Origin of the sequence: Lonsdalea iberica (assembly GCF_002111585.1) — a bacterium.
Lineage (GTDB): Bacteria > Pseudomonadota > Gammaproteobacteria > Enterobacterales > Enterobacteriaceae > Lonsdalea > Lonsdalea iberica.
Genome location: NZ_LUTP01000011.1, coordinates 57,515 through 107,742 on the forward strand (window position 1 = coordinate 57,515; position 50,228 = coordinate 107,742).

At 54.9% G+C, this 50,228-nt stretch carries 45 protein-coding genes, 1 tRNA gene, 1 other RNA gene, 2 pseudogenes and 1 riboswitch (1 of these 50 cut by a window edge); of the genes and pseudogenes, 20 read left to right on the forward strand and 29 right to left on the reverse strand.

All coding sequences use genetic code 11. From position 1 onward, the window contains the following. Positions 1 to 128, reverse strand: partial view of a PTS mannose transporter subunit IIAB gene (manX, locus tag AU511_RS06210; RefSeq protein ID WP_094109130.1) — the beginning only. 829 nt of this gene lie to the left of the window's left edge; only the first 128 of its 957 coding nucleotides appear in the window; its start codon is at positions 126 to 128; its stop codon lies beyond the left edge, outside the window. A gap of 596 nt (positions 129 to 724) precedes the next feature. Between manX and AU511_RS06215 the strand changes: the two genes are divergently transcribed. Then, positions 725 to 2,284 (forward strand): TerC family protein, encoded by a 1,560-nt coding sequence (locus AU511_RS06215; protein ID WP_094109131.1) that lies wholly within the window; start codon positions 725 to 727, stop codon positions 2,282 to 2,284. A gap of 56 nt (positions 2,285 to 2,340) precedes the next feature. Here the strand turns inward: AU511_RS06215 and AU511_RS06220 are convergent, their stop codons facing one another. The 3 genes from AU511_RS06220 to pabB all read right to left on the reverse strand — a co-directional run bounded on the left by AU511_RS06220 (position 2,341) and on the right by pabB (position 6,029). Further along, positions 2,341 to 3,702, reverse strand: a complete 1,362-nt coding sequence (locus AU511_RS06220) for an L-serine ammonia-lyase (RefSeq protein ID WP_094109132.1) — start codon at positions 3,700 to 3,702, stop codon at positions 2,341 to 2,343. A 321-nt stretch (positions 3,703 to 4,023) separates the two neighbouring features. After that, complete coding sequence (locus AU511_RS06225) at positions 4,024 to 4,638, reverse strand: CoA pyrophosphatase (protein WP_094101455.1); 615 nt, start codon at positions 4,636 to 4,638, stop codon at positions 4,024 to 4,026. A 23-nt stretch (positions 4,639 to 4,661) separates the two neighbouring features. Then, positions 4,662 to 6,029: an aminodeoxychorismate synthase component 1 gene (gene pabB / locus AU511_RS06230; protein ID WP_094109133.1), complete on the reverse strand. Its 1,368-nt coding sequence runs from the start codon at positions 6,027 to 6,029 to the stop codon at positions 4,662 to 4,664. 150 nt (positions 6,030 to 6,179) lie between these two features. Here pabB and AU511_RS06235 point away from each other — a divergent pair, with 150 nt between their 5' ends. After that, on the forward strand, positions 6,180 to 6,377 hold the full coding sequence (locus AU511_RS06235) for a YoaH family protein (RefSeq protein ID WP_094101453.1): 198 nt from the start codon (positions 6,180 to 6,182) through the stop codon (positions 6,375 to 6,377). 173 nt (positions 6,378 to 6,550) lie between these two features. Here AU511_RS06235 and AU511_RS06240 read toward each other — a convergent pair whose 3' ends face one another. Further along, positions 6,551 to 7,537 (reverse strand): hypothetical protein, encoded by a 987-nt coding sequence (locus tag AU511_RS06240; protein WP_094109134.1) that lies wholly within the window; start codon positions 7,535 to 7,537, stop codon positions 6,551 to 6,553. A 274-nt stretch (positions 7,538 to 7,811) separates the two neighbouring features. On the opposite strand from AU511_RS06240, the gene AU511_RS06245 reads away from it, so the two are divergent. From AU511_RS06245 to rnd, 5 genes are all read left to right on the forward strand, one after another. Beyond that, on the forward strand, positions 7,812 to 9,734 hold the full coding sequence (locus tag AU511_RS06245; protein WP_094109135.1) for a DNA repair helicase YoaA: 1,923 nt from the start codon (positions 7,812 to 7,814) through the stop codon (positions 9,732 to 9,734). Positions 9,735 to 9,797: 63 nt separating this feature from the next. Next, positions 9,798 to 10,499, forward strand: a complete 702-nt coding sequence (gene tsaB / locus AU511_RS06250) for a tRNA (adenosine(37)-N6)-threonylcarbamoyltransferase complex dimerization subunit type 1 TsaB (RefSeq protein ID WP_094101450.1) — start codon at positions 9,798 to 9,800, stop codon at positions 10,497 to 10,499. A 66-nt stretch (positions 10,500 to 10,565) separates the two neighbouring features. Then, a complete protein-coding gene (locus AU511_RS06255) occupies positions 10,566 to 11,180 on the forward strand; it encodes a Slp family lipoprotein (protein WP_094109136.1) in 615 nt (204 codons plus the stop codon). A gap of 243 nt (positions 11,181 to 11,423) precedes the next feature. Then, the gene (gene fadD, locus AU511_RS06260; protein ID WP_094109137.1) at positions 11,424 to 13,097 is read left to right on the forward strand and encodes a long-chain-fatty-acid--CoA ligase FadD; all 1,674 of its coding nucleotides are present in this window, start codon (positions 11,424 to 11,426) and stop codon (positions 13,095 to 13,097) included. Between the two features lie 261 nt (positions 13,098 to 13,358). Then, positions 13,359 to 14,480 (forward strand): ribonuclease D, encoded by a 1,122-nt coding sequence (gene rnd / locus AU511_RS06265; protein ID WP_094109159.1) that lies wholly within the window; start codon positions 13,359 to 13,361, stop codon positions 14,478 to 14,480. Between the two features lie 199 nt (positions 14,481 to 14,679). Here rnd and minE read toward each other — a convergent pair whose 3' ends face one another. Genes minE through minC form a run of 3 tightly spaced genes read right to left on the reverse strand, consistent with a single transcriptional unit; the run spans position 14,680 to position 16,470 of the window. Then, on the reverse strand, positions 14,680 to 14,949 hold the full coding sequence (gene minE, locus AU511_RS06270) for a cell division topological specificity factor MinE (RefSeq protein ID WP_026739383.1): 270 nt from the start codon (positions 14,947 to 14,949) through the stop codon (positions 14,680 to 14,682). A 3-nt stretch (positions 14,950 to 14,952) separates the two neighbouring features. After that, positions 14,953 to 15,765 carry a septum site-determining protein MinD gene (minD, locus tag AU511_RS06275; RefSeq protein WP_026739384.1) on the reverse strand — a complete coding sequence of 271 codons (813 nt, stop codon included), beginning with the start codon at positions 15,763 to 15,765 and terminating at the stop codon, positions 14,953 to 14,955. A gap of 21 nt (positions 15,766 to 15,786) precedes the next feature. After that, positions 15,787 to 16,470 carry a septum site-determining protein MinC gene (gene minC / locus AU511_RS06280; RefSeq protein ID WP_094101447.1) on the reverse strand — a complete coding sequence of 228 codons (684 nt, stop codon included), beginning with the start codon at positions 16,468 to 16,470 and terminating at the stop codon, positions 15,787 to 15,789. A 135-nt stretch (positions 16,471 to 16,605) separates the two neighbouring features. Between minC and AU511_RS06285 the strand changes: the two genes are divergently transcribed. The 3 genes from AU511_RS06285 to AU511_RS06295 all read left to right on the forward strand — a co-directional run bounded on the left by AU511_RS06285 (position 16,606) and on the right by AU511_RS06295 (position 18,422). Continuing rightward, positions 16,606 to 16,878 carry a YcgL domain-containing protein gene (locus tag AU511_RS06285; protein ID WP_026739386.1) on the forward strand — a complete coding sequence of 91 codons (273 nt, stop codon included), beginning with the start codon at positions 16,606 to 16,608 and terminating at the stop codon, positions 16,876 to 16,878. A 341-nt stretch (positions 16,879 to 17,219) separates the two neighbouring features. Next, the gene (locus tag AU511_RS06290) at positions 17,220 to 17,876 is read left to right on the forward strand and encodes a fumarylacetoacetate hydrolase family protein (RefSeq protein WP_026739387.1); all 657 of its coding nucleotides are present in this window, start codon (positions 17,220 to 17,222) and stop codon (positions 17,874 to 17,876) included. 99 nt (positions 17,877 to 17,975) lie between these two features. Beyond that, the gene (locus tag AU511_RS06295; RefSeq protein WP_026739388.1) at positions 17,976 to 18,422 is read left to right on the forward strand and encodes a YcgN family cysteine cluster protein; all 447 of its coding nucleotides are present in this window, start codon (positions 17,976 to 17,978) and stop codon (positions 18,420 to 18,422) included. A gap of 324 nt (positions 18,423 to 18,746) precedes the next feature. Here AU511_RS06295 and AU511_RS06300 read toward each other — a convergent pair whose 3' ends face one another. The 4 genes from AU511_RS06300 to dsbB form a co-directional block, all read right to left on the reverse strand. After that, positions 18,747 to 19,310, reverse strand: a complete 564-nt coding sequence (locus tag AU511_RS06300) for a hypothetical protein (RefSeq protein ID WP_094109138.1) — start codon at positions 19,308 to 19,310, stop codon at positions 18,747 to 18,749. A 272-nt stretch (positions 19,311 to 19,582) separates the two neighbouring features. Then, positions 19,583 to 19,837 carry a hypothetical protein gene (locus AU511_RS06305; protein ID WP_094109139.1) on the reverse strand — a complete coding sequence of 85 codons (255 nt, stop codon included), beginning with the start codon at positions 19,835 to 19,837 and terminating at the stop codon, positions 19,583 to 19,585. 254 nt (positions 19,838 to 20,091) lie between these two features. Further along, complete coding sequence (locus AU511_RS06310; RefSeq protein WP_094109140.1) at positions 20,092 to 20,547, reverse strand: cupin domain-containing protein; 456 nt, start codon at positions 20,545 to 20,547, stop codon at positions 20,092 to 20,094. A 237-nt stretch (positions 20,548 to 20,784) separates the two neighbouring features. Then, positions 20,785 to 21,315, reverse strand: coding sequence for a disulfide bond formation protein DsbB (dsbB, locus tag AU511_RS06315; RefSeq protein WP_094109160.1), 531 nt, complete (start codon positions 21,313 to 21,315; stop codon positions 20,785 to 20,787). Between the two features lie 637 nt (positions 21,316 to 21,952). Between dsbB and fadR the strand changes: the two genes are divergently transcribed. Next, the gene (gene fadR / locus AU511_RS06320; protein WP_094101443.1) at positions 21,953 to 22,672 is read left to right on the forward strand and encodes a fatty acid metabolism transcriptional regulator FadR; all 720 of its coding nucleotides are present in this window, start codon (positions 21,953 to 21,955) and stop codon (positions 22,670 to 22,672) included. Positions 22,673 to 22,737: 65 nt separating this feature from the next. Here fadR and AU511_RS06325 read toward each other — a convergent pair whose 3' ends face one another. From AU511_RS06325 to AU511_RS06355, 7 genes and pseudogenes are all read right to left on the reverse strand, one after another. After that, entirely contained in the window at positions 22,738 to 24,270 is a 1,533-nt protein-coding gene (locus AU511_RS06325; RefSeq protein ID WP_094109141.1) for a SpoVR family protein, read from the reverse strand. Between the two features lie 315 nt (positions 24,271 to 24,585). Next, positions 24,586 to 26,348, reverse strand: a pseudogene (locus AU511_RS06330) (ABC transporter permease subunit). Further along, positions 26,345 to 27,865: an ABC transporter substrate-binding protein gene (locus AU511_RS06335; protein WP_094101441.1), complete on the reverse strand. Its 1,521-nt coding sequence runs from the start codon at positions 27,863 to 27,865 to the stop codon at positions 26,345 to 26,347. Before AU511_RS06335 ends, AU511_RS06330 begins: the two are co-directional and overlap by 4 nt. A gap of 17 nt (positions 27,866 to 27,882) precedes the next feature. Next, complete coding sequence (locus AU511_RS06340) at positions 27,883 to 28,689, reverse strand: ABC transporter ATP-binding protein (protein ID WP_094109142.1); 807 nt, start codon at positions 28,687 to 28,689, stop codon at positions 27,883 to 27,885. 4 nt (positions 28,690 to 28,693) lie between these two features. After that, positions 28,694 to 29,485, reverse strand: a complete 792-nt coding sequence (locus tag AU511_RS06345; RefSeq protein ID WP_100059648.1) for an ATP-binding cassette domain-containing protein — start codon at positions 29,483 to 29,485, stop codon at positions 28,694 to 28,696. 144 nt (positions 29,486 to 29,629) lie between these two features. After that, positions 29,630 to 30,904 carry a YeaH/YhbH family protein gene (locus AU511_RS06350; RefSeq protein WP_094101439.1) on the reverse strand — a complete coding sequence of 425 codons (1,275 nt, stop codon included), beginning with the start codon at positions 30,902 to 30,904 and terminating at the stop codon, positions 29,630 to 29,632. A gap of 37 nt (positions 30,905 to 30,941) precedes the next feature. Further along, positions 30,942 to 32,876, reverse strand: coding sequence for a PrkA family serine protein kinase (locus AU511_RS06355; protein WP_094109143.1), 1,935 nt, complete (start codon positions 32,874 to 32,876; stop codon positions 30,942 to 30,944). Between the two features lie 447 nt (positions 32,877 to 33,323). Between AU511_RS06355 and AU511_RS06360 the strand changes: the two genes are divergently transcribed. After that, on the forward strand, positions 33,324 to 34,070 hold the full coding sequence (locus tag AU511_RS06360; RefSeq protein WP_094109144.1) for a MipA/OmpV family protein: 747 nt from the start codon (positions 33,324 to 33,326) through the stop codon (positions 34,068 to 34,070). Positions 34,071 to 34,212: 142 nt separating this feature from the next. Here AU511_RS06360 and AU511_RS17865 read toward each other — a convergent pair. Both AU511_RS17865 and gapA read right to left on the reverse strand, forming a co-directional pair. Further along, positions 34,213 to 35,096: pseudogene (locus tag AU511_RS17865) on the reverse strand (D-hexose-6-phosphate mutarotase). A 425-nt stretch (positions 35,097 to 35,521) separates the two neighbouring features. Next, complete coding sequence (gene gapA / locus AU511_RS06370) at positions 35,522 to 36,517, reverse strand: glyceraldehyde-3-phosphate dehydrogenase (protein ID WP_026742436.1); 996 nt, start codon at positions 36,515 to 36,517, stop codon at positions 35,522 to 35,524. A gap of 356 nt (positions 36,518 to 36,873) precedes the next feature. On the opposite strand from gapA, the gene msrB reads away from it, so the two are divergent. Continuing rightward, positions 36,874 to 37,290 (forward strand): peptide-methionine (R)-S-oxide reductase MsrB, encoded by a 417-nt coding sequence (gene msrB / locus AU511_RS06375; RefSeq protein WP_094109145.1) that lies wholly within the window; start codon positions 36,874 to 36,876, stop codon positions 37,288 to 37,290. 142 nt (positions 37,291 to 37,432) lie between these two features. Beyond that, the gene (locus tag AU511_RS06380; RefSeq protein ID WP_094109146.1) at positions 37,433 to 37,714 is read left to right on the forward strand and encodes a YeaC family protein; all 282 of its coding nucleotides are present in this window, start codon (positions 37,433 to 37,435) and stop codon (positions 37,712 to 37,714) included. A gap of 34 nt (positions 37,715 to 37,748) precedes the next feature. Here the strand turns inward: AU511_RS06380 and pncA are convergent, their stop codons facing one another. The 3 genes from pncA to sppA all read right to left on the reverse strand — a co-directional run bounded on the left by pncA (position 37,749) and on the right by sppA (position 41,372). Continuing rightward, positions 37,749 to 38,399, reverse strand: coding sequence for a bifunctional nicotinamidase/pyrazinamidase (pncA, locus tag AU511_RS06385; RefSeq protein ID WP_094109147.1), 651 nt, complete (start codon positions 38,397 to 38,399; stop codon positions 37,749 to 37,751). 14 nt (positions 38,400 to 38,413) lie between these two features. Continuing rightward, positions 38,414 to 39,430, reverse strand: coding sequence for an asparaginase (gene ansA, locus AU511_RS06390; protein WP_094109148.1), 1,017 nt, complete (start codon positions 39,428 to 39,430; stop codon positions 38,414 to 38,416). A gap of 91 nt (positions 39,431 to 39,521) precedes the next feature. After that, positions 39,522 to 41,372, reverse strand: a complete 1,851-nt coding sequence (sppA, locus tag AU511_RS06395) for a signal peptide peptidase SppA (RefSeq protein ID WP_094109149.1) — start codon at positions 41,370 to 41,372, stop codon at positions 39,522 to 39,524. 184 nt (positions 41,373 to 41,556) lie between these two features. Between sppA and AU511_RS06400 the strand changes: the two genes are divergently transcribed. The 3 genes from AU511_RS06400 to AU511_RS06410 all read left to right on the forward strand — a co-directional run bounded on the left by AU511_RS06400 (position 41,557) and on the right by AU511_RS06410 (position 44,431). Continuing rightward, positions 41,557 to 42,108, forward strand: a complete 552-nt coding sequence (locus tag AU511_RS06400) for an NAD(P)H nitroreductase (protein ID WP_094109150.1) — start codon at positions 41,557 to 41,559, stop codon at positions 42,106 to 42,108. 89 nt (positions 42,109 to 42,197) lie between these two features. Continuing rightward, positions 42,198 to 44,129 (forward strand): DNA topoisomerase III, encoded by a 1,932-nt coding sequence (locus AU511_RS06405; RefSeq protein WP_094109151.1) that lies wholly within the window; start codon positions 42,198 to 42,200, stop codon positions 44,127 to 44,129. Continuing rightward, on the forward strand, positions 44,126 to 44,431 hold the full coding sequence (locus AU511_RS06410) for a DUF1496 domain-containing protein (protein WP_094101430.1): 306 nt from the start codon (positions 44,126 to 44,128) through the stop codon (positions 44,429 to 44,431). The genes AU511_RS06405 and AU511_RS06410 overlap by 4 nt, the downstream gene beginning before the upstream one ends. Before the next feature lie 40 nt (positions 44,432 to 44,471). On the opposite strand, the gene xthA is transcribed toward AU511_RS06410, so the two are convergent. Then, complete coding sequence (gene xthA, locus AU511_RS06415; protein WP_094109152.1) at positions 44,472 to 45,278, reverse strand: exodeoxyribonuclease III; 807 nt, start codon at positions 45,276 to 45,278, stop codon at positions 44,472 to 44,474. Positions 45,279 to 45,510: 232 nt separating this feature from the next. Then, positions 45,511 to 45,606: riboswitch (glycine riboswitch) on the forward strand. 19 nt (positions 45,607 to 45,625) lie between these two features. On the opposite strand from xthA, the gene AU511_RS06420 reads away from it, so the two are divergent. Next, positions 45,626 to 46,246 carry a trimeric intracellular cation channel family protein gene (locus AU511_RS06420; RefSeq protein ID WP_094109153.1) on the forward strand — a complete coding sequence of 207 codons (621 nt, stop codon included), beginning with the start codon at positions 45,626 to 45,628 and terminating at the stop codon, positions 46,244 to 46,246. 108 nt (positions 46,247 to 46,354) lie between these two features. Here the strand turns inward: AU511_RS06420 and AU511_RS06425 are convergent. The 4 genes from AU511_RS06425 to AU511_RS06440 form a co-directional block, all read right to left on the reverse strand. Continuing rightward, a non-coding RNA gene (locus AU511_RS06425) (RtT sRNA) lies at positions 46,355 to 46,479 on the reverse strand. Between the two features lie 46 nt (positions 46,480 to 46,525). Beyond that, positions 46,526 to 46,610, reverse strand: a tRNA-Tyr gene (locus AU511_RS06430). Positions 46,611 to 46,761: 151 nt separating this feature from the next. Beyond that, positions 46,762 to 47,610 carry a formyltetrahydrofolate deformylase gene (gene purU, locus AU511_RS06435; protein ID WP_094109154.1) on the reverse strand — a complete coding sequence of 283 codons (849 nt, stop codon included), beginning with the start codon at positions 47,608 to 47,610 and terminating at the stop codon, positions 46,762 to 46,764. Positions 47,611 to 47,681: 71 nt separating this feature from the next. Continuing rightward, on the reverse strand, positions 47,682 to 48,149 hold the full coding sequence (locus AU511_RS06440) for a YchJ family protein (RefSeq protein ID WP_094102281.1): 468 nt from the start codon (positions 48,147 to 48,149) through the stop codon (positions 47,682 to 47,684). 128 nt (positions 48,150 to 48,277) lie between these two features. On the opposite strand from AU511_RS06440, the gene rssA reads away from it, so the two are divergent. Beyond that, complete coding sequence (gene rssA, locus AU511_RS06445; protein WP_094109155.1) at positions 48,278 to 49,183, forward strand: patatin-like phospholipase RssA; 906 nt, start codon at positions 48,278 to 48,280, stop codon at positions 49,181 to 49,183. Positions 49,184 to 49,261: 78 nt separating this feature from the next. Next, the coding region (gene rssB, locus AU511_RS06450; protein WP_094109156.1) for a two-component system response regulator RssB at positions 49,262 to 50,228 on the forward strand (967 nt) is incomplete at its 3' end.

The window sequence follows — 50,228 nt, forward strand, 5'->3', positions numbered from 1 at the left end:
TCTGCATTTTCGCCGGGAACAAAATCAATCCAGCCGACGTTATCCTGTTTTCCCAGGATCATTTCAGCTGTATTGAGTAAGGGCCCGGCAGTGGCACCGTGAGTGCATAAGATAATCGCGATACTCACTTGCTACCTCCTCGTTTAACACCCTTTATCAGGTGTGCTGTGTTCAGAGAGAACGGGGAGCCGCATCTAAACGAAAGGTTTCCCGTCTTGTTGACATCAGTGTTCAAAATGCATTTTTGAGTCTGCTTCATCAGAGAAGCGAAGCCGGCCTGGCACGAACTGTGAATCGATTCAATCTGTTCAGAAATATCTGACCCAGCCGTGAATTATTTTATGTTGCGAAAAAATAATTAGTGTGACGCTGGTCCCCAATCCTTGGGGGCAAAATGTGATCTGTCATACGAATCCTGAAAAGTGTGCTCTTGTTATCAACATTGACGAAGAAAGTACGTCTATAGAAAAACTTTGTTAAAACCAGAAACAACCTGCTAGAGTTAACTTTCTTGCCATTAAAGAGGAGTTACAGGCGGACGCCTTTCCTATGGACTGTCATCGACGATTCATTTCTATTACACCGGCTGCGGCGGGTGATTGGTACTTCTTAACCGGCCATTCAGGCCCACATCAGCCTCAAGCCGATCGTGCACACATCTCAACCTTATTCAAAAACGCTGTGGCATTCATGTCATTAGTTCGTTCATTTTTCGGAGTCTGACATGGAATTTTTGCTAGATCCTTCAATCTGGGCAGGCTTACTGACGTTGGTGGTACTCGAAATTGTACTGGGCATCGACAATCTGGTGTTTATCGCCATTCTGGCGGACAAACTCCCACCCAAACAGCGTGATAAGGCCCGCGTCATCGGCCTGTCGCTCGCACTGTTGATGCGTCTGGGACTGCTCTCGTTAATTTCCTGGATGGTGACGCTGACGCGTCCGCTGTTTCAGGTCGGTGACTTCAGCTTCGCTGGCCGAGACCTGATTCTGCTCGCCGGAGGGATATTCCTTCTCTTCAAGGCGACCATGGAACTGCATGAGCGGTTGGAAAACCGTCCGCATGATCCCAATGCCACTCGCGAACACGCTAATTTCTGGGCCGTCGTGATTCAGATCGTCATTCTGGATGCAGTTTTCTCTCTGGATGCGGTGATTACCGCCGTTGGGATGGTCAACCACTTGGGGATCATGATGACCGCGGTGGTCATCGCGATGGGCGTGATGCTGCTGGCATCGAAACCGCTGACGCGATTCGTGAACGAACACCCTACGGTGGTGGTACTGTGCCTCAGCTTCCTGCTGATGATCGGGCTAAGCCTGGTTGCAGAAGGATTCGGATTCCATATTCCTAAGGGATACCTCTACGCGGCCATTGGATTCTCCATCGTCATCGAACTGTTCAACCAGATTGCGCGCCATAACTTCGCGAAGCACCAGTCGCATCGGCCCATGCGCGAGCGGACCGCCGAAGCGATTTTGCGCTTGATGGGCGCGCGTGCGAAAAACCGCGAACAGGATGATGAGGAAGCACCTCAACAGCGGATCGAAGAGACGTTTGCCGAGGAAGAACGCTATATGATCAGCGGCGTCTTGACGCTGGCCTCGCGTTCCCTGCGCAGCGTCATGACGCCGCGGACGGAAATTTCCTGGGTGTACAGCGAACGTTCCACGGAGGAGATCCGTATTCAGCTGCTCGATACCCCGCATAGCCTGTTCCCGGTCTGCCGCGGTGAGTTGGATGAGCTGGTAGGGGTCGTGCGCGCCAAAGATCTGCTGGTGGCGCTGGAAGAAGGGCGGGATGTGGAAACTTTTGCCGCTGTGACATCGCCTATCGTGGTGCCGGAAACGTTGGACGTCATCAACCTGCTGCCGGTTCTGCGCCGAGCGAAAGGCAGTCTCGTTATGGTGACCAACGAGTTTGGCGTCGTACAGGGGCTGGTGACGCCGCTGGACGTGCTGGAAGCGATTGCCGGTGAATTCCCCGACGAGGATGAAACGCCGGAGATCGTTGCCGACGCCACTGGCTGGCTAGTGAAAGGCGGGACCGATTTGCACTCGCTACAGCAGGCGTTGGACATGCAGGATCTGGTAGACCCAAAAGAGGATTACACCTCGCTCGCCGGACTGCTGCTGGCTCATAGCAATGAGTTCCCGCATGTGGGAGACGTGCTGGAGTTTAGCCGGCTGAGATTTACCATCATGGCGGCCAGCGAATACCGCATCGAACTGGTGCGTATCGAACGCATTGTCGACCAGCCGGTCCACGACGAAGACGCGTAATTCGTTTTACCCTCGGCTGTGCGCATTCGCGCACAGCCTTCTCCATTCAGCGTCGTTTAATCACACTGTACTTTGATGGCCAACCCGCCGCGCGACGTTTCCCGGTATTTCGCATTCATGTCTTTTCCGGTTTCATACATCGTTTCGATGACTTTATCCAACGACACCCGAGGCTCAGATGTGCGCCGTAAGGCCATACGCGACGCGTTAATCGCCTTGACGGCCGCAATCGCATTACGTTCGATGCAGGGCACCTGCACCTGACCGGCGACGGGATCGCAGGTCAGCCCCAGATTGTGTTCCATCCCAATTTCCGCGGCGACGCAGACCTGTTCGGGGCTGCCGCCGAGCAGTTCGGTCAGACCGGCGGCGGCCATCGAACACGCGACGCCGACCTCGCCCTGACAGCCGACTTCGGCGCCCGAAATGGAGGCGTTCATTTTGTACAAAATACCGATCGCGCCTGTCGTCATGAAATAGGGCAGGAAGACCTGCGGGCCGACGGGTTCGATGAAACGATCGTAGTAGGCCAGCACGGCGGGAACGATACCGCAGGCCCCATTGGTCGGCGCGGTGACAACGCGACCGCCCGCCGCATTTTCTTCATTGACGGCCAGAGCGAACATATTGACCCAGTCGACCACGGTCATCGGATCGCGGGTTAAGGCATCGGACGACATCAGCATGCGTCGTAGTGAGGCGGCACGGCGAGGAACGCGCAACGGCCCAGGCAGTACGCCTTCGGTATTGAGACCGCGGTCGATGCACTGACTCATCGCGCGCCAGACATGCGCAAAATAGTCCTCGATCTCGGCCTGCGGCCGGATGGCCTGCTCATTGCGCAGCATTAATGCGGAGATGGAGAGACCGTGCGTTTTACACAGCGCAAGTAACTGCTGCGCCGAGCGATAAGGATAGGGCACGTCCACGGGGGCTAACACGGGCTGTCCGAAGTGTGCCTCATCGACGATGAAACCGCCGCCGATAGAGTAGTAAGTCTGGCGGTAAATCAGCGCATCGCCGGCGTAGGCGCTCAGCGTCATGCCGTTTTCATGCCGCGGCAGGTTTTCCGAATGGAACGTCAGGCCATCAGTCTGGGAAAACGTCACGTCATGCTGCCCGTTCAGCGGTAAACGCTGATGGAGGGCGACATCCTGAATAAATGTAGGGATAGCATCGATGTCGACGGTGTCCGGCTGATTGCCGGCGAGACCCAAGATGATAGCGATATCCGTATGGTGGCCTTTACCGGTGAGCGCCAGCGAGCCGTACACATCGACTTTCACACTATCGGTATTGGTGAGAAGGCCGACCTGCTCCAATTCATCGACGAACTGTTTACCGGCCTTCATCGGGCCGATGGTATGAGAACTGGAAGGCCCGATACCGATCTTGTACATGTCGAAAACGCTTATCACGCACCACTCCTTTGAACGTCCGTCGAACGCCTTTGTTAGGCGGCTAAATATTGGCGCTATTGTAGTGGGATTACGGTGGGCCAAGGGGGGCTTTTCGCATGAAATAAACTTATTCCACCAGGCTATCAAGACTACAAAAATCTAATGTCGGATAGGGGGCGATAGCCATCGGCACAGCGATTGTTCGAGCTAGCACGTTGAAAATACCGCCATAACGTCAAGTGGAGCATACGGCTCGCCATTGCGCGGGCTGCCGCGCAAGACAGTGCAGGGTGTGTGGGGAGTGGGAGGCCGTGCGAAGTCACGGACGCGTTTGAATAATTAAGAGGCCGAGACCTGCAACGCCAATTGACGAATAATTGTCGCGGTTAGCCCCCAGACCCATTGATGCTGATAGCTGCGAAGATAAACCCGATGCAGACGATTCTCTCGTTCAAAATCTAATGAATGGTAACGGTGCAGGGCAAAGGCTTCTCGCAGCGGCATTTCGAACACTGCGGCCACCTCGGTCGCCTGCGCCCTCAGCGTCAGATCCGGAGGCAACAGGCCGAGGACCGGGGTGACTTGAAAACCGCTGACGCTGTCCTGCGAGGGCAGCGTGCCTAACACTTGCACACAAGAAGAGGGGATCGCCACCTCCTCATACGCTTCTCTTAGCGCGGTGGCGATCAGGGAGCAATCTTCCGGGTCGGCCGCGCCGCCGGGGAAGGCCACCTGACCCGCATGCGTGCGAAGATTCGCGGCGCGTCGGGTCAACAGCAACGTGGGTTCGCGATGGCAAATAATCGGCACCAGCACGGCGGCCTGTCGCTGATAGCGGCTGGCCGGCGTCTTATCCGGCGACTGCAGCTGGAAACGCGTGATGAACTGGGCCAGGTCGAAAGGCGCTAGAGTCTCCGCGTTCGCCGCACGATGTTGTATGGTGAAATGAGTCACGCCAGCGCCTCGTCAAATTGCTATCAAGAGTGAGACACCAGCAACGGCAGAATACGTCCGACCTTATCGAACGTTTCCTGATATTCCGCCTGCTCCTCGCTGTCGGCGACGATGCCGCCGCCGGCCCAGCAGTAGATCGAACCTCGGTCTGTAACGAGCGTACGGATAGTGATATTGGTATCCATGGTGCCGCAGACGCTCAGGTAGCCGATGCTGCCGCAATAGGCGGTCCTGCGTTGCGGCTCCAGCTCTTCGATAATCTCCATCGCCCGGACTTTCGGCGCGCCGGTGATGGAGCCGCCGGGGAAACAGGCGCGTAGCAGATCGGCCGCATGCAATTCAGCGGGCAACCGGGCTTCTATGGTGCTCACCAAATGGTGTACCGCCGGAAACGCTTCAACCACAAACAGCTCCGGTACGCGGACGCTGCCGGGCGAAGCTACGCGACCGATATCGTTGCGCAGCAGGTCGACGATCATCAGGTTCTCCGCTCGGTCTTTGCCCGAGGTGGCCAGACGTTCCGCTTGCCTGACATCATCTGCGGCATCGGCCAGGCGGGGCAGCGTGCCTTTAATCGGGCGAGTCTGAATATGATGGTCGTTCAGCCATAAGAAGCGCTCGGGCGATACGCTGATGACCGTATTATGCGGCAGCCGGATAAAGGCCGAAAAAGGCGCGCGATTGCTGGCGGAAAGACGCAGGAATGCCTGCCATTCACTGCCTTCATAACGGGCTTGAAAGCGTTGGGCCAGATTAACCTGATAGCAGTCGCCCGCGCGCAGATAGTCCTGAACCTGACGAAACTTGGCGCCGTACTCTTCACGAGACATGCTCGCCTGCCAGCCGGAGGTCAACGCAAAGGCGGCAGTGGACCTCGATGCGCACTGCGCTTTAAGCCACGCCAATCGCGGCGCCGGGTCGCCCTGCGTGATTAACGTCAGCCGGCGCTGATGATGGTCGGCAATCAGCGCCCAGTCATACACACCCACGGCCATATCGGGGATATCAATATCCTGCGCTGCCCGCGTCGGCAGGCGTTCCACGCGTCGGCCGAGATCGTAGCCGAACAGCCCTAGCGCGCCGCCCTGAAACGGCAGGTTCGGCGTCGGGGTCGCGGTCAGGTCTAATCGCTCCAACTGCTCTTGCAGCAGTTCGAACGGGTCGGCCGATGAGGGCTGAACGTTGCCGCCTTCGGCTATCTCGGTGATGTCGCCGCGGGTCTGTAATGTCACGCGCGGGTCGGCGACCAGGATATCGAATCGGTTATGCGTATGTTCAGCGGTGCCGGAGTGCAGCAGCATCGCCCAGGGTTGCTCGGAGAGCGGGGCGAATTGGGTCAACAAAGCGTCCGGTTGATAAGGCAGAGCATGGTAGACTAACGACATTGGCATATGGATTTTCGGGCGTTCTCATTCGGGTAGTGACCGGAAGTATACCGGTCGCGTGGGTACGTAGGCATGACAGAATGTAAGCGTACCACACTCGTGAGCCGTGCGACGTCTAGGATGCCGGGATGACCCCGCCAGATTCAGGAGAGAGATATGTTTGCAGGTATTCCGTCGCTTACACATGAACAGCAACAGCAGGCCGTCGAAGAAATTCATCGATTGATTTCGGAAGGGCTCAGCAGCGGCGAAGCTATCGCCCGTGTCGCGGAGGCGCTCCGTCAGGGGCATCAGGGAGAGCGCGTTGTCGCGCGCTTTGAAGATGATGAGGAAGACGAAACGCGGCAGGAATAATCGCTGCGGCTCCTGCCAGCGGAGGCTAATGATTTGCTGCCAGGGGCGAAATGTGTCGTGTGATGCTGGCGGTTTAGCACGTTGGCTCCCCGTCGGCACAATGCGCTGACGAGGAGTGTTCTTCCCGCTTTCCTGTACGGCAATGCTCCCCCTTGTGATGGGGGGGCGGCGCGTCAGGATGTGTATTGCCCTTGAGGGGAGAGCGTACAGCGCTCAATGATATTCGGTCTGATCCCGAGGACGCCTGCGCCACGAAGCCGGTAGGCGCTTCCCTCCGTCATGTTAATCAAGCTAATGACCTTATGCGTTTGGCTCGGTAACCGCTGTGTCAAAATGGATTTCTTCTCGTTGTTTTCATAAAGACAACGAACGTGGTCGTTGATGGCCATAAACGGCGGCGCGTAAGTTAAACGCACGGGGGGATACACAGAAGAATCACCCCGATTCCAGCACATGATCAGCGAGCGATTGCTACAGGTAAAGAAGAAGGCTTCGTAATGGACTTCATCCTCTCCTTTCATGGCACGCCATGACATGTCTTGTACGTGATTTACACTGCCTTCCAGCAGGAGATCGCCGTCTTTTGCCTGACAACGCCACTGCTCATCGCGTTTTTTGACGACGGAATGCGTCGTCTTAGTCGGAGGGGAAGTAAAAAAACGCATGTCCCGGCGCTTCACTCTGGCGAGATATTTCAACGACAGCGTATTTATCGGGTGATAAAAAGCGAACAGGGTGCTCAGGCTGGCGGACGCTCCCAACGCCGCGAATATGCCGACCACCACTGCGATAGTGGCAAGAGCTGGGTAAGTATGAAATAGAATGCAAGACGCGATGGCGGCAAGCAGCGCTATTAATAACGGCACAATACTACGAATCAATAGCGGCCCCGCTTTCTGAGACGCGGTTTCAGGCTCGAGTATCAAACCGTTGTCATCGGCTATCCAGTGTATCCAGTAACTCCCGTCGAAGAGTTGATGGGCGCAGAAATACCAGTTTCCCGTGGTGGATAAGCGTTCGAATTGCTCGGGATGTTGATAGTTTACTTTGTGGGTGTAAAAAACGTTTCCTTGATGAATGACGCGCAGGTAATTGCCGAACCGGTCCCCGTTAGGGGTGAATGACGTACTGGGGATGGTGAAGGTATGAAGCTGGTTCAAAATGAAAATCCTTTATCCATAACAGGTTAGCGTCGCTATTTTATCTCGCGCTTCCCGAGGAGAAAAACTTAACCGCGCGCAATCCTTTTAGTCCTGACCCTTCGGCGCCGCCCGGCGTCAGGCGTATTAGTCGTCCAGCTTATGCTTTTTTGCGCGTCTCCAAAGACGGCTAGCGGGCATATTAAGGTGGAGGCCGGGGGACGAGCTTGGCATAATCCTCCCACTCGCATCGGCTCCGCCGGTGCCGAACTATCCTCCAGCAAAGAGAGAAAGCGTGGCTGCAGCAGCAAACGAGATTGATGATTTTGCCCCTGAGGGCGCATTGGCGCAGGCCATCAAGGGATTCAAACCTCGAGAACCGCAGCGGCAGATGGCGGCCGCCGTCGCCGACGCCATTGCCCGGCAGAAGCCGCTGGTGGTCGAGGCGGGAACCGGAACGGGGAAAACTTACGCTTATTTGGCGCCCGCGCTCCGAGCTAAAAAAAAGGTGATCATCTCCACCGGATCTAAAGCCTTGCAGGACCAGCTCTATAGCCGCGATCTGCCGACCGTGGCACGTGCGCTCAACTATCCCGGTAAACTGGCGTTGCTGAAAGGGCGCTCGAACTATCTATGCATCGAACGGCTGGAACAGCAGTCGATGACGGGGGGCGATCTTTCCCAGGATAACCTGCGAGAGTTGGTCAAGCTGCGTGGCTGGTCCTCGCTGACTGAAGACGGCGATACCAGCGCTTGCCGCGACGTGCCGGAAGACAGTCATATCTGGCCGTTAGTCACCAGCACGAATGACAATTGCCTCGGCAATGACTGCCCGCACTATAAAGCGTGTTTTGTGGTTAAGGCTCGTCGTCGGGCGATGGATGCGGATGTCGTGGTGGTTAACCACCATCTGTATCTGGCGGACCGGGTCGTGAAAGAGAGTGGTTTTGCGGAGCTGATCCCCGACGGCGACGTCGTGATTTTCGATGAAGCCCATCAGATTCCTGATATCGCCAGTCAATATTTCGGGCAGCAGCTGAGCAGCCGACAGCTGTTCGATTTAGCGCGAGATATGATCATCGCCTATCGCACCGAAGTGCGTGACGCGGCGCAATTACAAAAAAGCGCCGATCGGTTGTCGCAAAGCACACAGGATTTTCGCCTGGCACTGGGCGACCCCGGTTATCGCGGCAATCTTCGTGACGTTGTCACGGATGCCGGACTGCAGCGCGCGCTGCTGCTGCTCGATGATGCGTTGGAACTGTGTTACGACGTCGCGAAGCTCTCGCTCGGGCGTTCCGCGCTGCTGGATGCCGCATTCGAGCGCGCCACGATTTACCGTAATCGATTAAAACGACTGCTTGACGTACAACAGCCCGGTTACAGCTACTGGTATGAATGCACCAGTCGTCATTTTGTGCTGGCGTTAACACCGCTGTCGGTGTCCGACCGCTTTCATGAAGTGATGAAAGAGAAGGCCGCAAGCTGGATTTTTACTTCGGCCACATTATCCGTGAACGAAAAGATGGACCATTTCACTGCGCGACTGGGATTGGAAGAGGCGGAAACGTTGCTGTTGCCGAGTCCTTTCGACTATGCCCGCCAGGCGCTGCTGTGCGTCCCGCGTTTTTTGCCGGAAACCGCGCGTCGGGGCAGCGGAAAGCAGCTGGCGCAGATGTTGACGCCGCTGATTCAGGCCAATCAGGGACGCTGTTTCATGCTGTGCACCTCGCATTTGATGATGCGTGAGTTGGCGGCGGAGTTTCGCGCCAGCCTGACGCTGCCTGTGTTACTGCAGGGCGAAACCAGTAAAACCCAATTGCTGTCGCAGTTTCTGGCGGCGGGCAACGCGCTGCTGGTGGCGACCAGCAGTTTCTGGGAGGGCGTGGACGTACGCGGCGATGCGCTCTCCTGCGTCATCATCGATAAACTGCCGTTCACCTCGCCGGACGATCCGTTACTGAAAGCGCGGATGGAGGACTGCCGCCTGCGCGGCGGCGATCCGTTCAATGATGTGCAATTGCCAGATGCGGTCATTACCCTCAAGCAGGGCGTGGGACGGCTGATCCGCGACGTCGACGATCGCGGCGTACTGGTCATCTGCGACAACCGCCTGGTGATGCGACCTTACGGCGAAGTCTTTCTCAATAGTTTGCCGCCTGCGCCGCGCACGCGAAGCCTGCCGGAGGCGGTGGATTTCCTGACGCGCAAAGCGTAGCGGCGTTCCGACTCTGTGCTATCATGCGCGCCGTTATACGTTTATTTCCCGCCTGAGGTTGGCATGTCTACGCGAATTTTAGCGCTTGATACCGCAACGGAAGCCTGTTCCGTTGCCTTGTGGAATGAAGGTGAAGTCCACGCATTATTTGAAGTTTGTCCCCGCGAACATACCCAGCGTATTTTGCCGATGGTTCAGCAGATCCTGAGCGAACAGGGCCTGACGCTGAGCGATATGGATGCCCTGGCGTTCGGCCTTGGTCCCGGCAGCTTTACCGGCGTGCGTATCGGCATCGGCATCGCGCAGGGGCTGGCTCTAGGAGCTGACCTGCCGATGATTGGCGTGTCTACGCTGGCTACGCTGGCGCAAGGCGCCTTCCGACTGACTGGCGCCAATCAGGTACTGACGGCAATAGATGCCCGCATGAGCGAAGTCTACTGGGCGCAATATCGCCGCGATGATCAGGGCATGTGGCGTGGAGAGGATACGGAAGCTGTGCTCGCGCCCACGCAGGTGCAGACGCAGACGGCGGCGCTTAACGGGGAGTGGGCGACGGCTGGCACTGGCTGGCAGACGTACCCCGAATTGACCCGTCCCGCCGATGCGGTGCTGCAAGACAGCCAATATCTGTTGCCGCACGCGGAAGACATGTTGCCGCTGGCCTTACAGCGCTGGCAATCCGGCGCGACATTACGCGTTGAGCAGGCCCAGCCACGCTACCTGCGTAATGAAGTCGCTTGGAAAAAATTGCCGGGCCGCGAATAACCAATAACCGCAACTTATTGCATGAATGATAGTCAAATCATCAGGCTATTAAATAAGGTGCATGCTATGTCAAGTGAACGGCAGTGGTGTCGTCGGGTAAAGCGCGTTGTTTGCAGGTCGGGCCGCTATGGGCTGCTGCTGCTTTCGCTGGGCGCGTTGACCGCGTGCGTCACCGTCCCCGAGTCTTTGCGTGGGACATCGGAAACACCGCAGATGGATTTGGTCCGGGTGATGAGCGCGCCCGCGGTTTACGTAGGTCAGGAGTCGCGCCTGGGCGGACGAGTGGTGGCGGTGAGCAACGAGGCGAATCGCACCCGCCTCGAAATTAGCAGCATGCCGTTGGATGGCGGCGCCCGACCAATTTTAGGGGCGCCGTCGGAAGGTCGTTTCGTGGCTTACGTCAACGGTTTCCTCGAACCAACGGATTTTAACCAGCAACTGGTCACCGTCGTGGGGCCTATCACCGGGTCTGAACAAGGCAAGATAGGCAACTGTCCGTACCACTTTGTCGTGGTGCAGGCCGACCGGTATAAACGCTGGCGTGTCGTGCAGCAACTGGTGCCGTCCGCAGGGATGTACGATCCCTGGTGGGGCCATCGCGGTCGTCCCGGTTGGGGGCCTCGCTGGGGCTGGGACAATGCGGCGGGACCGGCCAGATTGGAAACGGTGGTGACGGAATAGCCGTGCCGCTTACGGTTGTCCTGCCACATGACGACGTAAGGTACGTTTCGCGCATGGTGGCTGACCGGGGGCCGAATTCCGGCGCACTGAATAACTAGGGTGACTGCGGTCGCCTTATTTTTTGTGGATGATGGCATAGGCGGTTGAACGTTTATGGAGGGCGAGAATCTCGCCTTTCAGGGGTAGGGGATGAGATATCTCGCCAGCCCGTAAACCGCCTGAAAAGACCTATGGAGTAAAGTCTTGGAAAAAATTTGGTTAGCGCGCTATCCGACCGATGTTCCCGCAGAGATTGATCCGGATCGCTATTCGTCATTGATGGAACTGTTTGAAAATTCGATGGCGCGAAATGCCGAACGTCCAGCGTTTATCAATATGGGCGAGACGATGACCTTTCGTCAGTTGGAGCAGCGCAGCCGGGCATTTGCCGCCTATTTACAGCACCAGCTCAAATTGAAGAAGGGCGACCGCGTCGCGCTGATGATGCCTAACCTGCTGCAATACCCGATTGCGCTGTTCGGTATCCTCAGAGCCGGTATGGTCGTGGTGAACATCAATCCGCTATACACCCCGCGTGAGCTAGAGCACCAGTTGAACGATAGCGGCGCCAGCGCGATGGTGATTGTGTCCAACTTTGCCCACACGCTGGAAAAAGTAGTCTTCAACACGCCAGTGAAGCATGTGATCCTGACCCGTATGGGGGATCAACTTTCGGCCGCCAAAGGCACGCTGGTCAATTTCGTCGTCAAATACATCAAGCGACTGGTGCCGAAATACCATCTTCCCGACGCCATTTCCTTTCGCAGCGTGCTGCAACAGGGCAAAAAAATGCCCTATGTACGTCCTGAACTGGAACGCGGCGATTTGGCCTTCTTGCAATACACCGGCGGAACCAGCGGCGTGTCCAAAGGCGCCATGCTGACGCATCGCAACCTGCTGGCTAATTTGACTCAAATCCGCGCCGCCTATGGTTCGTTGCTGCACGAAGGCAACGATTTGGTGGTAACGGCATTGCCGCTTTATCACATCTTTGCGCTTCTCGTGAACTGTCTGTTGTTCATCGAAATGGGCGGTCAGAACTTACTCATTACCAACCCGAGAGATATTCCGGGGATGGTCAAAGAGCTGGCCCGTCATCCGTTTACCGTTATCAGCGGCGTCAATACGCTGTTCAATGCACTCTTGAACAACGACGATTTTCATCGGCTGAACTTTTCGACGCTGCATCTTTCCGTCGGCGGCGGCGCATCGGTGCAGCAGGCGGTGGCTGAACGCTGGGAGGCGCTGACCGGCAACCATTTGCTGGAAGGGTACGGACTGACGGAAAGCTCGCCGCTGGTCACCGGTAATCCCTACGATATGCAGCAGTACACCGGCAGCGTCGGGTTACCTATTCCATCGACAGAGGTCCGCATCGTCGATGAAAGGGCGAATGATGTGGCGCTGGGCGAAGCGGGAGAGTTATGGGTCCGTGGGCCTCAGGTTATGAAAGGCTACTGGAACCAGCCAGAAGAAACGGTGGCGGTGCTTAAAGACGGGTGGCTGGCTACAGGTGACATTGTCACGTCGGACGAGCAGGGTTTTTTACGCATCGTCGACCGTAAAAAAGACATGATTCTGGTCTCGGGATTCAACGTTTATCCGAATGAGATTGAAGATGTCATCGTCCGTCATCCTGATGTGGTGGAAGCGGCTGCGGTTGGCGTGCCGAGCGAAATATCGGGCGAAGCCGTGAAGGTGTTTATCGTCCGTCGTCCCGACAGCACGCTGGAAACGGAAGCGCTGATTGCCCATTGCCGTCGCTATCTGACGGGTTATAAGGTGCCTCGCCAGTTCGAATTTCGCGATGAATTGCCGAAATCTAACGTCGGCAAAATCTTACGCCGTGAACTTCGGGATCAAACCAAGCCGTCCTAGGCTATTGTGATATCAGATTGTTTAGGGATCGTTAGCCGGTTATGGTTTACCCCGTCACGTGGGCATTCAGTCGTCCGCCACGGACGCCCCGAATCAACCTAAATAGGGAGACACTGCGCGGCAACCTTGAGTGATTGAGGGGCCGGTGTTTTGTTTTAGTTCTGTTTGCGATTTTGCGCTCTCATGTCAGGCGTATCGGCCTTCCCCGACGCGCCTTTTATCGCCATGACCATTGTTGGACATAACCAAGAGAATGATGTTTTGAATTATCAGTTGATCACTACCGATGCCGGGCTATCACAGGTTTGCGCGCAGGCGCGCGCTACAACGCAGGTGGCGCTGGACACCGAATTTGTCCGGACACGCACTTATTATCCGCAGTTGGGACTGATTCAACTGTATGACGGCGAAACGCTGTCGCTGATCGATCCCCTACCGATCGTGGACTGGACCCCGTTTAAAGCGTTACTCGTCGACGCCAATGTCACTAAATTTCTACATGCGGGGAGTGAAGATCTGGAAGTGTTCCTGAACGCGTTTGGTTGTGTGCCGACGCCGTTTATCGACACGCAAATTCTGGCGGCGTTTCTCGGTAAGCCGCTGTCCTACGGTTTTGCGGCGCTGGTGGCGGATTACCAGCAGGTGACGCTTGATAAAAGCGAATCCCGCACGGACTGGATGGCGCGTCCGTTGAGCCAGAAACAGTGCGACTACGCGGCGGCCGACGTCTTTTACCTGCTGCCGATGGCTAAAACGCTGGTGGAGCAGACAGTGGCAAGCGGTTGGATGGATGCGGCGAAAGATGAGTGCCTGCTGCTGTGTCGCCGACGTCAGGACATTCTGGCGCCGGAACTGGCTTATCGCGAAATAAGCAACGCCTGGCAGTTGCGAGGTCGACAGCTGGCCTGTCTGCAGCGTTTGGCTGCCTGGCGTTTGCGCAAAGCGCGCGAACGCGACAGCGCGGTCAACTTTGTCGTGCGCGAGGAGCACCTGTGGCAGGTGGCTCGTCATCAGCCGACGTCGTTGGGCGAGTTGGATTCGTTGGGGCTGAGCGGGCCGGAAATTCGTTACCACGGCAAAACGTTGCTCGCACTGGTAGCGGAAGCGGCTGAATTGGATGAGACCGACTTCCCGCCGCCGGTAGCAAACCTGCTGGATTACCCCGGTTACAAGGCGGTATTCAAAGAGATTAAGGCGTTGATACAAACGACCAGCGTCAGCAGTGGATTGTCCGCAGAGCTGCTGGCTTCTCGCCGTCAGATCAATCGTCTGCTGAACTGGTACTGGAAACTGTCTATCGGGGGGAATACGCCCGAACTGGTCAGCGGCTGGCGTAATACGCTATTCGGCGATGAGCTTCGGGCTATTTTAAACCGCGATTGAGGCCAGGGACATTGCAGGCGTTGACGTTGATTGGCGTTTGCAATGTCCCGACACCGCAGGAGAGGGCATCGGTCGCTTACTCTGTTTGCAGGCGGCATGACTGAGAATGCGGGGGAACTACGGCGGGAAATGATAATCGCCGCGAACCGGCTCGAATGCGCTTAACACGTATCGGGCTGGCCGCGGCGAGGTGTTACTGTTACTTCGGCGTTTCTTCCGCTTCCGGTAAGGTGACGTTCAGCTCCAGAACGGAAATATCGTCGCCTTTTTGCTCCAGTTGAACGGAGACCATTTGCGGGTCAATCTGCACGTATTTGCAGATCACTTCCAGAATGTCTCGTTTCAACTGTGGCAGATAATGGGGTTCGCTATCCCCACGGCGCCGCTCCGCGACAATAATTTGCAGCCTTTCCTTAGCAATATTGGCTGTCGCTTTTTTGCGGGACAGAAAGAAATCGAGTAAGGCCATGGTTTACCCCCCAAAAAGTCGTTTGAGGAAGCTCTTCTTCTCTTCCTCGATAAAACGGTAAGGGCGTTCTTCACCCAGTAAGCGATCTACTGTGTCGGCATAGGCTTTACCGGCATCGGCCGAATCATCCAGGATTACCGGTTCGCCCTGGTTGGATGCGCGCAATACCGACTGATCTTCGGGAATGACGCCCAGCAGCGGAATTCGCAAAATTTCCAGGACGTCTTCCATGCTCAGCATATCCCCGCGGCTGACGCGGCCCGGATTGTAGCGGGTCAACAACAGATGCTCTTTGATCGGTTCTTCGCCGCGTTCGGCGCGACGTGATTTGGACGACAAAATGCCGAGAATGCGGTCGGAGTCACGTACGGAGGAGACTTCCGGGTTGGTGGTAATCACCGCTTCGTCCGCGAAGTAGAGTGCCATCAGCGCACCGGTTTCGATCCCTGCCGGCGAATCGCAGACCACGAAGTCGAAATTCATTTCATTCAGGCCATCCAGCACTTTTTCGACGCCTTCACGAGTCAGCGCGTCTTTGTCGCGGGTCTGAGAGGCAGGAAGGATGTACAGATTTTCAGTACGCTTATCTTTGATCAGCGCCTGATTCAGCGTCGCATCACCTTGAATGACATTGACGAAATCGTAAACAACGCGGCGCTCGCATCCCATGATCAGGTCAAGGTTGCGCAGGCCAATATCAAAGTCGATGACAACTGTCTTTTTGCCTTTTTGGGCTAAACCGGTAGCAATGGCCGCGCTTGAAGTAGTCTTGCCAACGCCCCCTTTACCCGATGTAACAACGATGATGCGTGCCATAAATGATTCCTTGATAAGGGCTTAGTCTAGAGTTTGTATGTTCAGAACATTGTCCAGCAGGTTGAGATTGACCCGTGCAGCCTGCCCAAAAAAATCTTGCGGTATCTGGTCGCTGAGCCAATATCGGCCCGCGATGGATACCAACTCCGCGGCCAGATGGGTGCAGAAGATCTGACTGTCAACGTCGCCAGAAACGCCTGCCAGGGCTCGGCCCCGCATCGTGCCGTAAATGTGTATATTGCCGTCCGCGATAATTTCGGCACCCGCACTCACGCTGCTGGTAACGATGAGATCGCAGTTACGCGCATAGATCTGTTGCCCGGAACGAACGGGTGCGCTGATCACCTTGGTTTTCACCGGCTCCGGAGGCGGGGCGGCGGGTTCAGTGGCCCGGCGCTCTTTACCTTCGTTCAACAATGGGAGACCCGCGCGGACGATAGCTTCTTTCAGCCGCTCGTCCTTACAGCCACTCACACCGACAACCCGTAGACCAGAAGCGGCAACGGCTTGCTGTAGCGTCACCCAATCGGTGTCGGCGGTCAGTGTTGAGACATTGATGACAACGGGCGCGTTTTTAAGAAACGCGGGAGCCTGTTCGATTTTTTCCTGCAGGGCTTGGTAAATTACCTCGGGTTGAGATTCATGCAAATGAACCACCGATAAGGTAAAGCTGCTGCCTTTTAACTCAATGGGCGATTGTGACATCTATCCTGGCTCAGTTTCGGCATCTTTAAACCCCAGAGTAACATTTAACTATGATATTCCAGAGCGCTATAAGCATGTTATAGTCACCTGTATATACAGGCAATACACGATACCCATTTAATTTAGAGTAAAAATATGTTTTGTGCGATCTATAGAAGTAACAAACGGGATCAGACATATCTCTATGTCGAAAAAAAAGACGATTTTTCGCGCATTCCTGAAACGCTGATGAAAAGTTTCGGTGCGCCGACTTTTGTGATGCTTTTACCGCTGGATGGCCGGAAAAAACTGGCTTCTGCGGATATCGACAAGGTGCGGCAATCGCTTAAAGAACAAGGATTTTATCTTCAGGTGCCTCCGCCGCCGGAAAACCTGCTAAATATACATCATGGGTCGGTTGAAAAATAATAGGGTTATTATTTTCGGACAATGCCTTATCGCTACAAGATATTAATGAGCGCGTAACGAAAAATAGTCAGGTCGCAAATTAATCGACGCGCTAGCTTTTATTCAGACTGCATTTTATTTCCTGATTTTATATACAGTGATTTGCGGGTTTAATTGTTTATCCGTTCTTATTGGGCTTATCCGGGGAACCTTTTTTCCTTAAGGATAAAGACGGAATCCGACGACATTTTCGCTCACGTTTGCGTGCTTATCTTTTTGTCATCAGTATCGGTATGATGAGGAGCCTGGCGCCGTAGGCATGCCGGGGTCAATATCTCAACAGACAGGTCAGGAGATGATGCATGTATCAGCACAGAGACTGGCAGGGGGCGTTACTCGACTTCCCTGCGAATAAAGTAGTGTGTGTCGGCAGCAACTATTCCGAACACGTCCGGGAAATGGGTAGCGCCACTTTTCCAGAGCCGGTGTTGTTTATTAAACCGGAAACGGCGATCTGCGATCTACGTCAGCCTTTGGCGATCCCTGGGGACTTAGGGGCGGTACACCATGAAATCGAACTGGCCGTTCTGATCGGGACACCGCTGAAGCACGCCAACGAAGACCGCGTCGCTCGGGCCATCACTGGGTATGGCGTGGCGCTAGATCTGACGCTGCGTGAGCTACAGGCCTCCTTCAAGAAGGCCGGCCAGCCGTGGGAAAAGGCGAAAGGCTTCGATGGGTCTTGTCCGATATCAGGTTTCATTCCGGTTGCGGAGTTCGGCGACCCGCAGAATACCGATCTGACACTGAGCATCAACGGCGAAGTGCGGCAGCAGGGAAATACGCGCGATATGATAACGCCGATTTTACCGTTGATTGCCTATATGAGCCGCTTCTTCACACTGCGGGCTGGGGATATTATTCTGACCGGGACACCGCAGGGCGTCGGGCCGCTTCAGTCGGGCGATGCGCTGAAAATTACCTTGAACGATAAAGAGCTGGAAACCCGCGTGATTTAATTAACATCAGGCCATCTGCCTGTGCGGCAGGTGGCTTCTTCTTATTACCTCGTTAAATGTGTTAGACGGGTTGTTTCCCGTCACCTTGGATACTATGCAATGAATCAATCACCTTTTTGGCAACACAAAACACTGGCGGAAATGTCTGACGAAGAGTGGGAAGCCCTCTGCGACGGTTGCGGCCGCTGTTGCCTGAATAAGCTTATTGATGCGGATACTGAAGAGCTTTACTTCACCAATGTCGCCTGTAATCAGCTGAACATCAAAAGTTGCCAGTGCCGCAACTACGCCCGTCGGTTCGAATATGAACCGGACTGCATCAAGCTGACCAGGGAAAATTTGTTGTCCTTCGAATGGTTGCCAGAAACCTGTGCTTACCGCCGGATCCATGAAGGCAAAGGTCTCGCGAGCTGGCACCCGCTGATTGCCGGTTCAAAACAGGCGATGCATCAGGAACGTATCTCGGTGCGCAATATCGCCGTCCGTGAGCGTGACGTTGTCGACTGGCAGGACCATATTCTGAACAAACCGGATTGGGCTCGGTAATCCAAGATAACGACGAGGATAGCTGCTGCAAGGGGCATGCATGTGGCAGCTGTGAGGCAATGTCAGCAAGTTGTCGTGCAGGATGTGAAGCTGACCCGCGCTATGACGAATCGGCTGCGTTCCTAAAAGCCACCGTCTTATGAGCGGATACCTCGCCGATGCGTCCAACATTGGAGCGCCCTTAGTTCGGGCACAAGACAAACGTGCAATTATTTGAGCGGGTCATCCAAACTCGCGCAGATGTCCTTCTTGACCAGGCGGGGGACTTATCGCGAAGCGGAGGTTGTAGGTTCGTAGTCGGGCGCATTGACGCCGAGCGGTTGATCAATCTCCCGCGCTGCGCTGGGCGCTTTGACTGATTGATTTCAGCATCCTCACTCTGATCAATCCGCTGACGGGTCTGATAAGGTACCAGTACGGCGCAAATTTTCGCTGTGCGTCTTTATCCAGGCAGAGGATCCGTGTCTCTGTTCTCAACCGAGTCGATCTGTTGCCTAATCGCTCAATGGAAAAGCTTAAGGCGAGTTTGGCTGACGCGGGTTCGCTAAAGGCGAAAAAATCTTCTGCATCAACCAGTGGGGTTTGACCGTAATCCGATCTCCAAAACTTCCCTGCCAATCCAAATACAATATCCCGATCGCTTATCTGTTCCAGCAGCGTGAAGTTTTCCATGTTGAAGGGTTTTCGTGATGCGAAATCCTTGCCCTGTAGCCGGTCTAAAAGTCGTATTGGCAGTTCTCGCAAAGTGATGGCACTCCGGAATAAATAATCGTTATCGGGTCGGTAATCAAGCACGGCCGCCATCACCTGTTCAGGTGTTGAAGCGACATTCAATGCGTGTTTTTCGCTGAAATGATAGGTAGGCAAATACTGTTCAATTAAGTCCATGTTGATTTCCCAATGAAGATTTTGATGGAGGGGAGCGTTCCGTGCGGTAAAACATGCCGGCATACCCGTAAGTGGTCAAACCCGACGCAGCGAATAGAGGGCGCAAGGATAAGGCGCAGAGTATAGCAGTACTCAGATCATGAATATTTCTGAATTCAACTAGCGGATTATGGGGCACCGTCGCAGCGATGGGATGACACCCGAATCAACACGATTGAGGCTTTCGTCCCGGCGATGGCGATAGTGAACGCGGCGAAATTGGCCGCGCGCTGTTACTCCTGGTCGGCTTTCTTGACCGCCCCCAGTTTGATGGTTTCAACAATCATATCGTTAATATCCTCCGCTACCGCAGCGGCATCCTCATCGTCCAGCTTGGACAAATGCTCGTAGTCGGACTTCACCACCCGCGTTTCCGCAAGCTTTTTCAGGCTTTCTCTTTGCTCGTCGTTCATGATGGAAATCATGAATCCGATGACGGTTCGCAGCGCGGTCACTTCTTTCAAAAGATAAAGATCGGCAGTAATCATGGTTGGTATGCCCCATTGAATAGCGATGGTGTGTAACCCTCAATATAGCTCATAAATTTAAGGGGGATTGATGCGCGAATAAACCGCCGTCAGCGGAGAGAAATGCGTGCGGTGGAGCGTGAGGAGGTGCAGCGACGGGTGGCAAAAAGGCAGGGTTGGGGAGAGAGAAATTCCGCAGCGCCTCTGGTTTTAGCGCTAGCGAGGTCGTGATGAAAAGCCCTGAAAAAAAACAGGGCTTTTATTACCAAGAAGCTTTATTTTTCGGACGTGAAGTAGTCTTTGTCGCCTTCCATCGGAATGTAGGCACGGACCCACTCATTGCCGTCAATAATTTCCCAGCTATGACCAGGACCTTTCAGATCTTCCGCCAACAGGACAGTACCCGGCGCGATGATGAAAGTAGAGCCGTTGCTGACTTTAAATTTCAGCGTGCCTTTCAGCGTGACCACATACTGCTTTCTCGGGGCGGCATGGGTATTTTTTTCCCAGTCCTCCGTCGAGTTGCTGATCCAAAATTTTTGTGTCGGGATCTTTTCCAGCGCAGGAATACTGCCTTTAACAAAGCTGGAATTGTCACCTTCGACGTTGATAAGTTTGATTGCAGGGATTCTGGTTTCTTCGTTGACTGTGACCTTGACAGATTCACAGTAGCCTTTCAGTGACACGGCCAAAGCTGCAGCCATAAACAGGAACGCTTTTGCTTTTTTCATCTACTCGAGCCTAAAAATAATGGTTTTATTAGCCTGAACATTGTCAGGCTGGCGGAGGATGATAGAGGAAAGCGATAAAAACGCCATCAATCGCTGCCAGTGGTAAAACCGATGAATTGGCAGTCGGTCTAAGGCCTGAGAAGGGCGGGTGAAATACGGGAAAAGAGGAATGTGGTTCGGGATAAAAACGGCCCGGCTGGGTTTTGACAGGCCGCCGGGCGGAAGCGTAAGCGCGGATTAATGGAATAGGTCGCGGCGTTTGGGTCTGAACAGCTGGGCAATCAGCACCAGCGCGCAAACCAGCAGATAGGCGCCGTAGACCACAATCATCCACTGCGGCATTTCCAGTCCCATGAAGTGCCACTGACGTTCGGCACAATCACCCGAGGCGCTGAATACGGCCGGGACCCATTTGTCTAAAGGCAGCCATGAAGGGAAGTTAACGAAAAAATCGCAGGTGGCGAAAGGCGAAGGGTGTAGCTGAATATCCGTATGTTTCAGCGCCAGCAGCAGTCCTTGGAAAGCGCTGTAAAGCCACAGTGCGACGGCCGGTAAACGGAACAGGACGCTGCCCGGCGCGATCGCGCCGAGGAGCCCGGCCGCCATGACGCCAAACAGCGCGTTACGTTGATAAATGCAGAGAACGCAGGGCTTCAACAGCATCACATGCTGAAAATAGAGCGCGATCAGTTCGAAGATTAGGCTGGTCAGCGCCAAAAGCAGCCAGGCCACCCGGCCATGTGAGCAACGGTTTAAATATCGCAACATCAGCAGCATAAAAGTATTCCATGCAAAACGTTCGAATTATAACAGCGCTATCAATTTCGCTGTCCTCACAAAGAGTGATGCTCTCAGTAATAACGACTGTCTGAGAAAAAAAACATCTTTCCTTAAGGGCGGAAGATTTTCGCCATGTAGCGCATACTCTTTTGTTTTTTAAGGTGATATCAGCAAGAAATGGATGTTTTCACCTAAGAGTTACTATACACGATATAGGCGGATGGATGGACTGGCGCGGCAGGTTATATCGGCAGCGGTCACAACAAATATGTGTCAGGCTGTAAATTGTCAGTCGGAGGCAGCGTTATTGTTACCCATCATCTCGTAGACATGCCGCATGAACCGGATAAATCAACCCTGCCGACCCACCCCAAAAGAAAAGCTGCCCAGTATGTGTTCCATGTCATAACTCGACATTTTTCTCTCCCTTAAAACTTCTTACACTATAAAATGAGCCCTTAATAAGAATTTCTCGGTGATGTGAGCCTCAGTGTCGCTGTTTGAGCCGGTACGCGAGGTTCGCTGCTGGATTGTTTTGTCACCCCCGGAAACTATGTGATGGTAAAGGGGTTTGTTATGATGATGTTTACTTTCTTAGGTAAGCATCGCTACGGAATATAAACTTATGGTTATAAAGGCGCAAAGTCCGGCGGGATTCGCGGAAGAGTATATTGTTGAAAGTATATGGAATAATCGTTTTCCCCCTGGAACCCTCCTGCCAGCAGAAAGGGAATTATCCGAGCTCATCGGCGTAACGCGCACCACACTGCGGGAAGTGTTACAGCGTTTGGCTCGTGACGGTTGGCTGACCATACAGCACGGAAAGCCGACCAAGGTAAATAACTTCTGGGAAACCTCCGGTCTCAACATTCTAGAAACGTTGGCGCGTCTCGACCATGATCGCGTGCCGCAGCTCGTTGACAATCTCCTGTCTGCGCGAACGAATATTGCAGGCATTTTCATTCGGACCGCGGTGCGTCAGCATCCCGAACAGGCGCTGGAAATTCTTCAGCAGGCCGATGCGGTGAACGACACTGCGGATGCTTTTGCTGAACTGGATTACACGATATTTCGGGGACTGGCGTTTGTTTCGTCCAACCCGATTTATAGCCTGATTCTCAACGGGTTAAGAGGGTTGTATATTCGCGTCGCCCGTTATTATTTTTCTAATCTCGACGCGCGTGAGCTTGCGCTGAAGTTTTATCGCCAACTCAGCATCTTGTGTCGCGAAGGTCGCTACGAACAGGTGCCGGACACCGTGCGCGAATACGGTAAAGCCAGCGGCGCCATCTGGCATGGTATGCAGAACGCCATTCCGCACGATCTGGCCGGGGGCGGCCGCTGATCTGAGCGAATAAAAAACGGGTAACCCTGTCAAAGCGGTTACCCGTTTTTTTATCTGTCGGATAGTTAGGGCTGATTGCGTGGCGGGCAGCGGTCGATCAGCTCCACGCTCCCATCGTCATTCAACTGCTCCATAAACACTTCAAACCCCCACAGTCGATACACGTGTTTCATCACTTCATGACTGCTCCTGTCGAGTGGGGCCCGGTTTTGCGGGATATAGCGCAGCGTCATCGAGCGGTTGCCGCGCAGGTCGACATTCCAAATCTGGATGTTGGGTTCAATGTTGCTCAGATTGTACTGCGCGGAGAGCTCTTGACGGATTTTCTTGTAGCCTTCCTCATTGTGGATCGCCGCAATTTCCAGATAGTTGTTGCTGTCATCATCCAGCACGGTAAACAACCGAAAATCACGCATCACTTTCGGCGACAGGAACTGGCTGATGAAGCTTTCGTCTTTGAAGTTCTGCATGGCGAAATGCAGCGTATCCAGCCAGTCCGCTCCGGCGATGTCCGGGAACCAGTGGCGATCTTCCTCCGTAGGCTTCTGACAGATGCGCTTAATATCCTGAAACATGGCGAAGCCCAGCGCATACGGGTTGATGCCGCTGTAATAAGGGCTGTTGTAGGGCGGTTGATAAACCACGTTGGTGTGGCTGTGCAGAAACTCCATCATAAAGCGATCGGAGACTTTGCCCTCGTCATACAGATGATTGAGGATGGTGTAATGCCAGAAGGTGGCCCAGCCTTCGTTCATGACTTGCGTCTGTTTCTGCGGATAGAAATACTGACTGACCTTCCGCACAATGCGCAGTACTTCACGCTGCCAGGGCTCCAACAGCGGCGCGTTCTTCTCCATAAAATAGAGCAGGTTTTCCTGCGGCTCAGCCGGGTAACACGACGTTTTTTCCTGTGCCGATTCGTGTTCGCGCCGCGGCAAGGTTTTCCAGAGGTCGTTTACCTGACTTTGCAGATAGGCTTCGCGACTTTTTTGCCGAAGCTGCTCCTCTTCGAGCGAAATTTTCTGCGGACGTTTATAACGGTCAACGCCGTAATTCATTAGGGCGTGACACGAGTCCAGCAGGCGTTCCACTTCGACCACGCCATAGCGTTCTTCACAGCGAGCGATGTACTGACGGGCGAAAATCAGGTAATCGACGATGGAACTGGCGTCGGTCCAACTGCGGAACAGGTAGTTGCCTTTGAAAAAAGAGTTATGACCGTAGCAGGCGTGCGCGATGACCAGCGCCTGCATGGTCATGGTGTTCTCTTCCATCAGATAGGCGATACACGGGTTGGAATTGATGACGATTTCGTACGCCAATCCTTGCTGTCCGTGCTTATACAGTTGCTCGGTCTCGATAAACTTCTTGCCGAATGACCAGTGGGTATAGTTGATGGGCATGCCGATGCTGGAGTAAGCATCCATCATCTGCTCGGAAGTGATAATTTCAATCTGGTGGGGGTAGGTGTCTAACCGATATGACTTGGCGATCCGGTCGATTTCATCCAGATAGACCTGAAGCAAATCAAACGTCCAGTCCGGCCCATCGCTCAGACATTGTGGGTTTTTCACCCGATCATCAATGGATACTGCCATCTGCGCGCCCTCACAATTGCTTGTCACCACATTATCGCGTGACACTGTTTAATCGTAGTTCAAACTGAAAAATCAGTGGCATGGATGTGTATTATTCGGTTGGCGAGAGATTTATCTTACGCCGATGCCGGTTCACCCGCGTAATAAATAAAAGCTATATCAAAGAGGTTCCCGTCATCGGAGAAACCCGTCCGGAGGCGATGCGGGGCGTTGCAATGCCGGAACATGAAAACGACGATGCAGGCTAGGGGAGTCTCACGACCCGCCGGGGTATCCATTGGGCCGTTCGCAGAATGAAGCTAGGCTCACGAACCGTCATCGACGGGATAGATGGCTGAGCGAGACCATGAGCACGGAGAGCAGAATCAATGCGCCGACCGGTGCAAGGACGCTCCAGGGCGCGCGTTCTACATAGGGCATGCCTTCCGCCAGTATTCGCCCCCACTCCGGCGCGGGCGGCTGTTGCCCCAGCCTAGAAAACCCAGTGAAGCCAATGCCAGCGCGATGCCGGGCAGGCGGAGCATGGCGTGGCGCGCCAGCGGCCCCAACAGGCTCGGTAAGGTATATCGCAACAGGCATTGACGGCGACCCATACCCAGAACGGGGGCGATGCGAACATAGGGACGCGCATGAATTTCGGTCACCAGCGAGGCGGTGTGCGCGGCCAGCGGCGCCCAACTGACCAGCATGACGGCGACCGCCGCGCCGGTGATGGAGGGGCCGTACAGCGCGGTCACCACCATTCCCGAAATGACGGGCGGCAGGGCGTTCGTCATTTCAATCGGTCCGGTGAACAGCCGGGGAAACAGACCGATGCATAACCCAAGCACCAGACTCCCCAGCGTGACGATCAGTGCGGCCGCCAAAGTGACGATCGCGCCGTGGGCGACGCGAGCCAACAGGTCGCGCCCGGTAGCGTCTGCGCCGAAAGGCAGCATGAGCGAAGGTTCTTGCAGGCGCATGAAGTCTGAAGAGAGCGGATCGCGCGGTAGTCCGGCGACCAGTAGCAGCGCAAGCAGGCTTCCCGCTAGCGCGGGGATCCAGTAAGCGCCTGGACGAATAGGGGCTGAGTTTATCGGCACCGGCAGTGATGCCGTAGCGATCGCGCGGCCTAGTAACATACGGCGCAGCAGCCCAACACCGCCGCCCGCCGCCGTGGCGATCAGCAGCAGGAGTAGCATGCCGCACTGTAACGCGGGCAGATCCTGCGCGGCCGATGCGCCAAGCGTGGCGCGGCCTAATCCGGGGATAGCGAAGACCTTTTCGACGGCAACCGCGCCGCCGGTCAATCCTACCAGCACCAACCCCACCTGAGGCAGAACCGTTGGGAGCGCGCGGCGCATCACCGCCAGCAGACACGCGGTGCGCGAGAATCCGGCGACGCTCCAGGTGATCAACCAAGGCTCGGCGAAGGTGGACGTCAGCGTGTCGCTGAATAGCTTTCCAAGGAGACCGCCCGCGGGCACTCCCAACGCCAGCGCGGGCAGCACGGCGTACTCCCAGCCTCGCCAACCGTAGGGCGGAAACCACTGCAGCCACACGGCTCCGGCGAGCAGCAAAAAGGCCGCCAATAAAAACTCCGGCATGGCGGTGAGTGCAATGGCAAGAAGCCCGCTGCCGCGCCGAGTGTCCCCGGTGAGCCCTCTGATCACGGTGGGAGCGCACAGAATCACCGTGACGACGAGGGCGACCAACAACGCGCAGCTCATCAGTAGCAACGAGACGCCGGTGGCTGCCAGCATGCCCGGCAATATCGGGTTGCCGGAGACCCAAGAGACGCCGGCATCGCCGTGCAGCAGGCCGACGAGCCATTGCCACAATAGTTGCAACGGGCCTTGATCTAGCCCGTAATGCTGGCGGATTGCCGTCAGCGCTTCTTCCGTCGCTTCTTGCTCGCCGGAGCGCGCGCGCAGCAGGCTTAGCGCCGGATCGCCGCCGGAAAGCCACGGCAGAAGCCCGATCAGCGTCACAATACCTGCGGCCATCGTGAACCGAGACATCAGGGCGAGCGCAGGTCTTGCAAGAAAGACGCGAGCGGAAGTGCGGGCGCAGGTCCGACAAACTAGAGGTTCGATCATGGTATCGGCGGCGCCTCATTGACTGTGGTCTCGCGGGTGATCAGCTCCCGCTCCCGCGGGTCGCGTATCACCTGACGCACCCGGTCGGACTCTCCCTGAATGACCCGCTCATGCAAGAGCGGTATGGCCGCATCGGTGGCGAGGATGCGTCTTTCGGCGCGCATGATAGCCTGACGACGAGCTTCGCCCGCGGGTATCACTGCGGCCTCTTGCAATGCCTGATCGACGTCGGGATGGCAAAGTTGCGAGAGGTTGAACGAACCGTGACAGGCGAAGTCGCTGTAGAGGTAGGCCACGGGGTCGCCGGAGTCCAATACCGTCGCGCGGGACAGAATGAAGGCATCGAATTTCCCGGCGAGCGCATCGGACTCAATTTGAGCGTACTCTCGCACCTCCTGTTTAACGGTGAAACCGGCCGCGCTAAGTTGTTGCGCCAGATAAACGGCCACCTCCGGCAGCTCGGTGCGATCGCTAAAGGTCGCCAGCGTGATGGTCGCGCGATGAGGCGCACCAGCGGGTGTCGGCGAGGGGATTGGTTGACGTAGCGGCGCCGCCCACTGCAATGCCGGCCCCAGCAGCCCGACCGCTACATCCGCTCGTTGTTCATATACGCCGTTAACCAGCGCCGCGCGATTAATGGCATCGCGCGCGGCGGCCCGTAGCGCCGGATCGCTAAACGCGCCCCGGCGGGTGTTCAGGTATAGCGTATTGGTGCGCGGCATTGGGACTTCATGCACGCGGGCCGGGTCCAGTAACGGCGCCTGGGAGACAGGGATCGCTTCGACGACATCCGCAGACCTTGTTCGCAACGCGGCGGCACGCGCCGCGCCGTCCGGTACAAAATCAACGTCAATTCCAGGCGCAGCGGCAGGCGCACCCCAGTAACGTTCAAAGCGATCGAGATGTGCGCTGGAAGTGCCGTTGACGTGGGTTAGCACAAACGGACCAGTTCCTGCCTTAACGGGATTGACGACGCCATTTTTTCCGTAGGCGGCGGGCGAGAGGATCGCCAACTGAGGGCTGGATAAACGTTGCGGTAGTAGCGGGTCGGGGCGCGCCGTTTTAATGATGACGGCACGATCGCCGTCGGCTCGAATCGTCAGTTCAACGCCGTCCAGAATACGCGGTTTGGGAACCGCGCGTGTCGCCGCGGTCAGCGCGTTGACTACTGACGCCGCATCCATGCTGCTGTCATCATGAAATTGAACGCCGGGGCGCAACGTCAGATGCCAAGTCGTTTCGTCCAACGGGCGCCAGTGTGTCGCCAGCGCCGGCTGCGCGTCTCCGTTGGCATCAAGTTTCACCAGCGTTTCAGCGGCGCTCCAGCGGGAGAGCTTAAAGGCGTCATCGCTAAAGGGAGACAAACCGGAACGAGGCGGCAACAACATAGCTACCCGGATACGCGGCGAGGCGGCGCCGTCCGCGGACGGCGTTTCCGTGTCGAAACAACCGCCAAGTAGCAAACTACCGATCAACACGGTAGAGGCAGGGCGTTTGAGACCTAAAAGGAGCTTCATTCAAAATCCTTCTTATTTTAATTGCGCGTCGGCGACAGTGCGGTTGATAGCACGGGGACGGCGGCCAGTAGCGAGGCACTCTGGGGGTGAGCCGGTTGTGTCAGGAGCTGAGCAAGCGGGCGATCCTCTACGATCCGGCCTTGATGCATTACCAATACCCGCTCGCACAGCGCCGCAACAGCGGAGATATCGTGTGAGACGACCAACAGGCCCATCTGCTGCTGGTGGGCAATCTGAGCCAATAACGTGATGATCTGCTGGCGGAGCGGGAGGTCCAGTCCGCTGACCGGTTCATCGGCCAGCAGAAAGCGGGGTTTCAGCGCGATAGCGCGGGCAATGGCGACTCGCTGGGCCTGTCCGCCGGAAAGTTCCTGCGCGTTTTTCGTCAGTAAGTCCGGCGACAACGCCACCTGTTCGCACGCCTCCTGCACGGCATGCGCTATCTTTCCGCGATAGCCTAGCCGTCGTAGCGGCTCGGCTATCAATGTGAACACGCTAAGATGCGGCGCCAGCGATCCCGCGGGATCTTGCGGGATGTACTGGACGCGCTGGCGATACCAGCGCAAAGCTGATGCCCGGCCGGGCCGGATGAGGCGTCCCTCACAGCGGACCTCGCCCTCGGACAGCCTTTCCAGCGCCAGCAGCGCTTTCAGCAACGTGGATTTACCTGAGCCAGAGGCCCCCACCAGACCCACTCGTTCTCCCTCGTCGAATTGCAGATTGATATCGCTCAGCGCCTGGGAGAAGCGTGGACGCTGGAGCCATCGACCGGGCAGCAGGTATTGGTGAGCCGCCTGCGACACCTGAAGAAACGGCGAACTCATCGGATCAACTCGCCCATTGCAGTGACGGTGGCGAGGGGATCGCCAGCATTGGGTGCTGCTGGCGTGCGGCGTCAACCAGTGTTCGCGTGTAGGCATGCCGTGGGTGGGTGAGTAATGTGCGGGTCTCGCCTTGTTCAACGATATGACCATCCATCATCACCAGCAGGCGCTGGCACAGTGAGGCGGCTACGGCGATATCGTGCGTGATAAATAGCAGCGCGGAATCTGCGTTGTCGTGGCTATAGGCCCGTAGCGTGTTCAGCACCTGCGCCTGTGAAATGACATCGAGCGCGGTAGTGGGTTCATCGGCGATCAACAGAGGGCGTCGACAGAGCAAGGCCACAGAGAGGCATATGCGCTGGCGCTGACCGCCAGAGAGTTCTCCTGGGTAGCGCGAAAGAATCACCTCAGGATCGTCAAAGCCCACGGAAAGCAGTAGGGCGTGAAGCGGCTGAGGCGAGAGGCCGGTCGATTGCATGGCCATTCGCAGCTGTTTTCCGACGGTCACCAGTGGATTGAGCGACGTCGAGGCGTCTTGAAAGATAGCGGCAGGGCGACAGCGGGCTGGACGACGCTGTATCGGGCTTTGGGCGATTTCCTCTCCGTGAAGTCGAATGCTGCCGCAAACCTGGGTGCCGGTGGGGAGCGCGCCGAGCAGCGCCCGAGCGGTGAGCGACTTCCCGGAGCCGGAAGCGCCCAGCAGGCCGACGCGTTCGCCTGCCGCGACGGAAAAACTGACATCGCGAACTTTTGTCTGGCCCTGAATCGCTAATTGCAGGCGGGTAACTTCTAGCACGGGTCGATCTCACATAGCTCATTATTGATATGTGATAACATAACAATAATATCGTGAAAGATAAAGTTGCGCGTGGGATAGGATGGAGAAGGGAGGCGGCGTTGTAAAAATCAGCCAGCGCGGGTGCGGCTGGCTGAAAATGGGTCAGTGGTTGATGGTTTGCTTGTGAAACAGTTCGCGGAACACGGGATAAATATCGTCCTGATCGCGAATATGCTGCATGGCGAAGTTCTCGTACTTTTCCTGCAGACGTTCGTATTCGCGCCACAGCGTTTGATGAGAGCGCCGCGTTATCTCGATATAGCTGTAATAGCGTACGAAGGGCAACAAATGACTGGCCAGCAGATCGTGACACAGCGGCGAGTCATCCGCCCAGTTATCGCCATCCGACGCCTGCGCCGCGTAAATATTCCACAGCGCGGGATCGTAGCGCTCCTTAACGACTTCCTCCATCAGCTTCAGTGCGCTGGACACAATCGTGCCGCCGGTTTCCTGCGAGTAGAAAAACTCCTCCTCGTCGACTTCTTTGGCTTGCGTATGGTGCCGGATATAGACGACCTCGACGTTTCTGTAAGAACGGCTAAGGAACAGATAGAGCAAGATGTAGAAACGTTTGGCGATATCCTTGGTCGCCTGATCCATCGAGCCGGAAACATCCATCAGACAGAACATGACCGCCTGGCTGGAAGGCTCCGGCCTGCGTTCAAAGTTCTTGTATCGCAGGTCGAATGTGTCAATAAACGGCACACGCGCAATACGCTGCCGCAGGTCGGCGATCTCCGCGCGCAGCCGATCCTCTTCCAGCAGTTGGGCGGGTTCGGCGTTCTCCAGTGTTGCGAGATGTTCTTCCAGCGCGTGTAATTCGCGGCGCTTCCCCGCCGTCATCGCCATGCGGCGGGCGAGGGAGTTTTGCAGCGATCGTACGACGCTGATGTTGGCGGGCACGCCGTTGGAGGTGTAGCCCGCACGGTGGTTTTTGTACTCCGTCATCTGTCGATGTTCGGTTTTTTTCAGGTTGGGCAGCGCCAGATCCTCGAACAGCAGGTCGAGATATTCGTCTTTGGATATCTGAAAAACGAAATCGTCCTGACCTTCGCCATCCTGGCTTGCTTCGCCCTGACCGGAACCGCCGCCGGCGCCTCCTTGCGGTCGCTCAATTTTATCATTCTGCACGAAGTGGTCGTTGCCCGGGTGAACGCGGTGGCGTACGCCACCGCGACCCTGATGGAACATCGGTTCACTGATATCCGAATTAGGAATCGTGATCGACTCCCCAGTCTCCACATCGGTTACCGAACGCTTGTTGATGGCATCGGCGATCGAATGTTTTATCTGCGACTTGTAGCGGCGCAAAAAGCGCTGGCGGTTAACCGCGCTTTTATTTTTACCGTTTAGCCGGCGATCGATGAAATAAGCCATATTTCCCCCAAACGACGTTGCCTGTCGGTCTGTCGCATTAAGACGACTTTCTCACGCGCAGGTACCATTCGCATAACAATCGAACCTGCTTGCGGGTATAGCCTTTTTCCATCATACGGTCGACGAAGTCATCGTGTTTCTTCTGCTCCTCGGTTGAGGTCTTGGTATTGAATGAAATCACCGGCAACAGCTCCTCCGTGTTAGAGAACATCTTCTTCTCAATCACCGTTCGTAATTTTTCATAGCTGGTCCAGTTTGGATTGCGACCATTGTTGCCCGCGCGAGCGCGCAGCACAAAGTTGACGATTTCATTACGGAAGTCTTTCGGGTTGCTGATGCCCGCCGGTTTCTCGATTTTTTCCAGCTCGCTGTTGAGCGCTTCGCGGTCGAACAGCTGACCGGTATCGGGATCGCGGTATTCCTGATCCTGAATCCAGAAGTCGGCGTAAGTAACATAGCGATCGAAGATGTTCTGACCGTATTCCGAATAGGATTCGAGATAGGCGGTCTGAATCTCTTTGCCGATAAATTCCGCGTATTTAGGGATCAGATAGCCTTTCAGGTGCTCCAGATATTTTTCCGCCACGTCCTGCGGGAACTGTTCGCGTTCAATCTGCTGTTCCAGCACGTAGAACAGGTGCACCGGGTTGGCCGCGACTTCGGTGTGGTCGAAGTTGAACACGCGAGACAGAATCTTAAAGGCGAAACGCGTGGACAACCCCTGCATGCCTTCATCGACACCGGCATAGTCCCGATATTCCTGATAGGACTTGGCTTTCGGGTCCGTATCTTTCAGGCTTTCCCCGTCATACACCCGCATCTTGGAATAAGTGCTGGAGTTTTCGGGGTCTTTAAGACGCGACAAGATCGAGAAGCGCGCCAGCGTTTCGAGTGTGCCTGGGGCGCAAGGCGATTGGCTCAGCTCACTATTTTGCAGCAGTTTGTCGTAAATCTTGACCTCTTCCGACACGCGCAGGCAGTACGGGACTTTGACGATATACACCCGGTCGAGGAAGGCCTCGTTATTCTTGTTGTTGCGGAACTGCACCCATTCCGATTCGTTGGAGTGAGCCAGAATGATGCCGTTAAACGGCAGGGCGGCAATGCCTTCCGTGCCGTTGTAGTTACCTTCCTGCGTCGCGGTCAGCAGTGGGTGAAGCACCTTGATCGGGGCTTTGAACATTTCCACGAATTCCATGATGCCCTGGTTGGCGCGGCAAAGTGCGCCGGAGTAGCCATAGGCATCGGGATCGTTCTGGGCGAAATGCTCCAGTTTGCGGATGTCCACTTTCCCCACCAGCGCGGAAATATCCTGGTTATTCTCATCGCCGGGTTCGGTCTTGGCGATGGCCAGCTGCGCGAGTATGGAGGGCCAGACTTTAACGACGCGGAACTTGGTGATATCCCCGCCGAACTCCTGGAGCCGCTTGGCAGCCCACGGCGACATGATGGTGCCAAGATAACGACGCGGCACGCCATACTCTTTTTCCAATATGGCGGCATCTTCATGTGGATTGAACAGGCTCAGCGGGTGGTCGTTCACCGGGCTGCGTTCGCCGTCGGCGCTGAGTACGTAGATGGGCACAAGCTGCATCAGGGCTTTCAGCCGTTCGGCAAGAGAGGATTTACCCCCGCCCACCGGACCGAGCAAATACAGAATCTGTTTCTTTTCTTCCAGACCTTGAGCTGCATGGCGGAGATAAGCGACGATTTGCTCGATCGCTTCTTCCATACCGTAAAACTCTTCGAAAGCAGGGTAGCGGGCTATGACCCGGTTGGAAAATAAACGGGAAAGACGTGGTTCTTGCGCGGTGTCTACCATGACCGGATCACCGATAGCCATCAACAATCTTTCGGCAGCATTCGCGTAAGCACTGCGATCCTGCTGGCAAATGTTAAGGAACTCTTGCAGAGTGAACTCTTCGTCTTTGGCAGCGTCGTAGCGCTGACGGTAATGATCAAATATGTTCATAGCGATGCCCGTCCTTCGTCGATTAACAACACAGAATAAGAGAGCGAGAGTATGAATACCGCCTATATAATGGTTGGCTCTCCTAAAGAAGAATTCCCCTTCAGAGTACAGCAACCCTTATGCCAACTTGTGACGTGTTACGCAGGTTCAACATCAACCTGCGCGGCAAGGGGATGTTGTCTTCATTTTAAAGCGTAGTTTGCCTCGGTGAAATTTCCTCTATTCTTCATTGGGCTTTTTAATATATTTCAATGACTCAGTTCGTTGTGACAGGGGGGATCCCCCTATACAACGGGTCTGAACGAGTATGCCAGAGCGACCTTCCGCCACTAGAAAAAATGGTTATAAGTTATCCGTTTCAGTCTGTAGTAGCGTTCTTTCTCCGCCGTGACCATAATGACAGCCTACTCCCACGGGAGGGTCGATCGGAACAGGAGAACGTGAGCAGTGAAAAAACTTAAATCAGTAGGTATCTCGCTGGCGCTGAGCGTGACGGCGGCGTTATCCGCACAGGCGGAGACCTTTTCTCTTGGGGTGGGCGCCATCGGAGAAACGTCGGTTTATCGCGGTGACGATAACCACATCTACCCCTTCCCGCAGGTGGTGTATGAAAGCGATAACTTCTATTTCCGCGGGTTGGGCGGCGGCTACTACCTGTGGAATGACGACCAGAATAAACTTTCGTTGACCGCCTACTACAACCCGTTCGGATTTAAGCCGGGAGACAGTGACGACGGCAGCATGAAACAGCTGGATAAGCGTCGAGGCACGCTGATGGGCGGGGTGGCTTACCGTCATGATGCGCAATGGGGAACAATCCGCAGCGTTCTTGCCGCCGACACGCTGGGCAACAGCGATGGCGTCGTATGGGATACGGCATACCTCTACCGCATCGATGCCGATCGGTGGCATTTCACGCCGGGGATTGGCGTTAACTGGTCGAGCGCTCGACAGAACCGCTACTACTATGGGGTGAGCAATAGCGAGTCAGCACGTTCGGGCATTCAAAGCTATCGGCCGGGAGACAGTTGGGATCCGTATCTGGAGCTGAGCGTGGGGTACACCATTACGCCTCGCTGGAACACCTGGATTATTGGTCGCTACACCCGTCTTAGCGATGAAGTGAAAAGCAGCCCAATGGTTGAGAAAAGCGATAGCCTAATGCTGGGCGGCGGAATCAGTTACGCCTTCTAAGCAGGAATGCACCATCTTTGTGCTTCGAACGCACCGTGTACGTCAGTCAACGGTGCGTTTGCTTTGTGATGAAGCATCATCCCATTAAAAGGGGCGGCACGACGACTCGCGAACCGTACCGGCCTTGCACTCACAAATAAGATTATTTTGCGTTCGTGGAATGAACGCGTATGGACGTCGCCAATTTAGCCGGCGCATGCCGGGTGATGTTAAATGGTTGACTGATACGGGCAGTTTCCACACACACGAACGTTTTGAAACCTTCATCGGTGAGATCCGACATCGCTTTGGACAGCTGTTCTCCTGGGTTCCAAGCAACGACATCGCTTTGGTTATGGTGGTGCACTTCTATAGTGCGCTCAAGCACCGGATCGTGGATAACGCTGATCGCTTTAGGTTCGGTATAGACCCGGTCGATGCGGTCGGGGAATGAGAGATCGCCTTGCTGGAGGCCGGGATTCTCCGGGTCGACCTTATCGATAAAGCGCTCACCCAGCCCGCTGACGTGCGCGCGGCTGATGTCCCCGATATTGAAATAAGTATGCAGAGCGCTGGTTATGCTGTATTCCCCTTCGAACTCCAACTCCACATCGCAAGACATTTGAGTGAGTACGAAACGCGCATCCACCTTAAACGCCTGCGGCCAGATGGCGCGCGTTTCCTCATTGTCGCGAAGCGTGAGAGTCAGCGTAACGCCGTCCGCATCATCGATATGGGATGAGAATGCCCAAGCATAATGCGCGCAAAGCCGTGACTGGGTTCGGCCACGGGACCAAACCAGGGGAAACAGACAGGAATGCCGCCACGAATAGCTTTCCCTTCCTTAAAAAGCGTGTTGTCGCTGAGCCAAATTACCGGCGCGGTGCCGGTGGGCTGCCAGGCGATTAAATGGGCCCCTTGCAGTGCGACGGCGGCTTTCAGCTGCGGATGGTCAATGACCACAATCGGCAGTTGGTCTTGCTGACGCAGCGTAATATGGGGGGAAATCGTTTTGCTGACGGGAAGGGAAAACAGGGCATCAGTCATGGGCAGGCCTATTCATCTATGAGTAGAAATCAATGATGAATATTGTGGCACTCATGACGTCATTCCCCAATAGGAATTCGCCGTCTCGTCGAACCGTGTCAAAAAACAGCGTTATTGGCTTCCATGCCACCTTGCCTTTGGACGTTAACGAATGTCGCTTTGTTTGGGCAGAGGATGTCGCTCGCGGACATGAACCCTCGTAACTTGCCGAGAAAAGACGGCAGCAGATGTCGTGATGCGGATGAGAACAACAAATCGGTCAAGCAGTCTGAAAGGGGTTATAGAACGTCGTGTGGGGTGGGGGACATGGCACTCAATGGCGCGAGAGAAGCCATCGCGCTGTGAAACCGACGTGCATCGAGATCATTGTGCATTAAAAAGGGCGACTTGCGTCGCCCTTGATTCAGTTTCCGAACTTTAGCTCATTATTTGGAGATGTGAGCAACCAGATCCAGAACCTTGTTGGAGTAACCTGTTTCGTTATCGTACCAAGCAACCAGTTTCACGAAGTTGTCGCTCAGAGCGATACCGGCTTTAGCATCGAATACAGAAGTCAGTTTTTCACCGTTGAAATCGGTAGAAACAACGGCGTCTTCGGTGTAGCCCAGAACGCCTTTCAGTTCGCCTTCAGAAGCTTCTTTGATTGCAGCACAGATAGCGTCGTAAGAAGCGCCTTTTTCCAGACGTGCAGTCAGGTCAACTACGGATACGTTCGGAGTCGGAACGCGGAACGCCATACCAGTCAGTTTACCGTTCAGAGCCGGGATAACTTTACCTACAGCTTTAGCAGCACCGGTAGAAGACGGGATGATGTTCTGAGATGCGCCGCGGCCGCCGCGCCAGTCTTTGTGAGACGGGCCATCAACGGTTTTCTGAGTAGCGGTAGTCGCGTGAACAGTGGTCATCAGCGCTTCAACGATACCGAATTTGTCGTTGATAACTTTAGCCAGCGGTGCCAGGCAGTTAGTGGTGCAAGAGGCGTTGGAAACGATATCCTGACCAGCATAGTCTTTATGGTTAACGCCCATAACGAACATCGGAGTGCTGTCTTTAGAAGGACCAGTCAGTACGACTTTCTTAGCGCCAGCCTGGATGTGTTTACGTGCAGTTTCGTCAGTCAGGAAGATACCTGTAGCTTCTGCAACGACGTCAACACCCGCTTCGTTCCATTTCAGGTTAGCCGGATCGCGTTCTGCGGTAACACGGATGGTTTTGCCGTTAACGACCAGATGACCGTCTTTAACTTCAACAGTACCGTTGAAGCGGCCATGAGTGGAGTCATACTTCAGCATGTAAGCCATGTAGTCCGCATCTAACAAATCGTTGATTGCAACGATTTCAACGTCTGAACGCTCCTGGGCAGCGCGGAAAACAATACGGCCGATACGGCCAAATCCATTGATACCTACTTTGATAGTCATATATTCCACCAGCTATTTGGTTTGTGAATAAAAGGTTGGCTGTAAAATTACAAAAACCTTCCCGAGGGTCAAGCGGAATCGTGTCAATAGTTGCTGTATGTCAAAACTATGGGCAACCCTTGCACGATAAATCATCTATTCGGTCATTTCAGTTGTTGGACAACATGATAGGAGCATTGGCCGGGTATGAGAACACCCGATGGGGGTATTATTGTGACATAGATCACAATTAGCACCCCGTCAGGCTTTAGCCTATCGCAATAAGAGGCCAAATAGCGTTTCGAGTGTTAATTTTTTGTAGTGCTAACGGTCTATACTCTTTAACACGAGTAATAACTTCCTTTGTGAGCAAAGCCATGGACAAAGACCTTTCCGACTCTATTCAGCGCGATAACCTGACGGAAATACAACGATATGTTACCCAACAGCGGGGAACTGAACCGCCGTTTTCCGGCAAGTTGCTGCATAACAAGCAGACCGGCATTTATCACTGTCTATGTTGTAAACAACCCCTGTTTTATTCGGATGACAAGTTTGACTCCGGCTGTGGCTGGCCCAGTTTTGATCAACCCGTGTCTGCGGAGGCGATTCATTATCTGGATGATAATTCGCATAATATGCATCGAGTGGAAATTCGTTGCGGCAATTGCGAGGCGCATCTCGGGCATGTATTCCCTGATGGCCCCAAAGAGACGACCGGCGAGCGTTATTGCGTCAATTCAGCCTCGTTAAGTTTTATCGATGCGGAAAACAATCAAGAAATAGAAGGCTAGAAGTCTATCTAATTGAATCGTTTCAGCTAAAAGCGGCTCTACTCGGGGCGACGGTACGTGAAGGCACGGTAACACGGGCATTTGTACTGTGTATTGGGGACCTCTACAGCCACCTACATGCACGAATCAAGGAATGTGGACTATGCAGATTGAGGATGTGTTAAAAGCGATGACGCCGGAGATCTATCAGCGTTTGGTGACGGCGGTGGAATTGGGTAAATGGCCCGACGGCGTGGCGCTGACTCTGGAACAGAAAGACAGCGCCATGCAGATGGTCTTACTTTGGCAGTCTCGCCACAACGTAGAGGCCGACCACATGAGCGTCAACCAGCAGGGCGAAATCGAAATCAAATGTAAACAGGCGCTTAAGCAGCGGTTTGATGCGGCAGCCAAGCCGATTATGGTGTTGAAACCGCAGGACTGACGGCGTTGACCTTATTGTCTTCGCCACCAGTTATCTAGCCTTGCGAGGAGGAGAGTGCGGTGATAAAGGCCTGCGACTCCGTCAAGATCGCGCCCTGAGCCTGCATCTCCTCGAGTGCCTTCTCGCTGTCTGTGGGTCCTAGATTGACTCCGCGACAGCCGTCTACCAAGACCTCAGTACAATACCCCAGCATTAGCGCATCCAGCACCGTGTACTTCACACAGTAATCTGTCGCCAATCCCATGATGGCGAGGGCGTCTACGTGATGGGCGCGCAGCCAGTTGTCTAATTCGGTTTTTACCCGATGGCCGTTATCAAAAAAAGCGCTGTAGCTGTCGATGTCCCTGGCGGTTCCTTTGTGGACGACCCAGTCAATAGCCTGCCGATTGAGCGCCGGGTGGAACTCGGCGCCCGGCTCGCCGGCGACGCAGTGCACCGGCCACCACACTTGTGGTAGTCCCTCCAGCTCGCCCAGTTCGCCGATCGTCGTGCCGGAATTCACGGCAAAGCTGCGATGTTCCGCCGGATGCCAGTCCAGGCTTGCTACCACGGCGATCTGCGCGTTTTGACAGGCGGAGATCGCACGGTTAGCCACCGGGATGACGCTGTCGCCCTCGCTGATGGCCAAGGCGCCGCCGGGACAAAAATCATTCTGCAAATCGATCAGTAACAGCGCCTTCTTCATGCGGCCTCCGAATTTTAGCTATTGCTGAGTTCACCCCGCAGATCCTGCTGCATCAACCGGCGGATAGCGTCAGGGGACAGATCTTCGCGACTCAGTAGATAATGTAGCTTGGTAAGCGTCGCTTCAACGGTCATATCAAAACCGCTGATCACGCCGGCCTGCGACAGTGCGTTGCCAGTCGCATAGCCTTCCATGTTGACGCAGCCGGATATGCACTGCGTCAAGTTGACCACAATAATGCCGCGATCGGACGCTTCCCGCAGCTCTTGCAGAAACGCTTTGTTCTGCGGCGCGTTGCCGACGCCGTAAGAGCGCAGAATCAACGCCCGAACAGGCTGAAGCAGGAAGTTGCGTACCACGTCGGCGGAAATACCGGGGTAAATAGTGATAACGCCGATGGGCTGGGGGGTGATGTCATGAACGACCAGCGGCTCCGTCGACTCAGCCAGCGGCGCCGAGGAGAGGCGGCGAATGTGGATGCCAGTTTCCAGCAGCACGGGGTAGTTGGGAGAGGAGAACGCATCAAAGCCGTCGGCATGAGCTTTGGTGGTGCGATTGCCGCGCAGTAGCTTGTTATTGAAGAACAGACTGACTTCGTTAATAGGGTGGTTGGCCGCCACATACAGCGCGTTCAGCAGGTTGGTTTGTCCATCAGAACGCAGTTCTGCCAGTGGGATCTGTGACCCTGTCACGATGACCGGTTTAGCCAGATTCTCTAGCATGAACGACAGCGCCGACGCCGTGAAGGCCATCGTGTCTGTCCCATGCAAAATCACGAAGCCGTCATAGTCGTCGTAATGCTGCCGTATGTCGTTGGCGATGATCTGCCAGTCTTCCGGCGTCATATCCGAGGAGTCGATCAGCGGCGTATATTCATGAATGGTAAAGGATGGCATTTCCGGCCGATGAAACTCGGGCATCTGGGCCAGCTGCTGCTGGAGATGGCCTGAAACCGGGATATAGCCCTGAGCGGAGTGTTGCATGCCGATCGTGCCGCCCGTATAGGCGACATAAATGGATTTCTTTTGCATGGGTGTGATTACGTCAAAATCAAAAAATGGATTATAGAGCGAAGCGAGGGGAAAAGCAGCCCGGCGATTGTCCGCCGGGCGGGTAAAGCGATTAGCGAACGTTGCCGCAGCTTAGACAAATAACATAGCGATGTTGCGGGTCAGTCAGTTTAGTCGACAGAGACGGTTGAGCGCGCAGCATCTCGCTCAACTCCGCGACGGGGGCGGGAAAGAGTGTCTGCAATGCCTCGGGAAGCGTTGCGTATACCGAGCCTCGAACCTGATTAAAGAGCACATCCATCACCCCTTCATCCTCTTCGAACCAGACCAGCTGATGATGATCCAACTTGGCTAACTCTGCCGCCTTCTTCACCGCATCGTCGAAGTCGCCTAGCGTATCGACCAGGCCGTTGGCTTTTGCATCGTTGCCGATCCAGACGTGGCCCTGAGCGATTTCGTCCACCTGTTCTGGGGTCTTGTTACGGGACTTCGCCACCAGAGAGAGGAAGTTTTTGTAGCCTCGCTCAATATTGACCTGCATCAGTTGGCCGAATTCCGTCGGCAGCGCCTTGGTCATAGACAGATCGGCTAGCGGTGAGGTGGCGACGCCGTCAGTATGAACACCGACGCTGTCCAACGTATTCTCGACCGTGTTGATCACGCCGAAGATGCCGATGGAACCGGTAAGCGTACTGGGGCTGGCGATAATGGCGTTAGCTGGCGTGGAGATCCAGTAACCGCCTGAGGCGGCCATGCCTCCCATCGAGACCACCACTGGTTTGCCAGCCTGGCGTGCGGCGGCCAGCTCGCCACGTATTTGTTCGGACGCGGTGACGCTGCCCCCTGGGCTGTTCACGCGCAGGATGATGGCTTTCACCTTGGTATCAAGCCGGGCATCGCGGATTTGTCCGGCCGTCGTATTACCGCCGACATAACCTGGCGCCTCGTTGCCATCGACGATCATCCCGTTGGCGAAGATCACGGCAATCTGGTTGTCGTCCGGCTGAGGATCGGTGAGCGTGTAGTCATAGAAAGAGGTGTAATTAAAGTCTTTGCTTTTAGCATCCCAACCAAAGGTCTTGATCAGCTTTTGTTCAATGACCGAGCGGGAAGCCACCTCATCCACCAGTTTGTTATCCAGCGCATAGCGTGCGGTATCGCCGTCCACCGCGCGCAGGGCGGCGAGCAGGCCGTCGGCGCCGGGGAAGAGCTGCTGAGGCGTGATTTCACGATTTGCGGCTATCGTCGTCAGGTAGTTTTGCCACAGGCTGTTGACCCAACGACCGTCGGCATCCCGTGCGGCGGGGGACATGTCATCCCGGATGTAGGGCTCGACGGCGGATTTATAGGTGCCGACGCGGAAGATGTGCGTGGTGACCTTAAGCTTATCCAGCAGCGTTTTATAGTAGAGGTTGTTGGTGGCGAAGCCGTGCAGGTCGATGCCGCCCTGCGGCGTCAAGAAAATCTTGTTGGCGTAACTGGCCAGATAGTACTGCGACTGGTCATAGTTATCGCCTACGGCGTAAATCGGTTTGCCCGTGTCGCGAAATTCACGCAGCGCTTTGCCGATATACTGCAGTGACGGCTGATCGGCACCGACGAAGTCGGACAGATCCATCACCATGCCGGTAATATTGCGGTCGTTTTTGGCCTGCCTAATGACGTCAACGACGTCAAATAGCGAGTTTTCCTGATTGCGATTGGCGGACACGCCTAAAAACTCGCGGCCAAACTGCCGCAGCTTATTATTCACTGAGGGTTTGTCGACGACGACGCCGGTGATGTTCAACATCAGCGCGCCTTTCGCAGTTTCAGGCGGAGTCGCCTTGAATTGACTAAAGATACCCAGGCCAACCAGGATCAGCATGATAAGAAAAATATTGAGGATGAATTCCCGGATGAAGTTAAGCAGGCGCCACCCCCACTTAAAGAATCCGCTGAAAATCCGCCACATCGTGCGCATGATAACTCCGAAAATGGGAAAAACAGTTTAGTATCCTAATGAGCGGACAGGTAAAAGTCAGCTTTTTATCTTGCCCGGCGCGGCGCCACAGGTTGTTAACTTGTAACAAAACTTCTGGCTGTGCTAACGTTGCGCGCGATCTCGTCTCAACCCTTGCTACCTGATGAATTACAGGAGATGTGTGATGGATGCCCTGGAACTATTACTTAATCGTCGGTCGGCTTCCCGATTGACAGCTCCGGCCCCCGCTGGCGCCGTGCTGGAAAATATTATTCATGCCGGTATGCGGGCTCCCGATCACGGCGCATTGCAGCCGTGGCGCTTCTTCGTGATTCAGGATGAGGGACTCAGTCGCTTCAGCGACGTGTTGGTCGAAGCGGCACAGCAAAATCATCTGGATGAGTCGGCTATCGAAAAGGCGCGTAAGTCGCCGTTTCGGGCGCCGCTGATTATCACCGTCATCGCGCATTGCGAAGAAAATCACAAAGTTCCTGTATGGGAGCAAGTGGTGTCGGCGGGCTGCGCTGTGCATGCCATGCAGATGGCGGCGCAGGCGCAGGGGTTCAACGGCATTTGGCGCAGCGGCGCCTGGACGCACAGCGACCGCGTGCGCGAAGCCTTCGACTGTCGTCCACAGGATGAAATTGTCGGATTTCTTTACTTGGGTACTCCTCAGCTAAAAGCTTCCTCGACGTTGACGCCGACCGACCCGGATCGGATCGTCCGCTATTTCTGATGCGATTGGCCATATCGAATCGCTATCTCGCTCCCTCTATACCAATATAGAGGGAGCCTCAATAACAACTGCCGGTAGTGCGGTGAATCATGCGACTTTTTATTGCCGAAAAGCCCAGCCTGGCGCGGGCTATCGCCGATGTTTTGCCTAAACCCCATCGGCGGGGGGAGGGTTATATCGCCTGCGGACAGCACGATGTCGTGACGTGGTGCGTGGGCCATCTGCTAGAGCAGGCCCAGCCGGATGCTTACGATCCCCGCTATGCGCGTTGGGCGCTGGACGATCTACCGATTGTGCCCCAGAAGTGGCGGCTGCAGCCGCGGCCTTCCGTAAGTAAGCAGCTCAATGCCATCAAAAAACTGTTAGCGCAGGCAGACGACGTCATTCATGCCGGCGACCCCGACCGAGAAGGTCAGCTGCTGGTTGATGAGGTGTTGGAATACCTCGATCTTCCCAATGAGAAACGTCAACGTGTGCAACGCTGCCTGATAAACGATCTCAACCCGCAGGCGGTCGAGAGAGCCGTGGCCCGTCTGCGACAAAACCGTGAATTTATCCCTCTGTGCGTATCTGCGCTGGCGCGTTCGCGCGCGGATTGGCTGTATGGCATCAATATGACTCGCGCCTATACGCTGTTGGGCCGCCAAGCCGGCTATGACGGCGTGCTGTCGGTGGGAAGAGTCCAGACGCCGGTGCTGGGATTGGTGGTTCGGCGCGACGAAGAGATCGAAAACTTCGTGCCTAGAGACTTTTTCGACGTCAAGGCGCATATCGTGACGCCGGCGGATGAGCGCTTCACGGCACTGTGGCAGCCCAGTGAATCCTGTGAACCTTATCAGGACGAGGAGGGGCGTTTGCTACACCGGCCACTGGCGGAGCATGTGGTGACCCGGATTGCCGGGCAGCCTGCTCGTGTTACGGGCTATAATGATAAACGGGAATCAGAAATCGCTCCGTTGCCTTACTCGCTGTCTACGCTACAGATCGAAGCCGCCAGACGGTTTGGATTGAGCGCTCAGCAGGTGCTGGACACCTGTCAGCGACTGTATGAAACCCATAAGCTGATTACCTATCCTCGTTCGGACTGCCGCTATCTGCCCGAAGAGCACTTTGCGGGGCGACAGGCGGTATTACAGGCGATTGGGGTGCATCAGCCGGATTTACAACCGCCCGAACCGATTTTTGACAGCGAACGCCGCAACCGATGCTGGGATGACGGTAAGGTGGATGCTCACCACGCAATCATCCCGACTGCGCGAACAGCCAAGACGACGCTGACGCAGCACGAAAGTCAGGTGTATGGGCTGGTCGCCCGACAATATTTGATGCAATTCTGCGCTCATGCCGTCTTCCGCAAATGCGTGATCGAACTGGATATTGCCGGGGGGAAATTTGTGGCCAAGGCCCGCTTTCTGGCGGAAGCAGGCTGGCGCACGCTCCTCGGTGGTAAAGAGCGGGACGAAGAGAACGAAGGGACGCCGCTGCCCGTTGTCAGCCAAGGCGACGACCTTTTGTGTGAACGGGGGGAAGTGGTTGAGCGCCAGACCCAGCCGCCGCGCCATTTTACCGATGCGACGCTACTCTCGGCCATGACGGGAATTGCACGGTTTGTACAGGATAAAGCACTGAAGAAAATTCTACGTGCGACCGATGGATTAGGAACGGAAGCGACGAGAGCCGGCATTATCGAGCTTCTGTTCAAGCGTGCTTTCCTGGAGAAAAAAGGTCGCTACATCCATGCCAGCGAAACTGGGAGAGCGCTGATCCATTCATTGCCGCCCAGCGCCGCGCATCCGGATATGACCGCTCATTGGGAGTCCACGTTGACGAAAATCAGCGAAAAACAGTGCCGCTATCAGGATTTTATGCAGCCGCTGACAGAGTCTCTGTGCGACATCATCCAGCAAGTCAGGCATCGTGGCAGTATGCCGTTATTACGTGGCCTGCCGCCCGCGCCCGGCAAATCGAAACCAAAAAAGCGACGTAAGTCGCAGCCTAAGGTGAAGGAGCAAAATTCATGACGGTGAAATGGGGACAGGTTCTGGCGGCCACGCTGGTGATTTTTCCTCTCTGGGGGCAGGCTAATCCGGGGAGTCATACGAATACCGATATTGTCGTGCCGGTTCCTCCGCAGGTGATTTGGGGCAACGGCAACCATTCAGGCCAGCAGAATAACGCTCAGCAATGTATTCGTTGCTGCACCTACCAGAACACGCAGTATTCCGAAGGGGCGGTCATCAAGATGGAAGGCGTATTGTTGCAATGCTCTGAGGATAAACAGAGGCTCAGCACCAATAATCTGGTGTGGCGGATGGTTAAATGAACCGTGGCGGGGCTGAGATTCTACCCCGCCAACGAGTACACTAAAGTGCGAATTCTGCCCAGATAGGCGCGTGATCCGAAGGCTTCTCCATCGCACGGATCGTGTAGTCGATACCCGTTGCGGTGCAGCTTTCCGCCAGAGACTGGCTTGCCAGGATCAGGTCGATGCGCAGGCCGCGGTTAGTATCGAAGCCTTTGGACCGATAGTCGAACCAGGAAAACTGGTCGTTGCAGGAGGGATGAGCGGCGCGGAACGTGTCCACCAGCCCCCAATTTTGCAGTCGGGCCAGCCACTCACGCTCTTCTGGCAAGAAAGAACATTTACCGGTGCGCAGCCAGCGCTTACGGTTCTCTTCCCCAATTCCAATATCCAGATCGGTCGGGCTGATATTCAGATCGCCCATGATAACCAGCGGTTGTCCTTGTGGGTGATGATGTTCGATATAGTGCTGAAGATCCTGATAGAAACGCGTTTTTGCCGGAAATTTAGTTGGATGGTTGCGGCTTTCTCCCTGAGGAAAATAGCCATTGATGACCGTCAACGGACCCTGAGGGGTATCGATATCCGCCATGATGATGCGTCGTTGAGCGTCTTCCTCATCGGTCGGGAATCCGCGGCGAACCGCCAGTGGTTCTTTCTTCGTCAGCAACGCTACGCCGTAATGGCCTTTCTGTCCGTGGTAGAACACGTGATAGCCATGCTGTGCCACGTCTTCCAACGGAAACATGTCGTCGTGTACTTTGGTTTCCTGCAAACCAATGACGTCCGGCTGGTGTTGTTCGACCACTGCGGCTAATTGATGAGGCCGCGCTCGCAGGCCGTTGATGTTAAAAGAAACAAACTTCATGTTCGCTGCCGTTGTAATGAAAATGTGCCGTGATGGTAGCAGAAATGGCGGCGGCGAGTCACGGTCGAGACCCGGTATAAACACCGATAGTAACCATCGTTGTTGCAGGGTTGATGGCGGCTGGGAGAGCCCGTATACTCCGCGTCTCGCAGGAGAGAGGAGGCCATTGCAGGCCCTCCCGCCGAAGGCGCAAACTCCCATAATCGCTCAGGTCACCCTACTGCAGGATCCATTCACGCCAACTGGAGAGCGGTTGCCAGACAACCCACCGAAGGGGCAAGCAGCCGCTGCTGCACAAACTCTCAGGTAAAAGGACAGAGGGAGGGGCACAACCACGAGAGGCTCGTGTGCTGACCTATATCTATCTTATTGCCATAACCGCAGAGGGGATGTCCGGCGCGCTGGCGGCAGGTCGCCGCAATATGGATATTTTCGGCGTTTCCTTTATCGCCTTCATTACCGCGCTCGGCGGCGGCACAGTCCGCGACATTCTCCTGGGCAATTTCCCCATCGGCTGGACTCAGCATCCCGCTTACATCTATCTCACGGTCGGCGCCGGTCTGTTTACCGTCATGATTGCGCGCTTCATGCAGCATCTGCATCGGCTGTTTCTGGTACTCGATGCCATGGGGCTCATTGCGTTCACGATTATTGGCTGCAACGTAGCGCTGTATCTGAATTACTCGTTGACGATCGTGGTCATCGCGGGGGTAACGACAGGCATTTTCGGCGGGATCTTGCGGGATATTTTCTGCAACCGCACGCCGATGGTGCTGCGTAAAGAGCTGTATGCCTGCGTCTCACTGCTGGTGGCACTGCTCTATCTCGGTTTTCGGCACGTCGGGCTTAATCACGATATCAACCAACTACTTTCCTTCCTGATCGGACTCTCTGTGCGCCTGGCCGCGATTCGCTGGTCATGGCAACTGCCGGTATTTACCTACATGCCCGGACGGTGGAAAGGGTAAGCGAACGGCATTGCCTCCTAGGTAGTAGCACGGAGACAATTTCGGATGAAGAGAAGCGCAGTCTGCTTCAATGCATTGAGTGGATTTGGGGGGTGACTCTTTCAGAGATGGTGGTGGGGGAAGGATAACTCGTCACTACGTTCCTCGCCCTTCGGGTCGTGCTGCGCACGTTGTCTCGCTATGCTCGACTCGAACCTTGTCGAAGGTTCTCACCTTCCCCCTACGGGAATAGATGGCTTCAACATATTGGATTGATTTGGGGAGTGATTCTATAAGAGATGGTGGTGGGGGAAGGATTCGAACCTTCGAAGTCTGTGACGGCAGATTTACAGTCTGCTCCCTTTGGCCGCTCGGGAACCCCACCACTGGCCTGAAACGTGTTTTGCGTTAAGCGGGGCGCATCATAACAAATGCCGCGCCCCTGTAAAGTCTGAACCGGCAAATTCAGATTTGTTTGCCGGTTTTTTATGCCATCTGACGCTGTCTTGAGCGGCTCGATGACAATAGGTCGAGCATTACAGGATGATCGTGCGATTCCCATAGACGAAAACACGCTGTGCCAGCACTTGATAGAGCGCCCGGCTGAGGACGTTTTTCTCGACGTCGCGACCCGCACGCATCATGTCGTCGGCGGTGTAGGTATGATCAACATGAATTACGTCCTGCATGATGATGGGGCCTTCATCCAGACTGTCGTTCACATAATGAGCCGTGGCGCCGATGATTTTGACGCCACGCTCATACGCCTGGTGGTAAGGGCGTGCGCCGATAAATGCGGGCAGGAACGAATGGTGAATATTGATGACCTGATTCGGGTAGTGCTGTACGAAAGCCGGGGTCAAGACGCGCATGTATTTCGCCAGGACGACATAGTCCGGCTGGTACGGGTCAATCTGCGCGATCATTTTTTGATCGTGTTCGTCGCGAGATAATCCTTCGTGGCTGATCAGGTGGAACGGAATATCAAAACGTTCAACCAGCGTGCGCAGCGTTTCGTGGTTACCGATCACGGCGGCGATTTCGACATCTAAACCACCGAAGGCGTTTTTCATCAACAGATCGCCCAGGCAGTGGGCTTCTTTGGTTACCAGAATCACAATGCGGCGACGACCTGCGTTGCTGAGTTCACGCACGGAGCCTAACGGTAAAGCGCTGTCCAGATCTTCCAGCAGCGTATTATCGTTGAAAATGCCTTCCAATTCCGTGCGCATGAAGAAACGCCCGGTACGATGATCGACATACTCAGAGTTTTGCACGATGTTCAGCTCGTGCTTGTAGCAAACATTGGTGATTTTTGCGATTAACCCTTTCGAATCAGGGCAGATAGTACGAAGAACTTTTCTTTGTATATTATGGGATTGCATGAGGGGGTTGATCCTGTCCAAAGCCAATATCAATCATTTTATTCAGCGCGCCGAAATTGCGGGCTGTCACGCTATTGTCCGCAGCACTTCTTGTATTTTTTACCTGAGCCGCAGGGACAGGCTTCATTTCTGCCGGTAGACAGATGAACGCCGTCGACATAGTACCAGCGATCGTGATGGCGAAGGAAGCGTGAGCGCTCTCTCATCAACACGTTGCGCTGAGGCGTGTTTTTGTCTGCATATCGTGCCGCAAACTCGACGAATCCTTCATCAGCCACTTCTCCCGCACTTTGAGTCAATACATTTAGGCCTCGCCATTCGGTGTTGCTGCAGGTGGATGCAATATCTGCTCGAAAGTTTTCGGCCTGACAGGTTGGGTGCCATGTGGCGATCAGGTAGTCAATGTCTTGACGAACGTAGGCGCTATAGCGCGAACGCATGAGCGATTCTGGGGAGGGGGCGGCCCTAACTCCCTGAATATAAGGTTCACAGCAACGTGAAAAGGGTTGTTGATTGCCGCAAAAGCAACATTCGGACACAATATCTACCTTAATAATTTTTTAATGAATTAAATAGTTGAGACGTATCTTAAAAACACTTCACATAGTACCCAGCGAGTTTGACGCATGGCAATGTAGTCTAGAATAAAGCAGGCAGGGGGGAAACCATGCGTAAGGTCAAGGTCGGATTGGCTTTGGGGTCCGGTGCAGCAAAGGGATGGGCACATATTGGCGTCATCAATGCGTTGAGAGAGCTCGGCATTGAGCCCGAAATCGTCGCCGGATGTTCGGTTGGCTCCCTGGTTGGCGCAGCGTATGCGACCAATCAGTTAGACAACATGGCCCGATGGGTCAGTGGTTTCGGCTATTGGGATGTGATCCGATTGATGGATCTGTCGTGGCGGCGCGGAGGGTTATTGCGGGGCGACCGCGTTTTCGAACATGTTCGTCAATTGCTGCGTACCCAGCGCATTGAGGATTGCGCCATTAAGTTTGGTGCGGTAGCCACCAATTTAAGTACAGGTCGAGAGCTCTGGCTGACAGAGGGAGACCTGCACTTGTCTATACGCGCTTCATGCAGTATGCCGGGGTTGCTGTCTCCGGTTTCGTTCAACGGCTACTGGCTGGTGGATGGCGCTGTCGTCAATCCCGTGCCCGTGTCATTAACGAGGGCCATGGGGGCGGATGTCGTCATTGCCGTTGATTTACAGCATGACGCGAGCCTGAAAAGTCATGATCTGCTCTCCGTGAAGCCCCCTCAACCAGCGATGGAAACCGTGTCGGTAGGAGGATGGTCGCAGCGAATACGCGAGCGACTTCACCTGAGAGGACGGCAGCCGGCGGAAGTCAGGCCTACGGCGATGGAGATTATGAGCACTTCAATTCAGGTGCTAGAGAACCGCCTGAAAATGAGCCGTATGGCCGGGGATCCGCCGGATGTGCTGATTCAACCCTACTGCCCGCAGATAGCGACGCTGGACTTCCACCGCGCGCAGGAGGCCATTGACGCGGGCAGACGGGCGGTAGAAAAACAACGAGAGATGTTATTGCCATTGGTTCACCGGGCTACCTGAGCCACATTTAGGTAGCCTGAATTACAACATCAGCATGATGAATATGAACAGAACAGACTGAGTTTTAAGGGGTAACTGATGGCACGACCATTTACGGGGAAAGATATTTTAATCGTTGAGGATGAAGCTGTTTTCCGTTCGGTGCTTGCGGGTTATCTAACCTCATTGGGTGCCAACGTCATTGAAGCGGATAACGGCCAGAATGCCTTCGAAATGATAATTCAGCAGCAGCCGGACCTCATCATCTGCGATCTGAATATGCCCACGATGGGCGGATTTGAGTTTGTCGATCGATTCCGCCAGCAGAATACCGACACGCCCATTCTCGTCATATCGGCAACCAGTCATATGGCAGATGTAGCGAAAATATTACGGCTTGGTGTTCAGGATGTCCTGCTGAAACCGGTCAATGATTATAACCGATTACGTGAAACGGTAATGTCATGCCTCTACCCCGATATGTTTACTTCACAGGTTGGTGAAGTCGATAAGTTAATGCAGGATATGGAATCGTTGAATGAATGCCCGGCCGATGTCAACAAACTGTTGGAGCAATTACAGCCGCCTGTCAATCAAACGATTGCACAGTGCCGTATTAATTATCGGCAGCTCACCGTAGCAGATCATCCCGGGTTAGTATTAGATATCGTGGCCTTATCGGAAGATGAACTGGCGTTTTACTGTCTGGACGTTACACAGGCCGCTCATAATAACGGTGTCGTTGCCGCATTGTTATTACGCGCATTATTCAACGGGCTATTACGCGAGCACCTCGCCAATCAGCAGCGTAAACAGCCTGAATTATCCATGTTGTTAAGACAAGTAAATCAACTGTTACGTCATGCCGGTCTTAAGGGGGAGTTTCCTTTATTGGTCGGGTATTACCACCACAGTGTGAAAAAATTGATTCTTATTTCTGCAGGATTACACGCGACGCTTAGCGTAAAAGAAAATCAGTTGATGCTGCACAGCGGAATTCCGCTCGGCGCAAAGGATAGCGCTTATCTGAATCAGCTCGGTTATCAGTGTGAGTCTTGGCAGTGTC

What these genes read in the sequence shown, in the direction of transcription:
- AU511_RS06215 (WP_094109131.1), top strand. Translation starts at nt 725, where the DNA reads ATGGAATTTTTGCTAGATCCTTCAATCTGGGCAGGCTTACTGACGTTG.
- pabB (WP_094109133.1), bottom strand. Translation starts at nt 6,029, where the DNA reads ATGCCAATGTCGTTAGTCTACCATGCTCTGCCTTATCAACCGGACGCT.
- AU511_RS06235 (WP_094101453.1), top strand. Translation starts at nt 6,180, where the DNA reads ATGTTTGCAGGTATTCCGTCGCTTACACATGAACAGCAACAGCAGGCC.
- tsaB (WP_094101450.1), top strand. Translation starts at nt 9,798, where the DNA reads ATGTCTACGCGAATTTTAGCGCTTGATACCGCAACGGAAGCCTGTTCC.
- AU511_RS06255 (WP_094109136.1), top strand. Translation starts at nt 10,566, where the DNA reads ATGTCAAGTGAACGGCAGTGGTGTCGTCGGGTAAAGCGCGTTGTTTGC.
- minE (WP_026739383.1), bottom strand. Translation starts at nt 14,949, where the DNA reads ATGGCCTTACTCGATTTCTTTCTGTCCCGCAAAAAAGCGACAGCCAAT.
- minD (WP_026739384.1), bottom strand. Translation starts at nt 15,765, where the DNA reads ATGGCACGCATCATCGTTGTTACATCGGGTAAAGGGGGCGTTGGCAAG.
- minC (WP_094101447.1), bottom strand. Translation starts at nt 16,470, where the DNA reads ATGTCACAATCGCCCATTGAGTTAAAAGGCAGCAGCTTTACCTTATCG.
- AU511_RS06285 (WP_026739386.1), top strand. Translation starts at nt 16,606, where the DNA reads ATGTTTTGTGCGATCTATAGAAGTAACAAACGGGATCAGACATATCTC.
- AU511_RS06290 (WP_026739387.1), top strand. Translation starts at nt 17,220, where the DNA reads ATGTATCAGCACAGAGACTGGCAGGGGGCGTTACTCGACTTCCCTGCG.
- AU511_RS06295 (WP_026739388.1), top strand. Translation starts at nt 17,976, where the DNA reads ATGAATCAATCACCTTTTTGGCAACACAAAACACTGGCGGAAATGTCT.
- AU511_RS06300 (WP_094109138.1), bottom strand. Translation starts at nt 19,310, where the DNA reads ATGGACTTAATTGAACAGTATTTGCCTACCTATCATTTCAGCGAAAAA.
- AU511_RS06305 (WP_094109139.1), bottom strand. Translation starts at nt 19,837, where the DNA reads ATGATTACTGCCGATCTTTATCTTTTGAAAGAAGTGACCGCGCTGCGA.
- AU511_RS06310 (WP_094109140.1), bottom strand. Translation starts at nt 20,547, where the DNA reads ATGAAAAAAGCAAAAGCGTTCCTGTTTATGGCTGCAGCTTTGGCCGTG.
- dsbB (WP_094109160.1), bottom strand. Translation starts at nt 21,315, where the DNA reads ATGTTGCGATATTTAAACCGTTGCTCACATGGCCGGGTGGCCTGGCTG.
- fadR (WP_094101443.1), top strand. Translation starts at nt 21,953, where the DNA reads ATGGTTATAAAGGCGCAAAGTCCGGCGGGATTCGCGGAAGAGTATATT.
- AU511_RS06325 (WP_094109141.1), bottom strand. Translation starts at nt 24,270, where the DNA reads ATGGCAGTATCCATTGATGATCGGGTGAAAAACCCACAATGTCTGAGC.
- AU511_RS06335 (WP_094101441.1), bottom strand. Translation starts at nt 27,865, where the DNA reads ATGAAGCTCCTTTTAGGTCTCAAACGCCCTGCCTCTACCGTGTTGATC.
- AU511_RS06340 (WP_094109142.1), bottom strand. Translation starts at nt 28,689, where the DNA reads ATGAGTTCGCCGTTTCTTCAGGTGTCGCAGGCGGCTCACCAATACCTG.
- AU511_RS06350 (WP_094101439.1), bottom strand. Translation starts at nt 30,904, where the DNA reads ATGGCTTATTTCATCGATCGCCGGCTAAACGGTAAAAATAAAAGCGCG.
- AU511_RS06355 (WP_094109143.1), bottom strand. Translation starts at nt 32,876, where the DNA reads ATGAACATATTTGATCATTACCGTCAGCGCTACGACGCTGCCAAAGAC.
- gapA (WP_026742436.1), bottom strand. Translation starts at nt 36,517, where the DNA reads ATGACTATCAAAGTAGGTATCAATGGATTTGGCCGTATCGGCCGTATT.
- msrB (WP_094109145.1), top strand. Translation starts at nt 36,874, where the DNA reads ATGGACAAAGACCTTTCCGACTCTATTCAGCGCGATAACCTGACGGAA.
- AU511_RS06380 (WP_094109146.1), top strand. Translation starts at nt 37,433, where the DNA reads ATGCAGATTGAGGATGTGTTAAAAGCGATGACGCCGGAGATCTATCAG.
- pncA (WP_094109147.1), bottom strand. Translation starts at nt 38,399, where the DNA reads ATGAAGAAGGCGCTGTTACTGATCGATTTGCAGAATGATTTTTGTCCC.
- ansA (WP_094109148.1), bottom strand. Translation starts at nt 39,430, where the DNA reads ATGCAAAAGAAATCCATTTATGTCGCCTATACGGGCGGCACGATCGGC.
- sppA (WP_094109149.1), bottom strand. Translation starts at nt 41,372, where the DNA reads ATGCGCACGATGTGGCGGATTTTCAGCGGATTCTTTAAGTGGGGGTGG.
- AU511_RS06400 (WP_094109150.1), top strand. Translation starts at nt 41,557, where the DNA reads ATGGATGCCCTGGAACTATTACTTAATCGTCGGTCGGCTTCCCGATTG.
- AU511_RS06405 (WP_094109151.1), top strand. Translation starts at nt 42,198, where the DNA reads ATGCGACTTTTTATTGCCGAAAAGCCCAGCCTGGCGCGGGCTATCGCC.
- AU511_RS06410 (WP_094101430.1), top strand. Translation starts at nt 44,126, where the DNA reads ATGACGGTGAAATGGGGACAGGTTCTGGCGGCCACGCTGGTGATTTTT.
- xthA (WP_094109152.1), bottom strand. Translation starts at nt 45,278, where the DNA reads ATGAAGTTTGTTTCTTTTAACATCAACGGCCTGCGAGCGCGGCCTCAT.
- purU (WP_094109154.1), bottom strand. Translation starts at nt 47,610, where the DNA reads ATGCAATCCCATAATATACAAAGAAAAGTTCTTCGTACTATCTGCCCT.
- rssA (WP_094109155.1), top strand. Translation starts at nt 48,278, where the DNA reads ATGCGTAAGGTCAAGGTCGGATTGGCTTTGGGGTCCGGTGCAGCAAAG.